Origin of the sequence: Paenibacillus sp. FSL R7-0128 (assembly GCF_038002245.1) — a bacterium.
Classification (GTDB): Bacteria; Bacillota; Bacilli; order Paenibacillales; family Paenibacillaceae; genus Paenibacillus_AQ; species Paenibacillus_AQ silagei.
Map to the genome: position 1 here is coordinate 4498374 of NZ_JBBOCD010000001.1, position 53889 is coordinate 4552262.

Consider the following 53889-nt stretch of genomic DNA (forward strand, 5'->3'; position numbering starts at 1 on the left):
ACGGTCAAAGCCCGCAGTGAGCTCGGCCACATCTCCGGCGCCGACAACGGTACACCCAAGGATTATAACGGCGGCGGTCCGCTGGTATCGTTAACCACGCAGATCGGAGCCATATCTGTTAATTAGATCATCCTATAGTGACGCAAAAAGTGGGCCTTCCTGACTTCCAGGAGCCCACTTTTTGTGTTGTTCAGGCTATCGTCAGATTAACGCAATTGCCAGAAGCGTGAACAGGCTTAAGGTAAGGATCTGGCTGCCGTAGCCATAGTATCCGCCATAGTAGTTCCCTGCACCGCCCGGGTAGAAGGCCGAAGTTTGCATTCTGCCATTGCCTTTTGTTTTCAGATACACATTATTCCGGTCCACATCCACAATAATTCCTTCATGGCGTTTGCCGTCAGTAGTCATAATGCGTACACGCTTATTCTTGCAATGAAGACAATTATAATAAGCTTCCATCTGCTGTTTCCTCCTTAATCGTGGTTCTGTATCTTATGAGGGGAGGGATAAGCCGGTAACGGCTATCGTCACGCAGCAATTGTCTATATGTAAAATAGTTGTGAATTGAAGAACTTGTGAACATTGTGTATCAATTTTGTGTAAAAAGGGGTAATATTAAAGTAACAAAATCAATGAACCGCTTACGGTTGTGAACAATCTTCTACAATCCATAAGGAGGCAGGAATCATGAGTACAGCAGGCAGACGTTTTATTAATGAAGGAGTACTGCGGATCGCCTGGTTTATCATCTTCGCTTCGCTCACCTACACGGTGCGCAATTATACTTGGGCCATTGTATTGCTCATGGTTGTTGGCTTGTATTCACTGGTCACGGGAGTCATCATGCTTACCCGCCGGGATGGTGACAGGGGCAGGTTCTAGCTTAACAGCACATGAATCTTATCATCTAAATAAAAACACTTCCTACAGAGCGTGATGCGCTGACGGAAGTGTTTTTTGTTTTTAGCGAAAACCGGAATAATCGGAGTAACAGGATTTGAACCTGCGACCTCACCCACCCCAAGGGTGCGCGCTACCAGGCTGCGCTATACCCCGACATTGCAAACGTATAAACCGCGCTGTAAAGCCGTTTTGTCAACGTTGGTCCATACGATCGTCCCAGCGTTTTCCAGTTACGTATCAATTATAGCGTATAGCCGCGCGTCCATGCAATACTAAAGCGCGCACCCCTGTCATGCGCCCGGCTTAACGCTAAAAGCGCAGTCTTTGCGGAGTATTACCCACGATAGCTACGTGTGCTTCTACGAAGTCGCTGTGTTAACATAAACCCCATTGTCTAAATTTACCTTACGTGATAATATGAGGAACGGACGCGCCTTGCCCGTATTCTTACATAATAGTAATTGGTAATATCAAGGCCGATCTATATAAATAGGGGGTTGTGCTGGTGTCAAAATTCCTACGCTTTATAGGGTTCGCAACAATTGTTTGCGCATTTATTTTAGGAATCGTATACGGCGTCAAAAAAGACCCTATACTTGAAGCGCTAGACATGGACGAAGGTACTTTTAGGTGGGTTATAGCATTAACCTGGTGGATTAGCGGTGTCATATCAGGGACGTTATTTATTGCTTTTAGCATGATGCTGGACTATCTCGAAGAGAATAACTCCTTTTTGCGCGAGCTATACAACACGACACTCCCCAAAGAAACACCTCAGTCCGGCTCATACGCTAGTTATGCAGCAGAGGTCAACCGTAGTATTAGAGGATCTAAATCCTCAGCCAGTAAATTAGAGGGTTACAAATTTAAGGCAAACGATTAACACGCAAAAAAGGGCGCAGCCATTACGGAAACACTCCGTAGCGACTGCGCCCTATGCGTTACTCTTTCATCTTCTCTCCGCTATCCCTACCCGCCCCGTCCGCAATCCCCTCCGCCAGCATATAAGCTACACACGCACCGACCGCGCCAATGACGCCGGTTACCTGCAGAGTTACGCTATCCCCTGCGCCTCCCGCCGTAAGTAATGACGTAGCAAGCGCGGCCAGTAGCGCCCAAAACTTACGCGAGGATAACTTCCGGATAATATCGTCTTTCTTCATTATAATTACGCCCCCTTTTTCGTAAACAAACCCGCCCGATCCAGCAGCGTAACCATACGGTAAAAGTCGTAGCTGCCGTCCGCTGTCGTGTCGATAAAGCCGGCCGCCTTTGCGTTAACACACGCCGGCATAGCCCACGTCGGAATCGCGGCCATCTTCGCCATGCCTTCGAGCGCGGTTACCTTCTTCGCCTGTTCCGCGATTAACGCTGCCTGCGCCTGTACCGTTTCCTGCAGCGCCTTAAATTCCGCCTTTTCCGTTGCTGTCATTTCGTCGGCCTCCTCGTATAGTCCCTTTAATTTCGCCATTACAACGTCTGTCTGCGCCTGTGTCGGCCGTTTACCCGCGCGGTACTGAGCCGTCGTGATTCCGAACGTCATCTCCAGATGCGGAAGGTCCACGAACGTCTTCCAATCGCCGCCCCACGTAAAGCCCAGCGCCTTCGCGATCGCGACCACTTCGTTCCAATCCGCCTTACCGTTTCGATTACCGTCGAGCTTCGTATCCCACGAAACGGACCGGCCATCGTTCGTTAACAGCGCGAAATCAATCGCTACGCCGAAGTTGTGATTCGAGTAGCCGCCGCGCGCATTTGTGACAATCTGACCCGGTTTCGACCGGCCCTGCGCATATAGCGCGTCTTGCTCCGCAATCGTACGCAATCCCTGTACGATGATGATCGGAATGCCTGCCGCATATGACCGTTCAATGAGCGCCTCGGCCGCCGCCTTCACACACGGAAGAAGCCCAGCGATTTTAATCGCGGACTTGCTCCGTACCTGTTCGATTGTCAACGTCATATTACGCCGCATCCTTTCCGTGTACTATCGTTTTAATGTCGCGGACATCCAGCGCCAGGCTTTCGTATTGGCCGGCGAGCGCTTCGAATCGGTCCGTCAGCCCCTCCGCCAAACGCATAAGCCGGTCCTCTCGCGCAACCGCTTCGCTGTGCATCCGTTCGCGCTCCGTTTTTGCCTCGCTGCTTATCCGTTCCTCGCGCGCTTTTGCTTCGTCGGATATTCGGTTCATCTGCTTCCATAGCGCATAGGCCACAACCGCAGCGGCCAGCGCAAATATGCCGTTTTTGGCGACTTCCGCCCATAGCGTCTCCATCAAGCGGCCACCTCCTCTTCTTCCGCGTGTAATTGCGCTTCATAATCCGCGAGCGCCCGGCCGATTTCGATGTCCAGCGCTTGAAGTACGGACAAGCGAGCTTCGGCGGTTGGGAGTACGGATAGGACTGCGCTAATTGTGGCGGAAAGTTCCTGAGCGGGATTGGCGGTATCTATCGTACATTCGAGTAGTGCGCGTGCTTTCATATAACGTCTCCTCTACGTAAAAAGAGCCCCGGCGCGGTTAGGCGCAGAGACTCTCGTGGTATGTTCGTATGTTATTCGCTGAGCTTCGTAATTTTGGCGTCAATGGCGGTAAGCTGCGTTTGGAGCCCGGTGACTTGCGTGCCGATCTCCGCCAGGCGCGCGCGGTAGCTTTCGACGTTCTGTGCGTGCTCCTTGCCGAGATTACCGTTGTTCGCGAGTTCCTTCGCCAAACGTTCGCTCGTCGGAATGTCGCGCTCGGTTAGCGTCTTAGCTTCGTTCTCAAGCGCGGTGATCTTGCGGACAACGTCGGCGCGTTCGTTTATGAGTTGCGCTGCGACGTTAAGTGATGTGTCTGCGGCTGCTTCCATTTTGATCTTCTTCCCTTCTACGGTCAGTTTCGCGCCGGTCGCATCGGCTACCGCTCTAACTGGCGCATAGGCGGACCCGTTAACCACAATAGCATCCGCCACCTTTGCACCGTTACTCTCTATTGAAAAAATCCCCTGTACTTTCTGGCCGATGAGACTTACAGAGTTTGCAAAAACTGAACCACCTGCGAACAGGAGTACACCAACGACAACGCCGGATATAAACTTCTTCATAGATTAGCCTCCATAATGGTATTTTCCTTATAGTACCATTACGCAGCCGATGTCGTAAATGTTCCACCGCCACTTGTCGCATTGGCTGGGTTACCGTGGTTATGATTCGGTACGCTGACTGTATGCGTATGCCCCATGTTGGCCTTATTCGCGAGCGCGGACCACAAGGCGTTCAGCTCGTCTTGAAGTGATCTGCTGCCGTAATACACTTGGCCCCAATTCGGCATATTCAAGCGGCCGCCGGAGCTAATCGAGATGTCTACGTCAGTAGACGCAAGCGTCAGGTTACCGTCTCCCGCGATGATTAGTCCGCTGAGACTATTGTAGAGCACGGATTGTCTGCCGCTTCCGTTGTTGAATATAATCTTACTCACGCCGCCATCATACGCCGGTATCTCAATCCCGCTGCCCGGACTTGCATACACGCCGAACGCCACGCTCGCCGGATCAATGACCACGCGCGGGTAAACGGTAGCCGACGTCTGTATCTTCGTACCGGTAATCGTGCCGCCCGTTATGCTCGTGCCGGTTATCGCCGATGCGCTGATAAATCCGCTAAAGTCTCCGCTAGTCGCCCGCATGTTACCCGCAGCGTCAACGGTGAATACGCCATTACCAACGTTAATCGACGAGCCGACGATTGCCCCGTTCGTAAAACTGGACGAAAATATATTCGCGCTATTCGCAGTCAACCGGTTGAGCACGACGTTGCCGTCCATATCCAGACGGAAGGGCGCGCTACCGAAATCCGAGTGACCAGCGCTAATCCCCTGCGTATTGATTTTGACAACGCTGTTACCGCTGCCTATCAGCATTGACACGAATTGACCGAGCTGCCCGTTAACCAATTCCGCCGCAATCCCGCCGGCCGTAATCGCGGTACGAGCCGTTGCGCCTCCGTCCGTGGTTACGTAGATGCCGGCCGCAGACATGACGACTTGACGCGCTGCGTTCGCCTTGTCCTGCAGGACGATTCCGCGCGTATCGTATTTAACCTCCGTCTTGCTCGCGTTAATCTCGTTGACCGCCAAGCGCGCGAATTCCTCAAACGCTTCCGCCCGTATTCGGCCGCCGCTAAATACGTTCTCGATCGCGCGCCGTCCGCTCTCCAAGTCCGCTATAATCTGCGTATAATCCCGCCGCATAACGTTCGCGACTGTGAGCGCCGTGTGCTTATCAGGCGCATACGGATACTCCGTCATCTCCGTAATACGCGCGGTAATGGACGTCAGGCCAAGCGCTGGGTCAACGAGCGTAACGGTGTCGCCGAGGCCCGGCCGCGCTTCCTGCGTGTCGAGCTTGAACAGGTCCGCAGCCGATACGGTCACCTCTAGCGCCGGCACATCGCGCTCGGCTAACCGTTTACGCGCGGCTTCTACGAGTTTGAGCGGATCGGTAACGTCCTGCTCCGTTAGCAGATCGTCATAATACGGGACGCTATCGGAGCCCCAGGCGTCGGCATACGGAGATACGAGGTAATTCACACGGATGGCTCCGCCGGTAATTGCGTTCGGGTCGGCGGCCAATAACCGCGCCTGTTCGTCCGCCGTAAGTATCGACGCGGGTTGACCGATCCATGTGCGCGAGTCTTTCATCTCCGCGTAAAGCCGCGTACAAAGTGATGCCGCGTTATCCGTAAAAGAGGCGCTAATTAAATTGCGAGTCAGCGCGATTCTGTAATCTGACGCGGGGTTACCGACCCTTTTGCGCAGGTGTAGCGTAAAGTTGTCCGGCTCGACCTCCGCTCCATAGAGCGTCAGGATCACGTTAAGCGCTTCGAGGCAATTACCGCCGCCGAACGCCTTGATATCCGCCAGGTCAAACGTATCGTCGACGGAAATCGAAAAGCGCCCACCGGTTGCCGCCGAGATGAGCGCTGTTAATTGCGTGATATGAATACCGTACGCCTCTTTAATGAAGGAAGCGTACGGGAACTTGTAATCCGCGAGTTTGAACATAACGTGGCTGCACGATATCTGTGCGGTTAACTTACGGTCTTCGCGGTTACGCTGGCGTGAGTTGATTACATAATACTGACCGCGCTCATCCATTACGTGGCCCTTGAGCGGTAGTTTATCCGTAAAGTCAGCGCTAGACATCGGGACGTTAAAGGTCAGCGTATAATCCGCGTTGATCCGCCGTATCCGCGTAATATCGTAGGCGTCACGTAGGATGCCGATGCGCTTACGGAAGCGATCGTACGACTGTAAATAGCTTGACATTAAGCGCGCTCCTTTCTAATAGAGATAACGGTCACGGTGCGTAATCCGCGTAAGGATGTTTCGCGCAGCCTCACCGTCTGTATAACGGATCGCGTTTGGCCCGAACGCCAGCTCGAAAAAGTCACCGTCGAACAAGTGGAGCACGTTGACTCCGTTGAGCGTGACGGTCTGTTTGCGCGTGTCGATGATAAGGCGGTCGCCCGGCGAAAAGTTACCGTTGAACCGGATAAGGTCAACGTGAGTTTTCGTCAGTTCGGCGATGGTCTCCGTTGAAGATTCGAACGTGACCGCGCCCAGCAATTCGCGGACCATAGCCGTAATCATTTCCGTAGTCGATTCGATAATTGCTGCGCGGGGAATCTCGCGAACCATTGACGTGTTAAACTCCGTGGCTGATTCCGCGATTACAGCCATGGCGGCATCAACGCTTAAGCGCGCGGCCGCCTCGGTAAGTGATTCGATCTGCACGACAAAATACGCCTCAAACGATGATAGGCGGTTAAATGGCGTTAGGTTAAATGCTCCCGCAAACATGGCGGCCTCCTTATGCGTAGACGATCCCGGTGATTTCCGTAAACTCGACCGGAGTGATTACGCCAAAACTAACGTACTGGCGGAGTTGCTTTTCTTGCGCCCATTTCTTCGCGAAATAATACGCCAAGCGTTCGTAATCGTTTTTAAACATTAGGCTGCGCCTCCCTCTAGCGTGAGTAATCGTAATTCAAGTCCGACAATTTGGCCGCCGAGTGCCTCGTTCTGTGCGCGTAGGTCGAGCGCCTCAAGTTCCCGTTGAACTAACTCCGCGCCAATGCGGTCCAGCTCCGTCAGCACCGGCGGCGTGTTCGCCTCAGCCTCCTGGTACGCCTCCCAGGCTGCCTGTAGCTCCGCATCCGTGGGCTGCGGCGCTTCCAGGTTCCAGGCAGCGATATGCGGCCCGCGCTCTATCAAGTCGTAATCTTCGCCCTCGATCAGTAGGTTATAGTCGATACCGTAGCGGTAGTGTACGCCCTCCTGCGGTTCCTCGCCCTCTTCCGGTTGCTTAATCTCATACCGGACCCGGCCCTTCTCTTCCGCGCCTTCCCGCAGCTCCGGCTCCGGCCCGTTGTCCTGCACAATAAAATTCCGCATTGGGTCAGCGCCCGGATGCAGGTACATGATTGCTAGTGCTATATTCATACTTCGGCCTCCTTATTAGGATAGTCTGTATATTTGTAACGATGTACTGTCGGCCGCAGATGCAATGGTCTGTGCAGTACTTGTGTATGCGTAATATTCCAGCACGTCACCAGCGTTTAAAAAGCGTGTAATGGTTCCAGTTAACAAAGTGTCGCCAGCAGCCGCAACAATTGTTCTAGCTAATACCTCACTTTCAACGCCGCCATTACGCCAGACTCTTGTTTCAAGTGTGGTACCTGCCGGAACAGAACTGAAAAGACACTTTCCGATAATCAAGTAAATACCTGTTTTTGCTGCTGTAAAAACACTAGTTGTTGGGTTCCATTCCAGTAGATAATCAGGAGACCTGTTCGGTAAAATGATTTTTGTATAACTGGCAGCAAGTGTTGCTTGAGCCGTTGTTTTGTATGCAAATATCCCTGTTCTAGAAGATGTCGTATTATCTCCCCATGGGTTAAGCACCGATGCCGAACCGACAAAAGACGCTCCGGCAGGGACGGTTGTGCCTTTGGTTGTTATACTTGCTGAGTTGTCTCCATAAAAGGCAATTGCATTACCAGTGCCAGTACAACTGTCCACGGTTATCGTTCCTGAGTTACAGGAAATTGCGGCACCTGTTTTATTGGATACTACACAATTACGCAATACACCACATTGATAGGAGACATTAAATCCATCATTTGCTGTAGCGGTAGTCGATACACATCCAGAAAATTGCGCCCATCCACCACTATGAAAATAAAATCCAATCTGACCAGCGTCCGTGGCTGTTAAGTTGTTTATATTAGCCTGTTGAACCCCAAACATATACACTGACTTAACATATGTGGTCGTGCCTGTTCCATTAAGTGTGATGGATGATTTCCCTGATCTTCCGTGAATCTCGACCAGTTCATTATACGTTCCTGCCGCGATATTAATAGTAACTGCATGATTAACAATCTGCGGTATCAGACTTGTTGCTTTGCCAATCGTTTTAAACGCCCCGCCTGCCGTATTCGCCAGCCCGGTATTGGTGTCGCTGCCATCTGTACGGACATAGTAGGTGATATCCGCTGAGGTGGCCGAAACCAATGGCGTATTGACTCCTGTCCCGCTACCTATTACCAGCTCACGGGTATCCGTGATATACCCCGGCTCGCCAGCATCCAACGGGCCATGGGCTGCAAGCTGCGCCTTGGTGCCGCGCCTTACTTGTATCTTATTCGCCACGCCTATCCCTCCTTAAAATGTCCCGCCGTCAATTGTATCTGCTGCGGATAAATACCCCTGCGCCTTAACAAACGCGGTTGTCGCGAGCTTCGTACTATTGTCCGCTGTCGCCTGCGTTGGCGCTGTCGGATTGCCCGTCAATGCCGGAGATGCTAACGGAGCCTTTGCCGCGTCAGCCGCCGCCAGGATTACGCGAACCGCTTCGACAAACGCTGTAGTCGCAAGCTGCGTGGTATTCGTACCCGCTGCGGCTGTAGGCGCGGTTGGTGTCCCAGTAAACGCCGGGCTGATAAACATCGTTGTTTTACTTTCGTTGGTTACGTTGCCCAGCGCAATATCTGCCGCCGTCATTTGCGAGGCTGATGTTACGCGGCCCTTAGCGTCAACGGTCACCTTAGTGTACGAGCCCGCCGTCACTCCGCTGTTTGCTAGTACAAGCGTAATCGGAGCGTTAGCCGACCCGTCAAATGCTGCGGAGCCGGAACCGTCTCCCGTAATCGATATCGTGCGCGGTGTCGCGAGTTTAACCGCTGTCTCAGCCGCAGCTTGATCCGGGTTAAGCAAAATGCGTCCCGTCCCGTTGCCCGCGTACAGTTTACCCGTATCTGTTGCAAGCGCCAGTTCCCCGGCCTCAAGCGTTAAATCCGGCAGGTTAGCGGAGAGTCCGCGTTTAATTTTGATAATCGCCATGTATTCGTTCCCCCTTAGTAAGTGCCGCCATCAATGACGGGTCCGACCTGATCGTTACCGTCAAACGTACCGCCGTTAATCGGCATGTACGCGAGGTAATCGATTAGGTCGAGTATATTTGCGCGAAAGGTATCGTGGTCGTAGGCGGTAAAATACCGCGCTACTTTTGACGCGGATGCCCACGCTTTCGCTACAGTTCCGCCATGGCCCCGCGTGACTCCCGTAAGCGTATTGCCACTCTTGCCCGCGTAAAGCACCGTTTCGGCCGTCTCATCAACGCCGATCGTACAGACGTTAGGAGCCGCAGGTAACGCTGCCCCGTTAATGACCGTTATCGTTGTCGCAGCCGACGTAATCGCAGCGGACAGTTCCGTACCCGGCGAATTTGCAATCGCGGGATACATTGTTTGTTGCGCCATTTAACCCGCCTCCTTATTGCGCGAATCGTACGAGCGTTGAACCCGCTAGAAACTTCGGTCGGTCTCCGGTGAGTATTGATCGCGGATTAACCAGCGCCTGCGTCCATAAAAGATTTCCGCCGCTCGCCGCCGTACGTAATCCGATATGCGTTACGAGCCCCCAATCAGCGGTAGCAATCGGAAAAGTAACGTCCGCCATCGTTGTGACCGTCTGCTTACCGCTTAAGAGCGCCGGCGCTCCGAACGTAATCGCCTGCCTTGCGTATGCACCCCCGCTAACCTCCGTACCGGTATCCGCTGCTGTCGGGTCCGACGTGTATAGCGCGATATAAACCGTGGGAGGCGAGGTAAACGCTGTGTTACGCAGAGCTGCGTTTAGAAGGGCTGCGCTCAAATAATTCGATATTTGCATCGCCATATATTCGTTCTCCTTTTTTTGCGCAACGCAAAAACGCCCGACCGAGAGGCCGAGCGTGAGGCTTGCGCGTATTTATTCGAGTTCGTATTCGTTCGTGATGGTAAACCCGTGGACTACGTTGCCTCCGGTATTGACTAGCGTAATGACCGGCTGTGCGCGGACGTCTGCCGCCGAAACGACCTGCGCTGTTTGTGGCGACGCGGTTATCGTATACTCCGTTACCGTCTCCCCGCCGGTCGGCCACGGATCGTTCATCCGCAGATTAACGTCAATCAGCCGCGAACCGGTCGCTCCGAGCGTGAGGTTGCCGGAGTAGACCGCGCGGTAGTATTTACCGGGCATATCCGCAAACTCAAGCGTAATCTCGCCGCGCTTGGCGTTAAACGTCCGGGCCATATACGCGAGGGTACGGTGATACTCCGATGCACTAACCGTAATCTCAAACGTCAGCCCTATCGTTCGCGCTCCGTAGGATGAGCCGAAATCGACGACGCCGTCCACGCCCGCGAGTTTAACGGTATTCTCGTCCGTTTCAGGCAGGACGGGCAGCCGCCGCTCGAATAACGAAGCGCCAGCCGTTGATAGCCATACGCCGTTAACCGCTACATCGTACGTACTCATAGCGTCTTCACCCCCATCGCAGCGAGCCGCTGAGCAGCGCGCGCCTTTTCATCGTAATACATCGCAACGTCCGCGCGATCTGTGAGTACGACCTCTTCCGCGCCCATGTCGATATGATTCGTGATATACGTCGGAGCCGCTGGTGCCTGCGCTACTACACGTGGATTCGCGACCATATCAAACAGCGCCGCTTGCTGTTGCGGGTTAAGTACGATCTCGCCCGCGTGCGCTACGATAGGGACCGCTGAGCCTGCCGCGCCCCGGACGATGCCGCCGTTACGGAATTGCTGCAGCTCTCCGGTGTCTTTGTCGATACCGTAGAGTTTCCGGAGTTCGTCATTCCGAGCGCTTAGCGCCTGCATCTTCGCGATGTCGCCCGCTGCCTTCGCACGAGTCCATGCGGCTTTATTCGCGTTATACTCCGCAAGGTCCGCGTCCTTTTGTGCGACTGCGTTAACCTTCGCTACCTCCGCCATTTTGGCGTTATACTGGGCCACGAACGTATCGAGTTGCGTTAAAATTGCGCTGTTAGCCGTTGCAGACTCGGAGACGCGGAATGCCGCGATGCCAGACTCAATCGTTTTGATATCGCCGGAGTATGCCTCGAACGCACCCGCCAGCGCGTCGTACTGCGCCTCGGTGTCCTTCTTCGCCTTCTCAAACGCGGCCTCACGCGCTGTGACTTCGGAGTCATAAGCGCTGTTCTGCGCTTCTTTTTCTTTCGTAAGCGCGTCTTTCTGCGCTTCTAATTCGCGCTTACGGAGGTCGCGGCCGTGTTCGAGTTCCATCCGTGCTATCTCTTTAACTAGCGCTTCCCGCTCGTCGATGCCCGGCTGTCCGACCGCCGACTGCAATTCCGCCAGCCGCGCGTTTTTCTGCGCTAACTGCGTCGCAAAATCCGCATCTGAGTTATACTCCGCCTCAGCGGCGATAAGCGCTTCGACGGACGCGATCTTGGCATCTTGCGCGCTAACGTACTCCTCTTTACGCGCCTTAATCGCCGCTAGGTCCGCGTCCTTGGCGTCTTTAATCGCGTTGAGCTCCGCAGTTTTGGCGTCCTTAATCGCGTCCTGCTGCGTCTTAACGAGATCGTCCGCCAGTTTAGCCGTTTTGGTCGTAATGTCCTTGCGGGCAGCGTATAGAGCGTCCTCGGCTTTCGCGTAATACTCGCTATCTTTCGTATAACGGTCACGCACGTGGGTCCAAGCGGCAATCTTCATCTGCGCGATCTCCTCTTCGGATTTCCCCGAACGTTCCATACGCTTAGACTCCGCATCGATCCACTTAACGGACGCATCGTATTGATCCCGCGTAGCCCTCTCCGTCTCGGTAGCGACATCCTTGCGGGATTGGCGGACCTTATCGTCGGCGGCCTTATACTGTTCGCTGTCTTTCGCGTATCGATTGCGTAAACGCGTCCAGCTTGCGAGTTTCGTCTCAGCGATGGCGAGTTCCGTCTTGCCACTGTCCTCCATGCGCTTTTCCTCCGCGTCGATCCACGTTGCGCTAAAGTCATAACGGGACTGTACGCTATCCTCCGACAATTGCTTAATCTGCAGCGCAAGTGTACGGGCATCGTCTACGGATTCCTTCATAAAGACCGTGTGCTTCTTCCGCAACTCCTCGTACTTCTTGATCTGCACGTCCGCAGTCAAGTCGTAAAAATCCGCCTGAAACTGGATCGTTTTGAGGTCTTCCTCGTACGCCTTCTTGCGTGCTTCGGCAGCTAGTTCTGCCGCTGACTTCGTCTTCGGAGGTTTTGCAGGTTTCGGTCCCTTTTTCGGGTCCGGCGCGATGATGTCCTTCGTAAAGTCCTGCGATCCCGTCTCGACTTCGTTCGCCAGCTGCTCCATTTCACGCGCGGCATTAGCGTATTTCTGCTGCTGTTTCAGCGCCTCGTCTACCTTAGCGTCCACCTCCGCCTTGGCACCGGCGGTTGCTGCTTGCGCGAGTATGCCGTTAGTAACGATATCGCCGACGAGGCCAGAGGTCTTGCGCAAATTGTCCGCTTCACGCGCCGCGACGTCATCCGCAAAAGACGTAGCCTTCGCGCCGGATACGATGGCGAGCGCGTTACTCAACTTCGTCAAATTAGTAATCTGCGCCTGTACCGACTTCGCCTGCGCTTCCGATTCCTTGCCAAAGTTGCGAATACGTGTGGACACGTTAGCGGCGGCCATATCTGTAAACCGCTTATCCGTGTTAATCTGCGATATGATCTTATCGATGTTGTCCGCGCGGATACGGCCGTCTTCCCCCTGGCGCGCATTCAATTCCGGATACTGCGCGATAAGCTGCTCGGTTACGTCAACGAGGCGGTTTTTCTGCGATGCGTCGAGCGTTTGGGCTGAGTTAAGTGTCTTAAACTCGTTGGCAAGCGCGCTCATCTGTACGAGCGTTTGCTTCTTCGTAGCTAACGCTGCAGCCTCCGCCTTATCCTGGTCGGTTATCGCGATAGTGCCTCGCTTAACGACCGCGTTCATTTCCGCGAGCTTAGCCGTCGCTTCCTCAACGCTGGCATATCCGAGTTCTTCGAGTTTAACGTCGAGCTCGCCGATAGCTTCGTTAACGTCCATCGTCTGGCCGAGCATTTCCGGCATCCAAGTATCGTTTTCCTGCGCGGCACGTAACTCGTTAAGCCGCTTCTGTAATCTCGCGCGTTCTTCGAGGACCGGGTTCAGTTCTTCGGTCTTAGACTTAAGCGTTTCAATATCCGCTGCAGTGCGGTCAATCGGTGCTTTTCCGAGCAGAGCATTAAGTTCTGTCTGCTTCTTCGCCAGTTCAGCCGTCGCTTTAGCGGCTTCCGAGTGCGTAGTCGTCAGGTACGCTATTCCCCCGGCCAGCGCGCCTACCGCTAATACAATCCAGCCTATCGGACCCGCCGCCGCTTCAAGCGCGATGAATCCGGCTTTGATGAGGTTAAGCGCAGGCGGTACGGTTGCGAGTATGGCAACAAGCGCCAACATGCCGACCGAAGACGCAGCGGCCGCAGACACAAGCGCTTTGTTTTCGGAGGTAAAGTCCGCAAGTGCAATAATTGCCGGTGTAACGGTTTCTAGCAGCGTCTGGAACAGCGGTGTAAACGCCTCGCCGAACGCAACGGACGCCTCATTCGTAGCTTGCGTAAAGCGCGCTTGGCTGCCGACGATTCCCTGCATTGCCTCGTCCGCGTTACCGACGTAATAAATACCTTCGCGGATAAATCCGTTGTACGCCGCCTGGATCTTCTGCGCATCCGTTAGCCGTCCGGCCGTTGTTCCGATGGATGCCGCGTATTCCTTCTGCATCACCGATAAGTTCTTCGTTACGCCGACCGCATCCGCGAGCACCGAGTTACCGTTCTTAATCCCGTCAAGAGACGCCTGTATTGCGCCGCCCATCGTATAAAACGACTGCCGCCCGTATGCTGCAGAGTCCGCCAGTGACGTAATTAGCTTTGTCGACTCATCGAGGCTAAGTCCGGTCGATAGCGCAGTTTTATACGCCTGTGCAGCTTCGGTCAGCGACAAAAATCCGCGTGATGCGAGGTCCTGTACCGCCTGCTGCGCGTCTTTCGTCTGGACCCCGAAGCCTTTCGCGACTGCGTTGAGTCCGGCGAATGCCGAGTGTAGCTTAATCGCGGCCTCGACCGCTTGTTTCATTTCGTTGACCAGCCGATTAAGCGCTGCTCCTGCGCCGAGTCCCGCCATTGCTGACGATAGATCGCGCATCCGGTCCGCACCCCTACGCGCATCCTCCTCCAGCCCAGTGATACGCCGACGCGCTTCGTCCATCTGACGCCGAAACTCCGCCATTTCTAACGTAATCCTAGCGCGTATTTCTCCTACTTCTGTACTTCCCGCTGCTCCGCTCAACCCATCGCCCTCCTTACGGCGTCATTAATAACCTGCATGTATAGCCGTTTGTTGGTCTTAAGAGGTTGTGAGAGAAACTTAGGGCGAGTACCTGGCGTTGTAGGGTTCTTGTATCGGCCCATTTCATGTACGCGAAGTGCATAATTAAAGCGGACTCCGCTCGCGCCCTCCTCCGTGGCTGAGTAAAACACTTCCCCATACGCTTTACTGCCCTCTACCGTCACCTTCTTGCCTGCTGTGATACGGAGGGTTCCCGTGTCTAATGGGGCGACCTCCCTCGATTTCGCGAGCAGCAGATCGGTAGCATCGTGGAGACCCGCAACGGCCGCCTCGATCATCGCGCCTCGCTTTGCCTCCAAAAACCTATGTAGCTCGGTTACTTTGACCTCAAACGTCATACCCGGTCACCTCGCTCCTATCCGCATCTGCTCGCGGAGTAATTTGATTCCGTCCTCGTCATACGCCGGTACGCTTTCTTGTATAAAACCGGCCGCGTTACGTAAGCCGTCCGTGTAACTCCGAAAGTCTTCAACGCTCGTCGATTGCGCCATGACGTTTACGTTGAGCGCATCGAGCGTTTCGCCAGCCTTACGCCGCGTCTCCGCATCGAGTACGTCGAGTAGGTCCATCACGTAGTAGCCGCGCTCAAACTCGACTTGCGTCTTGCCTAGTCGGACCGCCGCGTCAATGAAAAACTGATCCAGCGTTATTCCGCGCTCATCGCTGTTTCCGCCGCTTGATTCAGCGTTTGCGTCAGCTTTAGAGCGCCTTGCACGTTTTTTAGGAGTCCGCCGAAATCGTTCACGCGCGCAACGGCGACAAAGTACGCCATCAATTCGTCTGGAGATACGTTCTCGTTGATCCACGCTGGTTCCAATCCGGTCAGCACCGCAACCACGTTAACAACGTCGTCAATCGCGCTTTCCATGACTGCAAGCATGTATGAGATGCGGCTTTCTGCCGGCGCAGTCATTACGCTGACTAGCATTTGTGGCAACGTGCCGACGACCGTAAACAACTCGCGCCACTGGCCGATCGTTACTTTGCGCACCTTTACCGCCTGGCCGCCGAGTACTATTGCGGATGGATCTAGCGCGGGAATATCCGCTTTATCTGAACGCTTAAATAGCTGCATCATTTTCGCTCCTCATAAAGAAATAGAGGCGCAGTTAAGCGCCCCTTGCTGTTAGTTTGCTGTGATTGTATCGTCGCCGAGGATCAAAACGTTGTTGTCTTCGTCAGGCGTGGACCGGAGCGTTACGTTGGTGATACGCTCGTTTTCGTTGTTGTATGAGTAGGACAGGTCCGTCTCACTGTATGCCAGCGGCAGGGTAATCCAGGAGTCAGGGTCCGTTTTACGTGCGATCGGTTTAATGACCGCAATCTTCGCGGTGTCAATCAGATTCAGGCCAACGCCGGTTTTAACGACAACCTTGGAGCCGCCCGAACCTGTAACGACTTCCGCCCCCGCCATGATCTTCGGAATGACGGACAGTTCGTATTCACCGAACGGAACGGTCACGCTGACGTTACGGCCGGTTACTCGCTTGCCTACGATCGTTTCGCCGGTCTGATCCGTCTTCTGTTCGCGATAGGTCGTCTCGGTAGTCAAAACCACTCCGCCAATCGTAGTCTCAAACGTGACCTTATCTGAGCCGGTTCCGTACTCGACAATTGCCGGGCCGACTTCGATTTTTCTAAAATTTTGCGCCATCTTTGCGCCTCCTTTTGGATATGAAAAAGGCCGCCCGGTTAAGGACAGCCCTCGTATTTATAGCGATGTTGTTAACGTAAAGTTGACGGAGTATAGTGCACGGCCGCTCTCGTCCGGACCGAGATACCACGGGGCTGATTGACCCGCCAGGCATTTGACCACGCGTGTACTCCCGATCATAAACTCAGTCTTGCGGTGCAGCGCCTCGATAAGTGCGTTACCCTTCGCTTCTGCGTTCGCCGACGCTTTCGACCGTATAATCACTTGAAATGACGGATGCGCAATGGACGACCATTCGTTAGGAGCGCCGCCGCCCGTTATCCGCACATATGCGCAATCATCCGGGTTATTCGCGATAAATTCGTTTCCAACTACGGTAATCCCCGGCATTGCGAGCCGGACAGCCGCGTTTAACTCCGCTAGAGTCAGCGACATTATACGTTCACCTCCGTTAAGACCGCGCGACCGCTTAACATCCGTTTTATCCCGATGGTTAATGGATCGTAGGTCGTCGCGTCTCCGAATTCGTTGGTATACGTAAGTTTTGAGTCCAGCGCGATGTCCGCAAACTTGTCGAAGTAAAACGTTCCGACGCTGACGACCTCGGCTCCGTATTGATTGCGCACAAGTTTAACGCCTTCTTGAAAACGGCATTTCAACGTGTAGGGAACGCCAGGTATCGGCGTATTATAATCCGGATCGAAACCGCCCGCCGGCGTAATCACGACCGTTTGTTTCAGCGGTATTAGCGCCATTACATCGTCACCCACTTAACCGCGCGCTTGCCGAGTTTGACTCCGTTAGCCTCGCCGATAATATCTAGCGCTGCCTCCGGTATCCATGCGTCAAGGCCCGTTTTTGCCCAATCCTTAAACGTAAAGTTAGCGACGCCCGTCAATCCGAAGCTCGCGACGCCTTGCTGCTGCAACGAGTTCGTATCGTTAAACGCAATCGCGAGTTCGTTTGCGTATTCGTAGACAGCCGCATCCGGTATCGTATATTGCGCGTATTTGGTCGTCAGCGTCCGTCCTGCCACGTTAACTATCCGTAGTTTTTTGGCGTCATCTGCGTCAGTCCAATCGTCAATATTGATACAGTTCGCGTTAATGTACAAATCCGCTGCTGTTAAGTCTGCCATACGTTACACCTCCGTTTATTTACCGGAGGTTTTACGCTGTCTGGGCGCGGATTTTTCGTCCGCCTCCGGTTCTATCGCATCAATTCGTTTAATCCATATCGGGACAAGAGCGTCCAACGTAGCGATCTCGCCCGTGTCTTCCGTCTCGTAAACTCCAGTAAAGCCGAACTCAATCTTTCCGGCCACCGAATAGTGCGGACTAGCAGTATACTTTGCCAAACTTCGCTCACCTCCGTAGAGAAAGAGGGGCCGTAGCCCCAATTAAATTAGCTAACCGACGTGCTGATGTTCTCAAGGATAGCGACTTTCTCCGCAGCGTTTTTAACAGTTACGCCGTACTCGCCACGAATCTGCCGGGCAACAAAGTCAGCACCAGGAACGGAGGCGTCAACATCGTACAGAGCACGTCCGTTCAGCGGGTCGATCGACAAGATGTCACGGTCAAACAGCGCGATCTTGTTTTTCGGGAAGTTCGGATCAACTACGACCGTAGCGACTGAGCCGCCTACGATATCGGAGACAAATGTCTGAATCTTGTGGCCTGTCGCTGTGTCAGTGCGCTCAGTACGAATCGTATCGGAAGCAAACTTCGTGATCTGACGCGCGCCTGCGGTGTTTGTGAGGATGGTATTAACGGAACCCCCACGCTGGTAAACTTTCTCCGCAAGGTCATTCAACATCTTCGGCGTGATCTCGCCTCCAGACGCGTTCTGCTTAGCCGCGCCCTTTTTATCTGCAAAGTAAAGCAGACCGCCGGTTGTACGAGGAACACCAGCGCCAGCATCGATACGGCGGCCGTAGATCAACCAGTCATTTTGCTCACGTGCGATCTCCTTCAATCGCAATTGCACCTGGTAATCGAGCTCGTTAGTAACGTTATAAGTCCGCACGTTCTGCTGCGTGCCGGATACAGCCGCGTAACGCTCAATGATCTGCGCGTAGTTGAAATCAACGAGGCGGTCGTGTCCTTCATCTACGCCCGGCAACGCGCCTTCGAGTTGTGGTCGGGAAACGATGCGGATTTCCGCGCCAAGCGCAACGGCTGCTGCGGTAGTGCCATCATATCCGCGCACTACGGTGATAACGTCGCCGGCTACGGCTGTGACACGCAAGTACTCTTCGCCGATAACCACGATTGCGTTAACACGGAATTTCAGACCGTCGCCTTCCGCTACAGTGATCGAGGTTGCACCAACCAGCGCGGCCGCTGCCGCTGTTGCCCGATTAGAGTTTAGGTTATCCGACATCCACTCGAACTTAGTTTGGTAAAGGGGAGTCGTCCCGATTCCGATAAGGCCGAGCAAGGTCGGAGCGTCGTCGATAATAAGAGAAATTCCAGCTTCGAGCTGGCGCACTTGGTCCTGAAAGTCATAAGATTTCAACATTAATTAATTCCCCCTTGGTTTTGGTCAAAACAAAAAGGCTGCGGTAGTTCCGAGCCTCGGCTTACTTTTTGCTTAGTTTGTTTGAGATTTCGATAACCTTCGAAAAGTTCTTTGCCTTTCGTGCTTCTGCTAATTGGGCTTCGAGCGTTCTTCTCCCGTCCTCATCCGGCTGGCCGCCGCTACTGCCGCCGATAGGTTTCGGCTTTGTCTCCGCAACAAGGTACGGCTCAGCAGCGACCAGCGCTTCGACCGCTTCCTTAACGCCGACCACATCTCCGTTTTCATCGACGGTAGCACCCGCCAAGTCCGCCAGTTTCAGCGCTGCAGCCAGACGCTCAGCCGGAACGTTAGCCTCGCGCGCCAACGCTTTAAATTCTGCGTTAATCAAACGATGATTCGCGGTTGTTAGCGCCTTGTCACGTTCAGCCTTTGCGGACTCTGCTGCAGCGAGTGCGGTTGCCTTCTCCGCTTCCAGACGTTCGGTATCGCTTAACTTCGCTGCCTCTCGTTCAGCTTCCGCTTGTTCCAGCGCAGTCAGCTTCGTTTTGATATCGTCGTAATCTTCACGGCCTTTGCGGTCACGCGCGAGGCGTTCGGCAACAATGCGGTCTAGGTCCGCCTTTGTAAACGTCTTATCCGGCACTGGCGGCGTTGGGTCCGGGTCAGGCTTCGGATCAGCGGGATCTGGATCGCCTGACGCAAAGAGCTGCAGATTCATCGGATATCTTGACGGTTTCATTTTGTTTGTCATTGTAATTCCTCCCGTACAAGGCCCGTCGGCGCTAATGTGTCTGACCGTAAAGTTTATCGCGTCAATTCACGTCTGGACGCGGAGCCCTATTGCTCCAGTAACTTCGGATCACGTATCGGCGTTATTACATGGCGACAATTCGGATGGAATATCTCATTTCGCGGCAGATCGCCGAAGTACCGATAATCTCCCCGAGCGTCCGGCGTCAGCTTAACGATCATGCCTTCGTAGCCGCGACATTTATCAATCGCGTTATGCCGCGAGATCACTCCGTAATAGGCACCGCGACCAACCGCCTCATTAACGGCTGCTTCACGTTGCGTCGACGCCATCTTCGTGCGCGTTACCATATTGACGTATACTTCCGGTTTCCAGCGCCGGCCTGCTGCGTCAATGATTCCGGTATCTACCGCTCCACCGAGCGTCTTCTTCATCCGCTGCAGGATGTCGGCGTTCAGCGTTCGATTACCGTTAATCCCTCGCGTGAGGTTAGCGCGCATTGAATCTGCGGTAGCCTGGCGTACGGCCAGCTTGACGCGGCGGTCAACGTTCTGCGTGACGGCCAAGAGGTCCGCCTGTGTATCCGCAACGGCCGACGCTACAAACTCGCGGTTAATACGGTTAAACTTGACGATCTTATCCGCATCCTCAAGCGTAGACGCAGCGCCGAGGGAAACGATGGTCCGCGCAACACCGTCCGTCGCGGCCTTCGGAATGTAGCGGTCAACCCACGCGGCCGATTCATCGTTGAGCCCATGCAAAATAGCCGCAACCTCAGCGAGTGCGGCGCGTGAATTAGCGCGTGACATTGCGGTTAAATCTAAGCGTGATAATTCCGCGCTAATCGAGAGCAGCGCGTTTTTGTATGCGCGGACGAGTAATGCAATCTCGTAGTCGTAAACGGGTTCCGGAATCAGCGGCGTCATTCGTTAAACACCGTCGATTCCACCGTCCCGACCGTCCGTTCCTCGTCCGCATCAATCCGCGTGATAATCTCCGCAGCCTGCGCGTCGTCAACGCCATCAAGCGTCTTCACCGCGTCATGTACGGACTGCGTAGGCTTGCCGCCTGTACGGATGCTTGCGACCTCGGCCGCTTCTTTCTCGTCGATCGGCAGACCGTCGCGCCAAACTATACGCGGATATACCGGCTCGTACGGCACCCAGCCGTCTACACCGCGATTCGCGAAGTTTTCGAGTTGCATTGCGGTCCATATCGCGTCACGGAGAGCGCGGTCAACATGCGCCCGGATGCGGTTTACTTTCGCCAGAATCGGCATAAACCGCGCCTTGATTGCGCCGCTGTCCGTGTGTGATGTGCCGGTTCCACCTTTATCATTGGCGAGCGTTGTGCCGAACAACCATTGCGGCGTTTCGCTCATTTGATAGACAATGCCGAGCAGGATGTCGAGCTCCTTAAACGCGCCCTCAAGCTGCGAGTCCCACGTCATGTAACCGGGAGTCTGATCTTCTTTGCCGACCGGTATATAACGTCCGCCTCCGCGTATTTGTTGGCCGTCTCCCTCATCGCCGAGGTCTTCCGGACCGTACATCCATGGATCGCTATGTTTCCAGAGGATGTAATCGATCTGCGCTAACCGCTCGTTAATCGCGCTCAACACACTTTCCAGCTTCTCGACTCCGTTGATTCCTTCCCAGCGGTCGTCAACGGATTTATACGGAATATGGCGGATTAAGAGCTCCGGCGTTCCCGTTTCTACAACGTCAACCTCGCGACCGGTCGCGATCTGCTCGCCGATGAGGAACGTTGAAATCGGCACGCCCCATTCGGAATCTACGCCAGCCTCCGTCAGCTCATAGCGCTCATACACGATATAGCCCGGCACGTAGCGCTCAACGACAAGATACGGCACATATGACGTTGGCTTACCGTAGAGCCAGCGGATAATCTTACCGCCAGGTTCTTCGACCCAATCGACCCACGCGACGTTAATTGCGCTGAATTTCTTACGTGATCCGCGTGACAATTCCGGAAATACGATATTCGCCGGCACCGCTTCGATAATCGGCTCTAGGCGTGATTCAGGCGCGGGCAACCCGAGTTCTTCCGTTTCGGTGACGTCTGCGCGCGAGGCAAAATACGTCTTCAAGAACGAGTCGCCGCGATAGCCGCCGCCGATAGTGAGTTCATGCGCGGTTAACGTGAGGTCGTTCTCTTCGACGATCGAGTCGAGGCGCTCCTGTTCGCGTGATCCCGGACCCTTACCGCTTTCATATGTCGGCGGCTCTCCGGTCAGCAAGTCCGCCGGCTTCGTGAGCAAAATGTCCATTAGGTTAACCGCGATGAACAGCGTTTTGAGCTGCGCAGCGTGTGGCGTATCTTTTAAAAGCGATGATGCGCGGTCATAGATTTCCGGATGCCGTCCGTCAAATATCGTGCGGCCACGCTTATAACGAGCAAGGCGTGGTATATCACGAGGCGGCGGATAATATTCGCCCGTTGCGAATAATTTCGTCAAATTTGCATCCTCCCTTCGAGCATCAATATGGTATAATTTTACTAGCTAGTTAAACTTTAATAGGGAGAGGATTCCATGAGTATTTTCGTACAAAGGGTTGAACAGTTTGTAGCGGCACAGAGGTCCAAAAAAGAAGCTGAACAGAAAAGGGGCAACACTGTTAACGAAAAGAAAGGACAGATTCATGCCACTATTTGTGCAGCTATGAGTGACCTCTTTAATAACAGCACATTACAGACAAACTACCGAGAGTTGATTCAATTTAGTCCTGAGACAGAGGTATACATAATCGTGATTGACGAGTACCAATTTAAGGTTGTTAGGTCTGCCATTGAGGAAGAGATTGAAAGAGACCCCGCTCGGGATTTACGCGAGATTGTTGATCAAAAGATCCTAGGAGAATTAGAGAATATTGACCTGCCATTTTAGCTAAGCCCATGCGGGCTTATTGCGTACCTTCTTCCGCCCTGCCTTCGCAATACTAACCGCCATCTCAAGCGCGTCCGGTAAGTCATCGTGGCTGCCGGACGGGTACATTTCGAATTGCTCCAGCAATAGCGCATGTCTCCGCGAAAACTGAATCTCTCCGCTCTCAATCGCCGGCATCATCGCCTCAATCCGCAGGCCTTTCCGTGATCGCTGATAGATTTCCTTAACGCGAGTACTCGCCGGATATCCCGCAGCCTTGAGTGCCGCCTTCAATTGCGTTACGAAAAACTCCTGCGCTGCCTGCGCCTCGGCCGCGATTGCATTCGGTTGATATCGCAGCGCCTTTTCGACGATTACACGCAAAAAAGCGTCCGGCTTGATCCGCTCCCCGAACGCGTCGATAACGTATTTTGTTCCGGTCTTTTTGTGGCGAGCGATAACGACAATGGCGCTGTAGTCGCCGCGCGTTTTGCCCATCGCGAAGTCAACGCCCATGTAAACGTCAAATACGTCAATTGGACGTGGATATTGCGTTAATAGTTCGCGAATCGGCGCGCTATCCCAATACGTGAACGCCTCCGGATTAAATATCATCGACTCCTCGTCGACCGGGTTATTCATATACTCCGTGTTAAACGCCTTCGATCCGTTATCCCATTTCCACGTCATCAACTTCCATATCGGTTGCGCCTCCGGCCACAATACGACGCATCCGCGCTCCATTTCCTCGCGGTTGAGTTCGTACAGGGCGCGCGCTTCCTTGACGCGGTCTTCTTTCGGTCGGTCCGGGTCTTTATAGACGAGCCGGCACGCTTCCCACAAGTCCATACGTTCGGGCCACTCGATGACCGCGCGATAGACTCGCGATTTAAAGTCCGACCGGTTGTATAGCACGTCAACGAGTAGCGCTTCGTGATGGACCGTTGTTCCCATGTAAACAAACGCTGTCTTCTTGCCCCGTGGATCGCCGAGTGGTACGACCGTCTGCGCGAACCAGTCCTTGAGCTTCCGGCGGAGTTCAGGAGTGGCCGCGTTAGACTTGATGTCTTCGAGGTCATCGCAGATAATCAAGTCCGGCCGAACGCCGTTCCAGTTACGTCCACGCAGCGCCTGGCCGGTCGATGCCGCTTCGACTTTTGTTAGCAGCTTCTTCGTCCCGTCTTCGCGCGGTTCCCATGCGATAAACTCCGACGAATTATCCTTCGGATTCTCCTGCTGCTTCGCCGACATCAACGGACCGAAATCCGCCCGGAGCTTCGCGTTACTCTTGAGTTGCAGCGATATCCAATCGAGGTTAGCGCTCGAAACCGCCGGCGTCTCCGATATGATAATTTCGTACTTACGCTTGCGGTACACGATTTCGCGGATCGGAAACGCCTTTGATAAGTACGTTGATTTAGCGTGGGATCGCGGCGCTGCCTCCGCTACCTTATCGTTGGTGTGTACGTTGCTGACATCGTCCATTAGCGCGGCGATTTCACGGTGAAATTCGGGCGCTTCCGATATGTCTACGATATCGAATCCGTCCCAATTACCGTCATTACCGGGGTTGCGCGCTTCACTAAAATATTCGAGGGCAAAGTCGAGCAGCGACGTTTCGCAGCGCTGTATCCGTTCCAGACGCTCAAGCTCTGCAACTTGCTCATCTACCGCGCGCTGGTCCTCTTCCGGAAGAGACGCGATATCTACGCCGGATAGCGCTGTTACAAGTCCGTTCAAGCCGCGTATATGTTCGTCGCGTTCGGCACGTACGACCCATTTTCCGTTAATCCATGCGATAGATATCGCCTCCCTTCCGTTTTGATTACGCCACTTATAGAGCTGTTACGAAGCAGCCGCAGCCTCCTATATCAAGCTTATCGACGGGTTCATTATGCACTATATCCGCACGTAGTTCTGCCATGGTATACGGTAATGACACGCGCTTGCCTTCAACTGTGCGACCTTTCTTCATCATTGATATTTTGCGCCCTAAGTACGCACGCATCTCGTTTTCCTTGCGCTCGCTATACGCGAAGTACTCCGGAAACTGTTCGAGCAAGTTTGCGAAATGACCATGCCCCCCCCGCACACAGAACCCGCCGCAATTGTTATGCGCGAATCCCATACCGTAGAGGCGTGGCCTTGCGATGCCAACCTCGTCAAGTAACCGCAGCATATCGAGCTTATCAAGATAAGGTTCCTCACACATTGGAAACTCGACGCGGTACGGAGCCCAATTCGCTACTGGCGCTGCTGTTCGGTGTGCTTCCGTCCAATCAATTCCGAGGTGAAGTACCGTGTCCCCGGTATCCGGGTAGTTGTTCGCGAGGTAAGTCGCCGCTGCTTCCTGTTTAAGCACGTGAGAACACGGGGCCAATCGGGAGTTGCCGAGATACCGCGCGTCCTTAAATACGTCCCAGGGCGTCCGGCCGTCAATCACCCACGCGAGGCCGGGAATCAACCGCATAGCCTCCGCAGCTATTTCCGGAAGTAGCGTCTTACGGATGTCTACGTCAACCTCCGTACGAATGTCAGGAATTTCGGCGCAACGTTGAATTAACGTACACGGATATTCAATTCCGTAGGCTTCCGCAGTAGATTCGATAAGGAAACGGTAAAGGTCGCGGTCTTCTATGAGCGTATCCGTAAACAGATTGATGACGTTACTGGCGCTATGCTTCGCTACAATGCGAGAGAGCGCCGACCATGACCCAATCCCGCCGGAGTTAAAGTTTATATACGTCGTCAATTACACATCCCCTTCCGTTCCCCTTCGTTTTACCGTGAAATTAGCGCTTGTACTACGTAACCCTTCCGCTTATACTCGGAAGAGACTAAACGCGCTAATTTGACGGTAATTCTACGGGAAAAATACGCAAGGCTCCGGACTGATGCCGAAGTCCAAACGTTATTTTTGATACGCGGATTGTAGTAGCACCTAAATTAACTTACTTTAAGTAAGCCCTTGGGGTCACCGCACCACCGCAGTAATACTTTAATGTGTTAAAGTAATTTCGCAGTTTAGAACAAATATAATATACATACAATATACAAGACATGCGCACAAAACACGGATTTTGACGTAAACTATTACGCCTTTACACCTTCGCAAACCCGCGCCCCGCCTACGTTTCCCAACGCCGCCCTCACGCTGCATAATCGCGCCTTATTCACCGCATATACATTTACCAGTACTCCCGCGCCAAAAACGCCGTAACCACGCGGTTTCCCAGCGATTATAGCGTTCCTCCGCTTCCAGTTTATGCAGCGTTGAGAGAGCGCATATTAACACGTTTATGCAACGCTTATACAACGATCACACGTTCACATTGCGAGTGATTAACGCTGCATTACGGTGAAGCGCGAAAAGTTTGCGGAGGGTGCGCGCCAGGCGACCCGTGCAGATAAAATAGGCGCACTCGAACGCATCCGAAACGCAGCCACACGCGTTCCTTCATCTAATAGCGCAGTTACTCGCCGCTTTCGGATCGCTGCTTCAACGCCTCGATACGCTGTCTCAACGCCTCCACGTCCGTTCCTCCGCTATCCTTCGTCTCTACTTCGATCTTATCCGTGAGTAGTCCGCTGATCTGCAGCGCCAGCTTTGCCATTGCTGCATTACCATCACGTATAGCAATCGTACTCAACGAGTCAACTAACTCCGGTAACTTAGCGCTGTTATCACGTATGACTGCGCGTTTAAACTCCGCATCAAAGAACGCGTCCTTACGCCAGTTCTCAAGCGTACGCGCCGTTACTCCGCACAATGACGCTATCTCTTCGTATGTCTTACCGCCTTTACGTGGCTTCGCTAACCATTCGATCGCAAGCGTTTGTTCAGCGGTTAATATCTTCGCTTTCATATGCGCCCTCCTTCCGTCAATAAATGAGCGCCGGTTCCTACGCCCGGGCAGAGCGTAAGAACAGCGCTATTCGATCGTGTTACTTTCCGTATTTAAGCAACGTGTATAATCCGAATACTAACGGCAGCCATACCGCGTGCATAATTACGCGTTCCCATAGCGGACAATCAAGCGCATATGGGCGGAAGTATAAACCCGCTAGTAGATACGCGATTACGATTACTACCGTGATTATCAACGTTATTCCTCCGCTCACTTAACGTTCGCTACCGCTTTAACATCCGCGTATACCCGATCCTTTAATAACGAGTGATTACGCGTTATTCCTTGTCTTTGCCTACATGAGTTACTTCTTCGATTAATCATCATGAGAGTTAAGAGAGGGGTTTTAGCTCAAGAGCCTGCCGCGTCACTCTGTGACTTGTCCTGCCGTCCGCTGCGCGGCCGTCAGACTATAATTTATCGCGCGGTTAGATATACATTACACAAGGCCAGGTTTTGGTCGCCGTGTCGGAGTGACTTTCTCCGTGTAGGAACGAGTACAAAGACTAAGAAGAATTTCAAAACCAAAAACGCATAAAAACGGATTAAACCCGCGTTTTAAGCCGATTTACTCACGTTTACTACGTTTTTCGTATGTTCACGTTTTTACCGATGAAAGGCCATATTTGTTCGCGTTTTTACCGATGAGGATTACGTAGCCCTCTTCGCGAAGTTGTTCCGGATGGAAAACATCTCGCGCAGGGTTGCGTCTGGCTGTCCGCTCTTACGGTAGAAAATAAACGGGTTGATCTTGTAGTAGCGTGACTTCCCGTAGACAACCTCCGCAAATACGTACTGATCGCCAAAACGTAGGTTCCGCAGCTTCGTGTATACGGACTTCTCAGTCACACCGGTTAACCTGGCGATATCTTCCTTCGTAAGCGGTAGCGTGTTCTCTACGTCCCGTTCGTATGGATTCGCGCAGATCGTATTCGTCTCAAGGTGAACGTGCCGCAGCAGCTTGTATACGAATCCGAGGTCTTTCGCATTTACCTCGGAGTATAGCTCCTTCACCTTCGCTACGAACGTCTTAATGACCGCCGTATTGTCCGTCTTACCCTGGAAGTGGTAGCGCGGATTAAGGCGGTAATTCCCGGCCTCGTAGTGAATAACTCCCGCGTCTGTCATCTCCAAAAGGAAATGATGCAGCGTAGTTCGGCCTATCTTAAGCGTTCGCATGATGTCGTCTCGACTCATAGCGGTCTTATTCGGATTCTCTAGGATCGCGTCGTAATTTACGAAGCACTGCAAATAAAGAAGATACCCGCAGTGTTTATCGGATACCTTCTCGATTACTTCGTCTATATTGCGCATTTGCGTTACGGTGAACTCCGGTCCACGTCCGCTCTTCACCACTTGCGTTCTGGCGTAAGCTTCACGCTGTTCTGCGGTAGTTACACGATCGCCGTCCGCTAGAATGAACGTCCTATCGAATACCTCGCCCGTTTCCGGGTCTACTAGCGTTCTGATTTCGGCCATTAGGCTATCCCCCTCCCTGCGCGTGTAGCGCGATTTCTAAGGAGTAGCCTGCGCTCAACGAGACGAGAAATTTCTCGGTCTTTTGCCTCTAGGTTTCGAATTAATTCCGCCCACTCAGTTCGTATAACGCCTGGATCGTAGTATGATTCCTCGGCAAACGACTCAAATTCGTCAATTTCAATACGTAGCCATCTTCGCACGTCTTCCGCTTGACTTATAAGGTCTTCGACCTGACATAGTTCTTCTTCGATGTATAAAACATGTTCGCGTGAAAACACTTTATCTCGGTTATGTGACGGCTTTAATTCGTGTATCAGTAGTGTCTCATATATGTCCAATAGCATCATGTTTTCAGGCCTGTAGATGCTAACATGCTCTATGTCACGGCAGTAATGAATCGCGTCACCCTTGCCCTGTGAATGTTCTACTACTCTCCTACCTACGGAAGCACTTTTCCCAACATAGAGCACGCCTTGTGCCGAGTCCCTGAGTACGTAGACTGCAGGCACACAGTTAAAAACTGACCTTGATCTAAGGAAATCCCCTAATGAGTAATCCTCACAAACTGGAAGCGTTAACGTTAAGCTCATCTAATCTCTCCTCTGCGGATATTCCGCGAGGCTGTACGGAGTATACCCGTACCTTCGTCCGCCAGACGGTGTAGGCCTGATTTTTTGCTCGCATACATAAAGCAGGCTATTTTTTCAGGGGCTACGCCTATATAGGTAACTAACCGCGCATAATGTCGGGTATTGTACGTATATATTTACCGCTTTTCTTTCGTCATCCGCCGCGTTATAATACGTACATACGTTCCCAATAACGGAGGTAGTGAGATGAGTACGCAAACTGACGAATTAAAGACGTTGTTACACGCATACATAATTTATCCGCACCTCACAGTGTCCGTGCAGCGCGTCCTTGAAGGATTGGAAGCCACACCTAACGTACTTAACCGCCTTTACAACGCCTCCGGTACGCTCATCCTGCGGAGGATTACGGCCGACCTGCACGACAACCGCCTGGCGCTCAATCGCGCGGGCCTGCACGTGTTAAGAAACGCTGAGCGTAACGGGTTTATACACATTGAATTTACGCGAAAAGGCAGCGCTACTACGGATGTCTACACGGTTGCCCGCGAGGTTATCCGTAAGGAAATGGGGGCAAAGATGGCGCAGTATATAGTGGAGTTTGGTGCGTTGGTTGGACACAAATAAGCGCAACTCCCGGAAGGAAATGGCGCGAATCATGGCGAATATTAACGTAACCTACACGAAAGGACTACGTATATGAGCCGATTTATGAAGCCGCTAACCTCAAACGTACACTTTTATACGGCGCAATTGGAGCAAGAGCCCGTCGTTATTTTCATCGCGGACGAACTCGTGGGTAGCGGATTGATCGAGGATGTTACGGAGGCAGCCGTTAAGGTACGCGGAGAGTACTACATGCGCGCAGCCTGCACGTTTAAATACGCGAGCTAAGCGGTTTACTATTGATAACGGACGGCACCGTTTATAATACGTACATACGTTCTCGTTCGGAGGAATTATACTAAAGTAGAGGAGCCTGAATATATGAACTGTAGTCAATGTGGAGAACGTCCCGCGTTTACTCAAGGGATCTGTATTAATTGTTATAGCTTGTTTCAAAATGCTAAAGCACTTCAACACAACATGCTTGTAGAAGAGAAAAACTATTACTTGGAATATATGGAGCTTGTTTCAGGTCTTCCCAATTCCCTCCCACGCCATAGACCAGTAACGCCTCAGGTCTTCACTGGGAATCTAAATAATATAAACATAGATAGGAGTGTCATAGGCTCAGTAAATACTGGAAACATTGATAGTCTGGACGTTTCACTGAACAACATAAAAATTTCAGGCAAAGACGAACTATCCAAATCCATTAAAGACTTCTCTGAGGCCGTGCTTTCGTGCGACGAACTTAACCAGGATGAAAAAAATGATGTCATCGAGCAAGTGGCTTTCATAAGCGAAGAAGCTACAAAACCAGAGGAAAAGCAAAAGAAAACAATAATTTTGAATACATTAAAGAATGTTAAAGAATCAGTTTTAACTGTAAATGCATTAACCATCTTATGGGAGAAGGTTATTTCACAACTCCCTTTTCTATAATTAAACAATAAACTCCGTAAATACAGGACTCCGCAGCATCCCCGCGCGAGTCCAGTTTCGTATTTTCACGCGCGCCCTAATGCGCGGCTCCACGTACACAAAATCGCGGTCCTCGCCAGTTATCAGCGCCTTACTCACGCCGAAAAACGCCTGCTTATGCGTAGGCGATACGCCGAACTCGATGATGCCCGCTGGCCTCATCCGCCCGTTATCCGTAGGAACCGACGCCAGCCAGCCGAACTCAGCCTTTTTGTATCCGCTCAAATATACGTCAGCGTACGTCCAGTTAATAATCTTCTGCCACTGAGCGCTGCGTCTACCGGTCTCGTATACGCTGTCCTTCCGCTTGGCTACGATGCCCTCCATTGCCCGCGCCTGCATCTGCGCAAATAATGCCTCGCCCGCGCCTTCTATATACGGAGTGACGCCGAAATGTGCGTCAGGCATCGTTAAGCCCGCGAGGATCTCCTTGCGTTCCATCAGCGGGCGGTTGCGCAAGTCCTCACCTTTATAACGCAGAATGTCGAATATAACATAGGTGACCGGTAACTCATCGGTAAGCCGGCGTACTTTATCCGCTCGCTTTGCTTGGAACCGCGACATGACGGATTCGAAATTAATCGCGCCGGTCTGCGGATCGACACACGCGATCTCTCCGTCAAGCGTAATGTCATGCGGGAATAACGCGTCTGCAATTTCGGGGTACTGGCGTGTGCATTCGTTGTTATGGCGCGTATATAAGCAGACTTTGCCGCCAGTCTGAACGTATATTAAGCGGTGGCCATCAATCTTCGGCTCGTAGATATAGCGTGAATCCGAGAACGGGGCCGCCGCAGTTTCGAGTAACATCGGGAAAATAAACATAAGTACCACCTCTACGCTAATTATAGCGTTTGGCTGGCGTGGGAACTTGCGGTAAGTTATGGAACGCAAAAAAAAAGACCGGAAAGCATCCGGTCAAGCTGCGTTCTATTTACGCATCTTTTTCCGCGCGGCATCCCGCAGCTCGCGGTTCAGCGCCTTGAATACGTGATTACGGTATGATAGCAACCGCCGCCGGCGGACGTACAACCGGTCGTACTCCGGATCAGCGATTAGACGCGCCCGGTAATCGTCGAGCTTGCAGTCCAGGTAAGCGCTGCGGTCAGCTACGCCCTTTGCGAATGTCTTAGCGCGCGTCACCGTCGACCCTCCGTAAGTACCGTTTCAAGCGCGGCCAGAACGGTCATTACGTTGTATATCTTCGCGAAGGGCGAGTAGTCAGCGTGCATAATTGCGTGTATCATTCCGATTGCGCCGGCGTAATAATTTCCGTCAGCCTCGCGGATTACGCCTAGCGCGAAGTCGAGTTCGAGTTTCATGCGCGTTACCCCCGGCGGCCGTTGCGAAAGTTTACGATGCTGAGCGCTAAGGCTGCGAGTGTGATCGTCCAGATTACGTATGACATATGCGTTCCTCCTCCGTAGTGGGGCCGTAGCCCCGTGTTATTTAGCCAACCTATTAAGTGACTTTGCCATATCCTCGGCCTCTTTCTTCTTAGAAGGCAAATGCGGTATCCAAATTTTCAGTTCTTTATTCCATACTCCCCATGATGTTGGCTTGTTTTTATCGTTGTATGCGTACGGACTAGCAACAAAATTATCTTCCATCCCTTATCCCTCCCGCGTAGGCCCGCCGGCTTGCTTTATTAAGTGGCAACTCGATTGCCGTTTATGTTATGATTGGGTGGAGAACAGGGGCGCTAACCCCTATCCTCCGAAGGTACTTATCGAAGCCGCCGCCCGCGATTTCGTTTAGTGCCTTTTTCTTTTTCACGGCGATTGATTACGATTGCAGTAGCGAGATTTATGATTGCCGTGAGTAGCAAGACCCAATCTTTCATTTCGGTTCCTCCTTTCCGTGACTGTTACGTTTAACGTAACGTCTACATACACAATATATCATGTTACGCTAAACGTGTCAATATAAATTTGTTACTTTTAACGTAACAGTAATCGTGCTATAATCTTTGCAGGAGGTGGCAATTGAATGGCCGCATATAAGGTCCGCATCAAGCTCGACGAAATCCTAAAAGAGCGCGGCATCAGTGACCGCGAATTCGCACGTATGACCGGCATCCGGCATCCTTCCGTAGGTGAAATGCGCACAAACAAAACGCAGCGACTTCCGCTGGATAACCTCGCAATTATCTGCGAAGTGCTCGACGTTGAGATAACGGATATACTCGAACTAGAAAAAGAGCCGCGCGATTAAGCTGCGGCTCTTTCTTCGTACGATGGCGCATAATAAGCGTCGACAATCCGGTCCTGCCACGTAAAGTCGAACGAACTCTCTGCCGTCCCGCCTCTTACCGCTATCTCCTCCCCGCGTCCTAACGTCAGCACGTTCCAATACGCCATTTGTCCGGCTTTTTCTCGCCAGGCTTCGTATGGCGGTATCTTAACGTTAAACGCATGTGTGAGCCCGCCCGTTCTTTCTACGCCGTCAAACGGCGCAACTGGGTCCGTATTCTCGCGCATAAGATCGTTCTCGAAAGCTTCGACCAGTTCGTCGAGTTGCGTTAGCCCATCGCCCCACTTATCCGTATATCGCCCGTCCTTGTCGTAGCCGATGTCGTTAATCTGTGCGTGGAGGACCGGCGGCTGCCCTTCGTGCCAAAACGTGTCAGCCTGCGCTTCATCCGTCTGCTCTACGCGGTGATAAGCGCCGGCAACTTCGACGTACTTAACGAATACCATCCGTGCGTTAGGCGTGACCTTACGCAAGATGTGAATATCCGTTTTAATCGTCGTACCGGTCAGCGCAAATGTCTCCGCCGGTAGCTCGATACTCGCGATATGCCAGCACGTTTCCCGCATAATCTCGCGAATCTTCGCCGACTGCGTGCCGTATCCGATACCCTTCGGTAGCACAAACGCAATGTAACCGCCCGGCTTGGTCGCTTTAATCGCGAGCTCGATAAACGCTAACTCCGATTTCCCCTTCGCGCGGGACGTGCCGTCCTTACCCTTCGTAATCCGCAGCGTATCGAACGCGTCAGGTAAGTCCGTTGCAGCTACGTCAATACTCACGCCATACGGAGGGTTACCGATCACATAGTCATAGTAATCGCGGCGGCCGTGCAAAAACGCGTCGCCCTGGATGACGTCTGCCTGCGGATAAATAAGGGACATTACTTTTGCGGAGGTCTCATCGAGTTCGAGCGCTGTTATTTCTGCATCGACCGGTAGGTGCTCGATGAATACGCCGCTGCCTGCGCTCGGCTCAAGGAAACGGGAGGCCGGCGGAAATGAACCTCCGGAGAGCCCCCGCAATGCCTCCATAATGACGCGCGCAACGTGAGTCGGCGTGTAGAATGCGCCCCCGGCGTAAGCGTTCGGAAGGAGCCCGCCGGTTGACGTGTAATTAGCGCGGAGGAACGCTATGTCCTCTGCTGTGACATCCGCTGGGTCCTTCGCTACGATCGCCATCGAGCGGACATTTCCGTCCCATCGGGCGCGCGACGCCTTCCCCATTACGCCGCCTCCCTTACGTGTTCCTCCGCAGGTTCTACGGTTATCTCATTAACCGCGCTCATAAGAGGCAGAGCCTCTATAGACGCCAACCAGCGCCCGCCGATCCCGCGCCGCTGCGTAAACTCGTCCGAAAGTTCTCCGCCTGTTTCCCGCAGATTATACGTAATGACACGTCCTGGCGCTGTATCACGCTTATAACGTGCTGCCCGCGCCTGGTTACGTATCTTCGCGCCTGCATCGACCTTCCAGCGCTCATATGCGGTTCGCTTACGCTTAATTGGCGCACGGTGGTCCCGGCCATCCTGTCCGTGAAACTCTGCGGCCGAATCGGACGTCTCTTTATCACGCCGGAGTTCGAGCTGCCACGCGGAGAAGAACGGATATTCCTCGCGCGTCACCTTATCCGGATGCCGGTCCGTCAATTCCTCGCGGAGAATATAATCGGTCAGGCGCTCGATCTCGGCCGTGTCCGGGTATTCTCCTACGCTATCAAAATACGCATCGGTCAGCGCATGTACGGCCGCCATTCGTTCGGACCGTTCGACAATGTCCTGCGCGATAAGATCCGTAACAGCCTCGTGAAATTCCGCCTTGTAATCGTACATTAGGCCGCCCCCTCTTCTAACGGATACTCTGCCGTGACCTCACCGTAGTTCCACCGTTTATAAACTTCCGCGACCTTCTCCGCCGCTGACTCTACGGATTCAACCAACGTAGAGCGCGCGACCCCCATAATTTCAGCGGCATCCTTCTGCGTCAAGTCAGCGCCATAAACCCACGCAATGGCCTCCGTCTGCTTAACCGTAAGGATGGCGGATGAGATAGCGCTGTGTAGGTCGATAAGAATGTCGGCCGCGTTGTAGTCACCGTTAAACCGGGCGGATGAAACTGCGTGCCGATCGCGTAGCAGCTTTTTAACGCCGGCTGCATCGTTTAAAGCGTAGCGAACTGCGTATGTGCGTGCGCCTTTGTCTATATCAATCTTTACAGAACCCATAAAATGCCCCCTAGCATAAATTAATAGTCTTGCGGGTATACTAGTAGTAAGAAAGAAGGTGTAAAAATGGAAAATGAACGTAAATTTGTAGTCCCGCCATTCGCAGGAGAGTATCAAGACATCAAAGAAGCAGCGGAGGCCGCAGAGTTCAGTGATGTGTCAATTAAGAAGAAACTGGAAGACGGATCGGTTGTGGATATTAACAACGCCGACGCCCTCCCGCTGCTCGAAGAGTGGTAAAACCGCACTTTTTCGCAACCGACGTAGGCATTCGTGCTACGTCGGTTTTTCTATTCTGAATTTTTCAAACGTTGAAATCCGCACATGTTATTCCGCAATCGTTCGCTCTATTCCGAGTTCCGCCCGCACATACTCGTCCTCACAACGCCCGTCGTGCGTTTTGTATCCGCCGGTGAACGTTATACACGCATCTCCTACGTATATTTCACCGTCACACCAGGAGCAGTATGCGGACACTCGCGGTTCATCTGGCGGCTGGAACCGTTCGTCCAGCGGGGAATAACCCGTCCACATTCGCGCTCACCTCCGTATCTTCGCGTTTCTGCAGCGGCGTCCGATCGTCATATGGCTGCGCGTTAATCGCGTCAATGCGGCCGTAGAAGTAGCCGGCCTCGAATGCTGCGCGGTAATCTTCGGTGCTCATTCCGGCCACTCACCGCCTAAGTACGACATAATCTCGTCAATCTGCGCGTGCAACTCCGCGAGCCCCGCGTCATTCGTAACGGTGAAATTCGCAGCGTATCCGTCGAGCGCCGTCTCCGTCCCGTGCGCCAAGTCTGTATAAGCGAACGTGTCGCCCGATTCGACCGCGCGCTGGATACGGAGGCCGTCCGAAGCTTCTACGCGGATGAGGACGTATGAGCGGGCGGAGAGCGCTTCATACTCGTTCGGCTGGCGTGTATCGGTTATTACCGCGCGGAACTCGCCCGGCCCTCTCACCGCATTACTATGCGCCCGATGTGCGTCGATGTTTACGAGGCACTTCCGCACCCACACGTCGGGATCACGCTGCCGCATCGTCTGTCCGAACCATTGATACAATTCGCGCGGCTTCGTTCCCGGCGCGGGATGGCCGAAGATTTCGTGAGCATATCGCTTAAGTGCGTCGCCGAACGCAAACTGCGTATATCCGTATTTGGACGCGAGGTAATCGCCGACCGTATCCTTACCGCTGCGAAGGCGGCCAGTTAATCCGACGTTAGGAAGCGTCCTCTTCGTCATCAGCGCCCACCTCCTCGTCAGACATCGTCATTACGTCCCATTCTCGCGCATACTCTTCGTTAAACAACCACGCGCTTACGCGGTCGGCCGGGGAATAACCCGCAGCCTCTTCGTCGTCATACGTAAGCTCGACCGTGAATATGATGCGCTTCATTCGGCGGACACCTCCGGAATTAATATCGCGGTCATCTTACGGAAGCCTGCGCTTTTGTCCCATCCGTCTTGTCCGCGAAACCGGCGGACCTTGCGGCCGTTCGACCACACGTTGAGTACGTCGATCTCAGCGTCAAGTGGCAGCGCGTTAAGCATCGCGATTACTTCGCTGACAGGGCGCTTCATATTACGCAGCCTCCTTGCGCGGGGAAGATGCGGCTTTTACACCGCTGTCCTCCCGTGAATCGTCGATAATCTGCGCGTACTCCAAGTGCTCCCACGCCTCGCGCCCTTTCGCGTCAATATACGTATAACCGGAGTCGACCGCGACGAATTCTTGCGGGGGATTAACACCTACGGTTCGATGCGTCGGACGGACTGCATAGACAATCCCGCCCTTAACAACGTCGCCTACACGGACCTCCGTCGGGCTTGGCGCATCCAGATACTCCGTAGGAACTTCGAGGCCGAGCGCACGGTGCAGTGCAATTGCACGCCCGATATGCGCGTTGAACACTTCGCCTGGCGCGCATTTAGCGATGCCACGAGAGATTACCCTAAGGCTCGCGTTCGCTACAATTAGCGCAACTACCGTTCTCTTTTCATGGTTAGCGATGTACTTTACGTGGGTCACACGTCGAGCGGCCGCGAGGTCCCTAACGTCAGCCTTCGCACGCTCAACGATTTCGTCGCGCTGTTGTTGGGCGGATTTTACCGGAGCTGCGAAAGTCTGCGGCGCAGTGTCAACGGGACCGGACGCTGCCTCACGCTCGGTCAACACGCTGATTACGGATTCAAGCGCGGTGATGCGTTCCTCGGCCTGCGTGAGTCTGAGCGCGAGGCTTGCGATATTGGCGGCTATTTGGGTTTCTGCAGGTTGATCGGATAGGGGCACGGCGGTCTCAACTGGTTCAAGCGCGCGGTAGTCTCCGTCAACAATATACCAACCGTTTACGTACGCTCTGTCCGATAGGCGCTCGTCGACTACACCTACATCGCCGATATTGTGGCGGAAGTTGCAGCCGACCGCTTTCGATGCGGTGCCGCTTACGATAATCACGCGCTCGCCTACCGCAGCCTTACGGTCGACCATCGAGTAGCGGACGTTATCGATTACGAGGATTTCCGTAGGTTCGAGGACTACATAATCTTCCACCCTCATGTACACGGTATCTCCGAGGAACGACGGAATGTATATGCAGCCAGGCTCGAAATCACCGTCAAGGGCCGTGTGAACGCTGCCTGCCGCATGTAACTCCGGCAAGTCTTCGTCCGTAACCTTGACGAGTTCACCTACGGCCGCCTTCCGCTTAACCTCGCAGTATTCGCGTAGGACACCGCCGAGCGATTCGTCCGGCAACAACGTCGTTGCAGTGCTAGGCGAGATGTCGGCGTCCGTTTCGAGCGTGAACCATGTTTTGTAGCTGTCTCCGTCTGAGTCCGGCAACTTCGTATAGCCTCCGCCAAGCTCAGCAACGTAATAGCTACGGTTGTCCTCGTTGGTTATCTCGAATCTATCACCAACCGAATACCCGAAACCCGCCGTGTGGCACCGCAAATACTTTGTTGTTTTCTCCATTAATAACCGTCTCCCTTATCGTTTAATGTTCCACCGTTGGCGCGGCGGTTTACTACGTCAGGAAGGGCGCTTGCCCGTTACGTCCTTCCTGACGCATTCGTCCTATCTGCATTTAATAATCGTCTGTCGCGTCCAACATCGCCACGGTTGCGGCATCCTCCAGCGTTGAGATCAGTGCACGCCGCTCGGTATAGTTGACGCCTGTAATCGCGCTGTACGTGTCCTCCGCCAGCCTGCCCGGACCTAACGCCGCCATGACGACGCCAGTAATTTCGCCAGATCGCGCTAACCTCGCGAATGACTCTATCGTTTCGGCGACCGGATTCGGAAACGGAATGACCTGCGCCGGCACATGCGGAATGATATCGAAGCCGCGTAACCGTTCGCTGATCCGGTTAAGCGTGTTATGCGTTGATGTGCCTTGCGTAAGATTCTCCGTTTTGACAACGCAAGCATACGAACCTCCACCGCTGCAGCGTCCCGGCCCTTCCATCGCGAGGCTGAACCGCAGGATATCGCCGACGGCCGCGTCTTTGAACAGCTCGGCGCGAGTCTTACGTGTGACGGCCGTAATGCGGAACGGCTGGCTTGCGAGTATGATCACGTCCATTTAATGCACCTCCTAATTAATTTCATTGCTCAAGTTTAATTTCCGTGGTAATATTTTCTAACGGGCACAATTTGGTAAAGTAGAAGTTTATAATGTCGACTTCGGTCATCAATGTAAACTTGGCTTTCCATTGAGCCGTGTCCGCCTTCGGCGGGCCATAGAATCGCAAGTAATCTGCGCGGGTGAAATTTTTTGGGTGGGGTAGTGTCGCGAGAAAGCGAGTGATGTCTATGAAAACCAAGAACTTTCCAATCGTGTCCGTAGTCCTAATTGTTACAATTTGCATTTGCTTCCTCTACGCAGTACATAAGGATTTATCTCCAAGTGTACAGGGCTCAGTGGGTTCGTTAGAACTTAAGGTCAGTGCAGACAGCAAGCAGAACGAACAATCTGGCGAGAAAAGCCTCCCGTAAGGGGGGTTTTTCTTTTTATGTCCCCGTATGTCCGAATCCGCTGACCCCGCGCGCAGTCTCCGATAACTCCGCGACGACCTCGAAGGCTGCGCGGTAGACTGGCGCGATAACCGCCTGAGCTATGCGTTCTCCCTTGCGGATGATGTACGTTGCGACTGGCACGCTGTCCTCCGTCAAGACGTTGCCGAGCGGTGAGTCGCCTGTTCCGTCAAGCGTGTGCAAGGCATTGTGACATAGCGGCCAAAGACCGTCGCAGTCCACCTCGTACTCTTTCTGCGCGATATTATCGACTAGCACGCAAATCTCGCCTCTGAACGATGAGTCTCCGGTGCCGGGCGAATTGGCTACGCGCAGCTTCGTGTTAGCGCTAATACCGGAGCGCGGTCGTATCTGGACTTCGTAGCCTTGCGGAATTTCTAACGCGATTCCCGTACGCATCTTAACGGTCTGACCCGGCTCGACTACGTAATCCTCCTGCGCCACCAAATCGAATCCGCTATCGCCAGGCCGCGCATACTTCGGTAACTCCGCGCCCGACATCAGCGTGATTTTAATAGGTAATTCGTTCCCCATCCGCTCACCTCTCCGTAATTTATCGATAATTTCCGTCCGCCGCCGTCTTCGCTCCGCCATGATGTCCGCTTGCCTGCAATCGGGTACGCGCTGAATCAAGTCCGTTCCTTATGCGCTCTTACCGCCATCAGTGTGAAATCGAACGCAAGGTAGAGAAGCGCATATCCGACAACAAGCGGAGAAGGATCGTAGCATCCGAAAACATATCCGATAAATCCCAGCGTCCATATTACCGCGCATAGCGTTGTTAATATTTTCATACGCTCACCCTTTCGTTATAATAACGCAACAACCAGCGCACGCACCGCGACGGCTCCGGCAATGACTACGAAGAGTGCCGCCCAATCACGCGCGGTTTGCTCGCGCTTCGCTACCGCTGGGTCGGCGGGCCGGACCGTATAGCCGCGCGGCGTGCGTTCGGTTTTATACGAGGTCACTCGGCCACCTCACGTTCTTCGATAACGTAAATTGCACCGCGCTGCTCGACAATATCGTATTTCGTAGCGTCGATTACTGCGCCTGGCCGGAGAGTGACTTCGTGGCGGATTGGCGTAGTCTTCTCCGTATCGTGGCGGATACCTACCGTAAGCCCCACGATGATTAGCGGCGCAATTAGGACGATTCCGCATACTAGAGGAGCCCCGTCGTCACCGTCCAAGGCAGCACGAAAGGCCGCCAAACCAATTAGCGCGAGAGTAATGAGCAACCAACCCCACCACGTTACCGAACGGACAGCCTCCCCGCCGTACGTATTCAGCACGTCCATTAAGCGGCAACTCCTTCCGTCAATGTTGCGCCATAGTCAACGTCGGTGTCGTCGAGGATGCGTGGGTCACCGAGATTGGCGTCGCGTCTTAAGCTGTGGTAGCACGATTCAGAAACCGCCTCTTCGCGTAAATCCGTTACCCGCGCAACTGTAAGCGTTCCGTACCGTGACGCCGTGTAAACTTTAGCGCCAATCTCCGCTTTCTCCGGCTTCGGAGCGTTCGTATACTCGCCCGGAATTTCCAGCCCTAACGCACGTCTCAGCGCGATCGCCTTGCCGATTTCAGCGTGGAATACGTCGTCTGGCGCGGCTTTGGCGATTGCTTTCGCGTCAGGTACGCGTTCTGCTACTATCCCGCGATTTACTAGCGCAGTTACCGTACGTTTATCGCGGTTGACGTTAAATCGAACAGCGTAACAATGGTTGTGGAACGGAGACACTGGCGCAATATCTGCGTAGATATCACGTCCAATCTGCAGCAACTCCACCACATCAGCGGTCGCCTTCGCGATTACCTGTGCGCGGGTTAACGGCTTGCTCACACTTACGCCCGTCGCCTTTATGCTACCTGCGCTGCTTACCGCAATGCATGGTGCTGTAATTCCGCGCTCCAAGTCCGGCAGGATTGCTCGAATGGCCGGCGCATTGTCCACGATGAACGCGCGGAAGGCTGCGTAGAGAGGATCGGACTGGAGCGAAAGGGCCTTAGCGGATACTGCGGCGGTTAACGGTTCGAGGACGACGTACTCGCGATCGGAGATCCAAATTCTTACGCCATCCACGTACAAGCCCCGCCCGTCTACCTCCCTAACCGTAAGCTCGCTGCCATTACGGTAATTCCCTCCAGTAATCGTTGCATTTACGATCTTAATCCGCTCACCCACCGCTGCCTTGCGCTTAACCTCGCGATAACTAACGTTTGTCATTTTATCGTCCTCCTTCGTAATGTTGGCGCTTCGTGAACGCCTTGTACGGTAATATAGAAAAGCTGCGGAGCCTCCCGCACCAATCAAGCCCCAAAAGCGGAAACTTTTTCGTCGGCTCTGCGCCTTACAATTACATACGGACAGTGAATCCGCGCTTTGGGACACCCGCAGACACAAAAAAACGGAGAGCCGGCGAAATTAATCGCGAGCACTCCGTTGTATACTCCGTAATGTATCAGCCAGCCGATCGCGGGCGTCCGCCAGTCTCCGTTCATACTCCGCGAGCAGGCCGCCATACAGCGCAACACTACGCTCCAGCTCGGCAATTTCGGCGCGTTGGGCCTCCGCTAATTGGTCCGTCAGGCGGTCCGGCTGCATCATTTGCGACTAGCCAACGCTGCGACGACCGTAATCATTAACACGCATACAGCGATAGTAAGTCCGATGGCGAAACCGCCCCAAAACGGAAGCGTCACCCACCACCAGGACCAGCCGATTACACCCGTTAATTTTAGCGCGATAAACAACACGCCGAGAAGTCCGAATATACCGACGCCGTCACTCCGTACCTCAATCTTGTCAGCCGTTTTTCTCACGCTGCAATCCCTCCGATTTCATCGATCATATTTTCGCGTAGTAGATACGATAGGCCAACCGCGCAGGCGTCCGCGTCATCGTAGCCAGTCCGCCACTTGTAACCGTCCGGCAGACGCAGGTATCTCCACACGGCCTCCGCAACTTCCGGCTTCTCCGCCTTCCCGCTGCCGGTTACGTACTTCTTGACCGACGTCGGGCTCAGCGCCGGCTTTAAATCCTCCGCTTGGTATCCGTACGCCGCGAGCGCTCTGTCTGCCGCCGCCCATGCGCTGAATATCGTTTGAGTCGCTCGCTTATTCCGGCCGGACGTAAAGTCTTCGCGGACAACGATGTCAAACGGGCGGTGCTCGCGGAGGAAGGCGGCGACAAACGTTTCGACCGTGTAATTCCGCACGGCATCCGTGTCAGCCGTCGAAGTCGCAACGGAGGAGCACGCAAGGAGGAACGGCGTCCTCCCGCGCACCTCTAGCGCTGCGATTCCGGGGCTTAGCGATAGGTCGAGCGCGAGGATACGGAAGTTAGTTTCCGGCGGTGTCCGTTTCGCTGACTCCGTCTTCTTTACGATCGCTTCCGCCTCCTTCCGGACATGCGAGCGCCATAAACTTCGTGAGGTGCTCGCGGAATAACTCCGTTGCTAAGCGGGTAGCGAGTTCGTTAGCGGAGGTGTCGCCGTCGTCCATACCGGATAGATACGTCTGGATAAACGTGTCCTCCTCTTCGGTAAGGAGCTCGCGCGGATTAACCTCGAAAGATTCGTATAGAACCGTTGCCAGCGCTCCGAATACGATATGTGCGCGTAATGATTCTTCGCCCATTAAGCCGCCTCCTTCGCTGATTCTTCCGCCCGCACCGCCTCGATGAACGCCAGCGCCTCCGCATAATCGCGCTTCTTGCCGTCCGGCAGTGATGAGCGGAGAGTAGCGCTGACTTTACGCTGCAGGGCCGCGAGCTCCTCCGTAGACAACGACAACGCAATTGCACGCTTGAAGTCGTTGAAAAGCCAGCGATCGAGGTCGAGTTCCGGCGCTTCGCCACGTTTGGCCGCGTCAACTATTTCCGCGAAATGGTCGAGCACTTCCGCGCGCATCTCGTCCGTTATATGCAGTCCGAACGCGAGAATGTCCGGAGTCTTGGCGAAGTCTTCCGGCGTTATCGTCCAGCCCTTTTTGCTCGCGTTAACGTAGAGGATGACGTAGTAATCGATCGGAGCGTCTGGCCGGCCGTACATAACGGAGTAACAAACGCATTGCTTAACGTGGTCATCCTTCGGCCCCTTACGCGCCTGGAATCCGGACGTCTGTGAGTACGTTCCTTGTTTACTCTTGATTTCGAGACCGACACGCAGCACCGTTCCGTCAGCGGACACGTAGCGCATGATTCCGTCAGACGTTCCGAACAGTGCGAACGTCTGGCCGTTGTGTTCGATCCGTGCGCCTATCTTAACGAAGTCCTCGAACGCTGGCTCTCCGTATTGATTGCGCTCGAACGTAAACGGCGGACGGTCACCGGTCAGTTTAGCGTAATGGCTCTCCGCGAAGAGGATATCGCGCTGAATCATATCGCCGATTGACGTTCCCAGGCGCGTCCATCTGCCTTGATGCGGAGGCTGTCCGGCGCGTTCCTTTTTGGCTCCGCGCATCTTTTCGTATAGACCGCGCGGGTCAGCGTTGGCGGCCGACGGAGAGAAATACGGAATGTTACGCGGCGGCCAAATTTTGCGCGATTTATCCGTGAGGATGTCGGCGTACCACCGGTGGATCTGCGCGTCGAGAACGTCGTCGTACACTTCTGGTTGCGCGTGGTAAACGTTGAGGAAATCCGTGAAATGCTGTGCGATTTGATTAGCGATTGATTGCGTAATATTAAGCCGCCTCCAGTATTTAGGATTAATAAAACGGTGATTAAAGTTGAATACTATTGTTAGAAGGGAAAGCCACTAAAGAAGGGATGAGATATTGTGAGTTATAAAAGCGCTAAGAAGGTATTACCTAAATCAAGGTTGCACTCTGGGAACAATCCAGCCGAAAGAACTAGCAATAATGACGGCGTTATAGGCGGCCATAGTTCTGAACCAAACCCTCGGGATGCTGGAGGCAATCCTGGAGACGATGGTGACCGCTAAACAAAACAAATAAGGGAGGATGAGACGGCTGAATGGCTATGCAGATAAAGCATTTAAAAATGCCTAGAAATCAAGAGCAAAATAAAGATCCGCTTAACCCAAATTCTGTTGTATTTACTGAGAACGTCACTTTTGAAAAGGTTGTGAGAGAATGTTGGGCATGTATTTCTTATGTTCAGCTCTTGAATTTTTCCAATCCCACTGATACAATCCGAAGTTTTGACATCGGTGTAGATGCTGAAAAAGATGCTACAAACCCGCACTCTGTTATTGTAAAGAGCTTAGTCAGGGTTGCTCCTAGTGCAAATGAAGACAAACCTGTTTATTCAGGGTATGTCAATATTGTTGTCTTTGCAGAGACAGAGGATTAACTGGCTTATCGGTACTTGTTCGCGAACTCCGGCAGCGGTCGGTTATTCGCGTAGTCCCATTGCGTCGGACTATACTCCATCATCCAGCGCTTTTGTATCGCAATGTCCGTCACTAGCGGCAGGCTCAACGTGGTCGTCTGCGTCATCACGTCGTTAATTAGCGCGATCGTCTCAGGCGTTACCTGTTCGTCTGGAATGCTGACGATAACCTCATCGTGGATCGACGCGTTAAACTCCCAACCACGTTCCCGGCAAATCTGCGCCATACGGATACCTATGCGCTTGAGGATGTCCGCGCCAGTCCCTTGAATAACGGCATTGAAGGACGCGCGCTCCCAATATCCGACAAGGCCGCGCGATTCTGACAGTGCGTCTATTTCCGTCTGCAGAGCCGCGAGTCTCCGCGCGTCAGCTTCGGTCGGCTTCGCTTTATTCCGCAGCGCCTTACGTTCTGTGTATAGGTGGATTAAGCGCTGTTCATTCTTGCCCGCGTTGCCCGCCACGCGTTTATAATCCGGGAAGCGCCGTTTCCTCCCGAATAGCGTCTCGACGTAACCGTACTGCCGCATGAACTCGCGAATATCGGCCACCATCGTTTTAAATGACGGAAAGGTGGCGTCGAAATTAGCGAAAAACATTTCCGCGACGTCCGGCGATACGTTCATTTTCTTCGCGAAGGAGGCCGGAGACTGGTCGTATGATACCGCGAGCTGTCCGGTCTTCATCATCTTGCGGGGCTGGAACGTGTGCGTCGGGTCATACGCCTTATCGACGCAATAATCTTCCGCCAGGCCGAACGTCATCATCGCCATTGTCGTATAGAGGTCGACGCCGTTTACGAAAATTTGACGCATGGAGTTATCGCCGTAGCGTTCGTACATGATATGCGACATCACGCGCGGCTCTATTTGCCCGAGGTCAGCGCCGACGAACGTACAACCATCACGCGGCATGAATTGGTTACGGACGCGATTGCCTGCGCCTTTTGACGGAAGATTTTGCGCGTTCAAACCTCGCTTTACTTTACGTTCGTCGGCGATTAGTTTCCGAACTATGGCGTGGTAATTTGCGTCAGTTACTACTAACATGTTTCTTTCTCGGCCTCCCTCCACGTATCCACGTTCCCGCACGCATCCGTTCAGCTACTTCGACAGCCGCGTCGTAGTCCTTCCGTTTAGCGCGCAGTACCTCGCCGTTGCGCATAACAGCCGCGATCCATATACCGTCCGTTTTACTGTAGGACACGTTGAGCGCGCCACTTTGGTTGTTCCGGCTCGGTATTCCGTTCAGGTTCTGCATATTCCCGAAGTGGTCCGTTATCCGTAAATTACTCCGCCGGTTATTCAGCGTATCCCCGTCGATGTGGTCCACGACCTTACCGAGCGGAGCATTCGTCAGAAAGCGGTGCAACTTTACGAACTCACGCCCGCCACCCTCTTTCGCCGCATTCCGTATAGCGTACGGCTTCCTAGCGAAGTCCTTCGGGTTGTACGGAAGGTCTACGCACCAGGAGCCGCCCGCCTCGATCAATCGCGCCAGGTCTGCCGAATCAATCAGACACTCGTAAACGTCGCCGTTCCTTCGCCTAATAAAAATCGCCGTCGTATCTCCACGAATCTCATACGCATTCCTCACGTACTCGCCTCCGTTTCAAATTCCGCTAATATATCGATCGGCCGACCGCTGTATCCGCTCGAACTGTAGCGTCCGGTTGACGTCCCTCCGGACTTAAACTCCGAATGCACGCGGCCGTCCACTTCGATAATCGAGTCTTTACCCGCGCTGCCTAACATCGGTTGAATATACGTTGTGAGCAGCTTTTCGTAAGCCGCGACAGTAGCCAGCGGACGGAGCGCGTCTTCCTCTTCGTAGTAGACGTCGAGGATTTCCGCCGCTGTACTCCGTGTCTTGCCGCGCTTAAATTGGCCGGTCCGGTCTCGGATGCCGAGGTGGTCGTAGATTAAGTACGCGAGATGATTCCCGTTTGTTATCGTAAACTCCTCAACGAATGCCGGCGCATTATCCTCGGTCGGCGGTAACAGCGCGGCAGCCTCCGCTTCTAACTCCGCAAGCCGTTCGACCGCGTTCGTGTACTTCTTAAGCGCTGTCTTACTGGCCGCCTCGCATTCCGCGATAATTACGCGCTGCTTCTCCTGCGCTACATTATTCCGCTCAATCCGCGCCTGCTGTTTCGTACACCATTCAGCGATTTTGCTTGCGTTAAGAGTGCGGTCCATCTTCCGTACGAACTCCGCGTCAATGCTGTATGATGTGACCACGTCGGCCCGCGCCTTCTCAAGCAACGGTTCAAACTCCGCCTCTAATCGCGCCAGGCCGTCGAGGTCAACTACGAAGCCGGATCGTGCTAAGAATACGTCAGTTTCCGGCAACTTCGAGTCAATCTGCGCGTAACATTCGAGTAACTTGCCGGGACCGTCCGCAGAGGCCGCGCGCTTCATCTGCTCGAATTGCCACTCCGTAAACTTCCAACCGTAGAGTACGTCCTTTATCGCGTAGATGCCGACAAGTTCGATGCTAAACGGTGCCGGCGAGCGGTTGCCGAACATGTCCTCGAACGTATAGACTGGACCGTTGATTCCGAAGAACCGTCCATACTTCGCGGTTAGCGGCTTCAAACCGTACGCCTCTTCATGCTCGTTGAGTAAGCGCATCGCGTCGAGCGAATCCCATACGCATCCTTGAATAACGTAGCCGTCCTTAATCGCGACGTGTAAGTCATAGCGCGCCGATCCCATATGAAACGACTTGCCGTGCGCCGGTTGCGTGAGGTACGGGGCAATCGCGGCGAGAACCTTCGAACGCGTTAGCTGGCGGTCGGTTGATTTATGCGCGCTCAATTCGTCCAGGAACTCGAAACACGGCTCCCCGCGCATGTCTACGTGACCATACGCAAGGTAATAGCCCTCGTCCAATAACGGCAGCCACACGCTGTATCCGATCGAAACGTCAATGTACGTATCAACACCGGTTCCCTCGAAGTCATTCGCGGTAAACGATTTAACGCCGAGCACCGCCCATCTATCCGGCCATTCACGCATCTGGCGGCGGCATTCCTCGCGCAATCGCTCGACGAACGCCGGTAACTCCGCGTCATCCGTCACGATGTGGAAGTTCGCCGGCTTCGTCCGCAGCGTCTCTGCGATTCTTTCCGCCCGTTCAGCGCGTTCCTTTTCCGCCGTCAACCGCTCGCCCGCTGCGATTACGTCCGCTTTCGTCACCTGTCCGCCTCCAGACCGGAGCTTGCCCGCTGCTCCGGTCTTTTCTGCGGTTCTTACGGTCTCGACGAGTTGGCGCTCGCGGTCCGTTCGTGACATTCGGCTAATACGTTCGATAGCTTCGGCGTCCGTTTCCTCGGCGGCCTTCTTACGGCGTGTCGCTGACGCAACCCTTTCGGCGACGTCTTCCGGCGCTTCGGCTACGGTTGGACTGCGTAAGTTAAGCGTTAATTTAACGTCTATATCCGCTCACTCCTTTCGTAGTCTGCGCGCTAGGCCGCCGCTTGCTCCGTGTCGAAGCGCTGCTCGACCGGTACGATGAGCGTAACTTCTGCGTTGTTCATGGCGGAGTATCCAGATGGAAATACGCTGACTCCAATAATTCCGGTGCCTACGTCCTGCACCGTTCCCATTTCGGGCTTAAGCGAGTGCATTCCGGTTCCCTTTACGACATCCCCACGCTTAAACGCGCCGACCTTGCGTCCGATTGCGGCCCATTTTGCGGTTTCCTGCGCTTCCTTCGCGCTGGCGGCGATATCCTCTGCGGACAGCTTAACGAGTTGTTCCGGCAGCGCGTATCCGCTCAAACCAGCATCCTTAATTTTGATTTTCTTCGAGTCCCAACTCGTAGTTTTAGGATTATCGACGGTGTAAATTTCGCCGTCCTTGAACCCGTGAAGTCCGGATTTGCCCGCGCCGCTAATCAGCCGCACCTTATCGTCCTTTACGAACGCATCGCGCGGGTCCTCTTGTTGTGTAAGCTTCGTCAACTCGCCCGGTTTGCCGTTCCAGCGATTTTGTTTCGGAAATTTGACACGTACCTTATCGGAAAGAACATCGATAACTTCGCCAACATCTCCGTTTTTCACTTCACCCCATCCGTAATGCGGAGATTTTCCGTCGGCAACCGTAAGCTTAACGGTGTCGCCCACGCTAAACGCAGGTTCCGGAGTTTTCGGTGCAACCGCTGCGTTATATTCCGCCTCCGTAATCTGGCGCAGGGCGTCCGCGTTGCAGAATCCGAAGTCGCCATCAGGGTACGTAACTTTAAGCGCGCGCAGACGACTCTCTGTCGTAGTTTCAACGCGTACGAAGGCGTTAGGCGTTCTGCGCGGCGTTGGGCTGGCGGTTTCCTCAGTAGCGTTCACAATCTGCGCGAATCCTCCGTCAGTGAAAGGACCGACTGCGATTTTGCGTTGAGCGGCCGCTACTTCTTCCGGAGTGGCCTGTGTAAATCTGTACGTAAACATCGCATACTCGCGGCCGTCTAATGTTTCAGCTCGGAGCAGCTTCTCATCCCAGTTGGCGTATCCGGATACTTTTACGATATCGCCGAGTTTAGCGCGGACGCTTCCGGAAGCGTCGATTACTTTAGCGAAATCACCGACTTTCAGGCGTTTTGCTGCGAGGAACTCCGCTTCGGTTGCGGGCTCAACGTCGTGCTTTCCGAGCCAATTTCCGGTTTCTCCGTCTTCCTTCTCCGCTCTATACGGAGCGCTTGAATTATCGTCCGTAACGATTTTGACTACGGTGCCGAGTACGTAATTATGGCCGGAGTCATCTCCGACAACCTTCGCGTAATCCCCGACGGTCAACCGCTTAGGCTTCTTCTGCGCCTCAAACGCGCCTTCATCCGCAGGCTCGACGTCATTCGTTACGAGCCAGTTGCCACGTGATCCGTCCGCCTTTTCCGCGTGAAACCGTTGGCCTTCGCTGCTATCGCGGTTCTCTACGTCAACCAGCCGTACTACGCTACCGACATCGTAATTGTGATGCACGGAGTTGCCCGTAACCTTAACGTAATCCCCGGCGGCATATTTCAGCGGCGTAGGCGCAGTCTCAGCGGAAGAGATAGGTACGAGTACGAGGTAATCAGCGGTAGCCATATAAGGGGCGCTTTTACCGGAACCCTTACGTTGCGGCCCGTGTGACCCGCGCGGCCATTCCTCGATGATTTCCGTCACCTCTCCGATACTATATCCGTGGCTGTTACCGCTCATCGTATTCGCAACGACAAGGACGAGTTCGCCGACGTTTGCTACGCGGGATTCCTTGCGATATGTGATACCGTTGTGGACGTAAGTGTCAGCGGTCGGCGTGACCGGTTCGAGGACGACGTACTCATCATGGCGGATATAAATACCGATACCTTCACCGCGTACGGAGTGACCGTCTGAATGTATAACTACGATCTCATCGCCGTTTTGATAACGGGGCGGCATTCCAGCATAACCGGCTGCGATGATCTTAATCCGTTCACCGACGTCGGCCTTACGTTTCACCTCTACGTATTCCGACGCTGTGATAGGTTCAAGAACGGCGTATTCGCTCAGACTTACGAGTTTACGGCTGCGTCCTCCTAGTGTTACACGCACATCACCGTCGCCGTCTGTATCGTTAACGATAAATTCCGCGCCTTGTTCGTAGCTGTGCTCATGCCGATCACGGTTAACGATACGGATACGCTCGCCCTTCTCCGCCCAGCGCTTAACTTCGCGGTACTCAACGGCAGGCAGCGTAGGAGCTGGCGCGCTTTCTTCCGTTACCTTTTCGTACACGTCGAACGGATCACCTGCGGTATCATATGAGTCCCCGTCATCGTCCGAGACTTGCGCATCTCCGTGAGAATCAACGTCATGAACGAGATACGCCTTTCCTGACGTAATGTAGCTGTACGGAGCCTCCGGGAACACTACGACATCACCTTCGCGGGCCGAACGGTCGACTTTACGGTAGGTGTCGCCGCCAAACGTGATTGAATCGGACGGAGCTGCGGGGGTTACTGGCGCGAACGTCTCGTAGCGATCACGGTACTCAAGGAATACACACCGCTCGTCTCCGTCATCGTCTCTGAACGCAGGGTCACCGTCTCCATCGGCATATACAGCGTAGAATGCGCCTTCCGTGATATCCTCGCGGGCATACAGCGCCTTAACGATATCGCCCGCCTGCGCCTTACGGTCAACTTTACGGTAAGCCTGTCCGTTAACCATTACGTCTACAGCCGGGATTGTTACGTTCAATTTCACCATTTATTTGCGTCTCCTTCGTTGGGGCTGCCGCTCGCACGGCCTCCGCCCCGGATCGTGCATTTACGTTAGGCTGCGGACAGCAACTCCGTTTCAACTCCGCTCAAGACCGCTACTGCTTCCGCATAGACATCACGGTTCAGCGCGAGGGACAACTCAACCCAGCGCTCAGATGCGCGGGCCTCCGCACACCAGTACTCCGTGAGGCAGCGGTTTTCAAACATGAACACGCGTGGGACTTCGCCGGCGACCGCCCATACGCCAATAATGTAATCAGCGTCGGCCAGGTCGTACGTGGTTCCGTTGCCTTTCTTCGCGTAGACGACGAGGTCACCGCCGCGATCCCTGCGTTGGCGTACGGTCTTGACTTGAATCCGCGCATAATCGCCACTTACCGGGTCTTGCGCGAGGATATCGTACGCTTCGTCCGTCTCCGCTTGGTGCACGGTCCATCCGTTAGCCAGTAACGCGAGCCGGGCCGCGAGCTCCGAATACTTACCGGTGATTTCCGAAATATGTGCCGTTGTGACCACGTCCTCTCTCGTTGTTATTGCGGCCGTCGCCGCCAGCCAGCGCAGTTATCACGCGGACCGGAGGTTTATTACCGTTGTTACCCGAATAGAATAGCGGTGATGTTAGCGTCTGCGGCCGTTCGAGACACGCTACCGCCCCGATCAAAACGGAAGTTCCTCATCCGTAATGTCGACGGGACCGTCGGTATCTGCAGGCGGAGACTGTACCGCTGCTCCCGCTGCAGGTTGCGCGGCTGCTCCGATAGACAAGCCGATCCGCCCGATATCGAAGCCGGCGATTACGAGGTTTTTCGTCTGCTCCTCGTCATCAGCTACGTACAAGCACGTTTCAAACGATGCCATATCGAACGGAGTTTCGCCAAGTTTTGCGAAGTTTGCGCGTTCTTCGTCCGTCAGGTCGCGCTCCATTTTAACGATGGCGTTTAGCGATACTGCTGCGCCCTGGCCGGAACCTTTCTTCGCGAGCTTAAACGCGATAACGTCGAGATCGTCGATATTCTCCTCGATGACCGCTTTAATGATCTTCTCTTGATTCGGAGATAGATCGACAACGATATCCTTACCGGTTGTCAAGTCGTGGAATGCACGTAGATAACGTGGCTTTCCTTTAAACAGGTACGCCTCGTCCTTAATCGGCTTAACGTCTGCATCGCTTGCGCCTCCGTCTTGCGCAGCTTTGGCGTCAGCGTACAGCAACTCGGATGCCTTATCCCATACGGACGGGTTGCTCTGAACGTAGCCCTTCGCGTTACGAACCGGAGGATTTTCCGGTACGAACGTGTTAACTTTACCGAACATGCCATAACCGTAGTACATCGCTACGTCATTTCGGGACTTGACGCCGACTTTGTACGTGCTGCCTGACTTAAATGAGGTAATCGGACTTTCCTTTGCGCCTCCTTCGTTGTTACCAGCATCCGCTGCCTCTGCGCCTACCTTAGCAAACATGCTCATTCGATCACGTTCCTCTGCGTTTAATGTACGGATAAGCTCCGCCAGGCCCGGACTATTTCCTACGTCCGCAACACGGCACTAACGTTCCCTCAAGCATCGGTATCACAACGGACGGTTGAAATGACCACGCCGCTACCGCCGTCCCATCCGCGTAATTAACGTTAATACCGCGTTGCTGGCGTAGGATATACGCTCAGCTTCCTTTAAAATGCGCTCAGACGTAGGCTACAACGCCCTTCATCAAATTCGTTTTCTCGCGCTGGATATCGAGCAACTCCCGCGACAACTTCGCACACTCCGCGTCAATTAGCCCAATACGCGCGGTCATTTCGGCAACTATGCGCTCGGATTCCGACTTCGCCCGGCGGAGGTCGAGCTGCGCACGCTCTACGGAAAGCTCCGCCTTGCGGACGTTAATACGCTTCGTTTCGCGCTTCTCTTTCCGTTCCGCTGCGTTGACCGCCCGCTGAATAATACGGTCAATCGGATTACGGAGCGCTTCTGGCGCTTGATGGCGCGGATATAACGTCAGGACCGTTTGTTCCGTCGGCGCTACGATAAAGGCCGTACGCTGGAAGGCGAACATTCGCGCTGGCCGTCCGTCCTCGTCTACGACATGCTCCGAGATGAGCGTTGCTTTGCGCAGCATATCCATTACGTGCATAGGCGCTTTGCTGCGGTCGACTCCGAAGTACTCAACGGCGCGGTCGCAAGCGTGAGGCGTAACGAAGATTTTACCGATAAAGTGCGTCCCAGCCTGCGGATCAATTGCGGCGGCTATCATGCAATCACGCGTCCTTTCAATACGTCAGGCATCGTGATGTAATCCGCCGCGTCTTCGTATTCTTCGTTCGAACCGTTATACTGGCGATCGATATTGCGATTGGCAGGCGTACTTTTATGTGATGATTCCGTGTTAATTTTACGTTGCATGGCGCGTTCCTCCGTTGTTTGTAGATGGCCGTAGTTAAATAAGCGTTGACAACCGCAAATTTTTTGCGTAATATTGAAAACGTAGAGTTTGAAAAAGGAAATATTAGGTTAATCTATACATAAGAGTTTAAGACTAATGGTTTGACTGCTGTGATATACTTAATAGTGGAACGGACTTTCTGCCCGATTGCCCGTTCCGCAAATACGTTAGATTGCGTCAGCCAACGCAGTTTGACATGCGTTTCTGAATCTTCCGATAAACTTCCGATGCGATTCCGATTTACCTCCGTAGATTTGCGCCAACAAGTCTGCGGTACTGGAATCGTTAAAGTAGGGGTCTAGCCAGGAGTTCAGGATCGCCAATTTTCTCGGGTCACCGGCCGCCAAGCCGGTGATTTTTTCGTTTTTCAGGAGTTCCGCATCGACGATCGCCAAATCGTCTTTTATGTCGTAGTCGTGCTCCTCAATCTCGCGATTAATGGAGAGGACTTGTGCACCCTGCGTCACTCCAATGTGTCTCTTTTGCCATCGCCGCAGTCGTTCGTATAGTTTGCTTATTACCAGAGGCTCGAAGTTGCCACACTCCGGCTTGTAAATCCGCACTGCCTCCTCGATCCGTTTGAACATATCCTCTTCAAACTTCTGTTGACTCCGCACCATATTCCGGTTTGATTCGGAAAGCCTGTGAATGGTTTTTTGGAAGTGTGCTTTTACCTCCCACATCGCATTTACAGAACCGGCGCGAGCTTCAATAGCAAGACTATTCAGTTGTTCCTTATTCACCTATAACTTCACTCCTTTCGTTTGCCTTACAATTACATACGGACAGTGATTTTGAATCCTGGGACATTATGCTAAAATTAAATTTGGAAAGATAATCACATATTTCTCGGAGGCATTTATGGCTTACAAAGTCACTAAATGCCTACTAGGTGTGCTGCTTAAAGAAGCAAAGATGTCCAAGGCTGAATTATCGAGAATAACGGGAATCAGCGAAGGACAGATTTACGACTACATCGCTAATCGCACCGGAGTCATGGGCCTAGAGAACGCGCGAAATATTGCCGATTCCTTACGTCTAAGCTCCCCGTATGATTTGTACGATTGGGATTCGTCGTCACACGAGTAGGCGCGTGAAGAGTTCAACACTCTTCCGTAGCCAAACACTCGTATATTTACGAGGGTTGACGTAGATTAAACGATGTCCGAAATGAACTTATCCGTTTTGCCGCCTCGCACGCCTTCCGTGTAGCTTCGATACCTGCCGCGTTTAGATCCTTGCGGCCGTCCGGTATCTCTAAGTTAAATAGACGCACATATCCACGCATTTTCCTTTCGATC

General features: G+C 53.5%; 74 protein-coding genes and 1 tRNA gene (2 of these 75 running past the window's edge). 11 read left to right on the plus strand and 64 right to left on the minus strand.

Translation table 11 applies throughout. The features are described 5' to 3' along the window. Positions 1-126, plus strand: partial view of a hypothetical protein gene (locus tag NST26_RS18715; RefSeq protein WP_051478765.1) — the final stretch only. 822 nt of this gene lie to the left of the window's left edge; the window shows 126 of its 948 coding nt (coding positions 823-948); its start codon lies off the left edge, out of view; the stop codon is at positions 124-126. Between the two features lie 75 nt (positions 127-201). Here NST26_RS18715 and NST26_RS18720 read toward each other — a convergent pair whose 3' ends face one another. Continuing rightward, positions 202-459: a hypothetical protein gene (locus NST26_RS18720; protein ID WP_036733567.1), complete on the minus strand. Its 258-nt coding sequence runs from the start codon at positions 457-459 to the stop codon at positions 202-204. A gap of 228 nt (positions 460-687) precedes the next feature. On the opposite strand from NST26_RS18720, the gene NST26_RS18725 reads away from it, so the two are divergent. Then, entirely contained in the window at positions 688-882 is a 195-nt protein-coding gene (locus NST26_RS18725) for a hypothetical protein (protein ID WP_036733564.1), read from the plus strand. 100 nt (positions 883-982) lie between these two features. Here the strand turns inward: NST26_RS18725 and NST26_RS18730 are convergent. Beyond that, positions 983-1056 (minus strand) — tRNA-Pro (locus NST26_RS18730). A gap of 352 nt (positions 1057-1408) precedes the next feature. On the opposite strand from NST26_RS18730, the gene NST26_RS18735 reads away from it, so the two are divergent. Then, positions 1409-1786, plus strand: a complete 378-nt coding sequence (locus NST26_RS18735; RefSeq protein WP_340979566.1) for a hypothetical protein — start codon at positions 1409-1411, stop codon at positions 1784-1786. A 58-nt stretch (positions 1787-1844) separates the two neighbouring features. On the opposite strand, the gene NST26_RS18740 is transcribed toward NST26_RS18735, so the two are convergent. The 26 genes from NST26_RS18740 to NST26_RS18865 form a co-directional block, all read right to left on the minus strand. Then, positions 1845-2066: a hypothetical protein gene (locus tag NST26_RS18740; protein WP_340979567.1), complete on the minus strand. Its 222-nt coding sequence runs from the start codon at positions 2064-2066 to the stop codon at positions 1845-1847. Between the two features lie 5 nt (positions 2067-2071). Continuing rightward, positions 2072-2866 (minus strand): M15 family metallopeptidase, encoded by a 795-nt coding sequence (locus NST26_RS18745; protein WP_340979568.1) that lies wholly within the window; start codon positions 2864-2866, stop codon positions 2072-2074. A 1-nt stretch (position 2867) separates the two neighbouring features. Continuing rightward, positions 2868-3179, minus strand: a complete 312-nt coding sequence (locus tag NST26_RS18750) for a hypothetical protein (protein WP_340979569.1) — start codon at positions 3177-3179, stop codon at positions 2868-2870. Continuing rightward, positions 3179-3385, minus strand: coding sequence for a hypothetical protein (locus NST26_RS18755; RefSeq protein ID WP_340979570.1), 207 nt, complete (start codon positions 3383-3385; stop codon positions 3179-3181). The genes NST26_RS18750 and NST26_RS18755 overlap by 1 nt, the downstream gene beginning before the upstream one ends. A 71-nt stretch (positions 3386-3456) precedes the next feature. Continuing rightward, a complete protein-coding gene (locus NST26_RS18760) occupies positions 3457-3987 on the minus strand; it encodes a hypothetical protein (protein WP_340979571.1) in 531 nt (176 codons plus the stop codon). Positions 3988-4025: 38 nt separating this feature from the next. Next, positions 4026-6209, minus strand: a complete 2184-nt coding sequence (locus tag NST26_RS18765) for a phage tail protein (RefSeq protein ID WP_340979572.1) — start codon at positions 6207-6209, stop codon at positions 4026-4028. Between the two features lie 15 nt (positions 6210-6224). Next, positions 6225-6743, minus strand: coding sequence for a phage distal tail protein (locus NST26_RS18770; protein ID WP_340979573.1), 519 nt, complete (start codon positions 6741-6743; stop codon positions 6225-6227). A gap of 10 nt (positions 6744-6753) precedes the next feature. Further along, positions 6754-6894: an XkdX family protein gene (locus NST26_RS18775; RefSeq protein ID WP_340979574.1), complete on the minus strand. Its 141-nt coding sequence runs from the start codon at positions 6892-6894 to the stop codon at positions 6754-6756. Beyond that, positions 6894-7385, minus strand: a complete 492-nt coding sequence (locus NST26_RS18780; RefSeq protein WP_340979575.1) for an XkdW family protein — start codon at positions 7383-7385, stop codon at positions 6894-6896. The genes NST26_RS18775 and NST26_RS18780 overlap by 1 nt, the downstream gene beginning before the upstream one ends. A gap of 15 nt (positions 7386-7400) precedes the next feature. Continuing rightward, positions 7401-8597 carry a hyaluronate lyase N-terminal domain-containing protein gene (locus tag NST26_RS18785; protein WP_340979576.1) on the minus strand — a complete coding sequence of 399 codons (1197 nt, stop codon included), beginning with the start codon at positions 8595-8597 and terminating at the stop codon, positions 7401-7403. 12 nt (positions 8598-8609) lie between these two features. Beyond that, positions 8610-9287: a hyaluronate lyase N-terminal domain-containing protein gene (locus tag NST26_RS18790; protein WP_340979577.1), complete on the minus strand. Its 678-nt coding sequence runs from the start codon at positions 9285-9287 to the stop codon at positions 8610-8612. A gap of 14 nt (positions 9288-9301) precedes the next feature. Further along, the gene (locus tag NST26_RS18795; RefSeq protein WP_340979578.1) at positions 9302-9706 is read right to left on the minus strand and encodes a hypothetical protein; all 405 of its coding nucleotides are present in this window, start codon (positions 9704-9706) and stop codon (positions 9302-9304) included. Between the two features lie 13 nt (positions 9707-9719). Continuing rightward, positions 9720-10118 (minus strand): phage tail fiber protein, encoded by a 399-nt coding sequence (locus NST26_RS18800; protein WP_445323372.1) that lies wholly within the window; start codon positions 10116-10118, stop codon positions 9720-9722. A 78-nt stretch (positions 10119-10196) separates the two neighbouring features. Then, the gene (locus NST26_RS18805) at positions 10197-10745 is read right to left on the minus strand and encodes a phage tail domain-containing protein (protein WP_340979580.1); all 549 of its coding nucleotides are present in this window, start codon (positions 10743-10745) and stop codon (positions 10197-10199) included. Then, positions 10742-14455: a hypothetical protein gene (locus tag NST26_RS18810; RefSeq protein ID WP_340979581.1), complete on the minus strand. Its 3714-nt coding sequence runs from the start codon at positions 14453-14455 to the stop codon at positions 10742-10744. The genes NST26_RS18805 and NST26_RS18810 overlap by 4 nt, the downstream gene beginning before the upstream one ends. 140 nt (positions 14456-14595) lie before the next feature. Further along, the gene (locus NST26_RS18815; protein ID WP_340979582.1) at positions 14596-14997 is read right to left on the minus strand and encodes an HK97 gp10 family phage protein; all 402 of its coding nucleotides are present in this window, start codon (positions 14995-14997) and stop codon (positions 14596-14598) included. A gap of 308 nt (positions 14998-15305) precedes the next feature. Next, on the minus strand, positions 15306-15737 hold the full coding sequence (locus tag NST26_RS18820; protein ID WP_340979583.1) for a hypothetical protein: 432 nt from the start codon (positions 15735-15737) through the stop codon (positions 15306-15308). Positions 15738-15785: 48 nt separating this feature from the next. Beyond that, complete coding sequence (locus NST26_RS18825) at positions 15786-16313, minus strand: hypothetical protein (protein ID WP_340979584.1); 528 nt, start codon at positions 16311-16313, stop codon at positions 15786-15788. Between the two features lie 57 nt (positions 16314-16370). Further along, on the minus strand, positions 16371-16748 hold the full coding sequence (locus tag NST26_RS18830) for a minor capsid protein (protein WP_340979585.1): 378 nt from the start codon (positions 16746-16748) through the stop codon (positions 16371-16373). Next, entirely contained in the window at positions 16748-17068 is a 321-nt protein-coding gene (locus tag NST26_RS18835; RefSeq protein WP_340979586.1) for a hypothetical protein, read from the minus strand. The genes NST26_RS18830 and NST26_RS18835 overlap by 1 nt, the downstream gene beginning before the upstream one ends. Then, on the minus strand, positions 17068-17451 hold the full coding sequence (locus NST26_RS18840; protein ID WP_340979587.1) for a hypothetical protein: 384 nt from the start codon (positions 17449-17451) through the stop codon (positions 17068-17070). Before NST26_RS18840 ends, NST26_RS18835 begins: the two co-directional genes overlap by 1 nt. A gap of 15 nt (positions 17452-17466) precedes the next feature. Then, positions 17467-17670, minus strand: a complete 204-nt coding sequence (locus tag NST26_RS18845) for a hypothetical protein (protein ID WP_340979588.1) — start codon at positions 17668-17670, stop codon at positions 17467-17469. Between the two features lie 47 nt (positions 17671-17717). After that, positions 17718-18836 carry an SU10 major capsid protein gene (locus NST26_RS18850; RefSeq protein ID WP_340979589.1) on the minus strand — a complete coding sequence of 373 codons (1119 nt, stop codon included), beginning with the start codon at positions 18834-18836 and terminating at the stop codon, positions 17718-17720. Positions 18837-18897: 61 nt separating this feature from the next. After that, the gene (locus NST26_RS18855) at positions 18898-19587 is read right to left on the minus strand and encodes a phage scaffolding protein (protein ID WP_340979590.1); all 690 of its coding nucleotides are present in this window, start codon (positions 19585-19587) and stop codon (positions 18898-18900) included. An 86-nt stretch (positions 19588-19673) separates the two neighbouring features. Continuing rightward, complete coding sequence (locus NST26_RS18860) at positions 19674-20513, minus strand: phage minor capsid protein (RefSeq protein ID WP_340979591.1); 840 nt, start codon at positions 20511-20513, stop codon at positions 19674-19676. Then, positions 20510-22066, minus strand: a complete 1557-nt coding sequence (locus NST26_RS18865; RefSeq protein ID WP_340979592.1) for a portal protein — start codon at positions 22064-22066, stop codon at positions 20510-20512. The genes NST26_RS18860 and NST26_RS18865 overlap by 4 nt, the downstream gene beginning before the upstream one ends. Before the next feature lie 75 nt (positions 22067-22141). Between NST26_RS18865 and NST26_RS18870 the strand changes: the two genes are divergently transcribed. Further along, positions 22142-22495, plus strand: a complete 354-nt coding sequence (locus NST26_RS18870; RefSeq protein WP_340979593.1) for a hypothetical protein — start codon at positions 22142-22144, stop codon at positions 22493-22495. Here the strand turns inward: NST26_RS18870 and terL are convergent, their stop codons facing one another. From terL to NST26_RS18895, 5 genes are all read right to left on the minus strand, one after another. Further along, positions 22496-24214: a phage terminase large subunit gene (gene terL, locus NST26_RS18875; RefSeq protein ID WP_340979594.1), complete on the minus strand. Its 1719-nt coding sequence runs from the start codon at positions 24212-24214 to the stop codon at positions 22496-22498. A gap of 94 nt (positions 24215-24308) precedes the next feature. Then, positions 24309-25226, minus strand: a complete 918-nt coding sequence (locus NST26_RS18880) for a hypothetical protein (protein ID WP_340979595.1) — start codon at positions 25224-25226, stop codon at positions 24309-24311. Between the two features lie 721 nt (positions 25227-25947). Then, positions 25948-26340 carry a phBC6A51 family helix-turn-helix protein gene (locus NST26_RS18885; protein WP_340979596.1) on the minus strand — a complete coding sequence of 131 codons (393 nt, stop codon included), beginning with the start codon at positions 26338-26340 and terminating at the stop codon, positions 25948-25950. 693 nt (positions 26341-27033) lie between these two features. After that, positions 27034-27861 carry a hypothetical protein gene (locus tag NST26_RS18890; protein WP_340979597.1) on the minus strand — a complete coding sequence of 276 codons (828 nt, stop codon included), beginning with the start codon at positions 27859-27861 and terminating at the stop codon, positions 27034-27036. Next, on the minus strand, positions 27861-28451 hold the full coding sequence (locus NST26_RS18895; RefSeq protein ID WP_340979598.1) for a GIY-YIG nuclease family protein: 591 nt from the start codon (positions 28449-28451) through the stop codon (positions 27861-27863). Before NST26_RS18895 ends, NST26_RS18890 begins: the two co-directional genes overlap by 1 nt. Before the next feature lie 246 nt (positions 28452-28697). Here NST26_RS18895 and NST26_RS18900 point away from each other — a divergent pair, with 246 nt between their 5' ends. The 3 genes from NST26_RS18900 (at position 28698) to NST26_RS18910 (ending at position 29999) form a co-directional block, all read left to right on the plus strand. Continuing rightward, positions 28698-29078: a hypothetical protein gene (locus tag NST26_RS18900; protein WP_340979599.1), complete on the plus strand. Its 381-nt coding sequence runs from the start codon at positions 28698-28700 to the stop codon at positions 29076-29078. 72 nt (positions 29079-29150) lie between these two features. Continuing rightward, positions 29151-29345, plus strand: a complete 195-nt coding sequence (locus NST26_RS18905) for a hypothetical protein (protein WP_340979600.1) — start codon at positions 29151-29153, stop codon at positions 29343-29345. 219 nt (positions 29346-29564) lie between these two features. Beyond that, positions 29565-29999 (plus strand): hypothetical protein, encoded by a 435-nt coding sequence (locus tag NST26_RS18910; RefSeq protein WP_340979601.1) that lies wholly within the window; start codon positions 29565-29567, stop codon positions 29997-29999. Here NST26_RS18910 and NST26_RS18915 read toward each other — a convergent pair whose 3' ends face one another. The 4 genes from NST26_RS18915 to NST26_RS18930 all read right to left on the minus strand — a co-directional run bounded on the left by NST26_RS18915 (position 30000) and on the right by NST26_RS18930 (position 31648). After that, positions 30000-30863 (minus strand): ATP-dependent DNA ligase, encoded by an 864-nt coding sequence (locus tag NST26_RS18915; protein WP_340980855.1) that lies wholly within the window; start codon positions 30861-30863, stop codon positions 30000-30002. It abuts the gene before it with no gap. Positions 30864-30968: 105 nt separating this feature from the next. After that, positions 30969-31181 carry a hypothetical protein gene (locus NST26_RS18920; protein WP_340979602.1) on the minus strand — a complete coding sequence of 71 codons (213 nt, stop codon included), beginning with the start codon at positions 31179-31181 and terminating at the stop codon, positions 30969-30971. Further along, complete coding sequence (locus NST26_RS18925; RefSeq protein ID WP_340979603.1) at positions 31178-31360, minus strand: hypothetical protein; 183 nt, start codon at positions 31358-31360, stop codon at positions 31178-31180. Before NST26_RS18925 ends, NST26_RS18920 begins: the two co-directional genes overlap by 4 nt. 123 nt (positions 31361-31483) lie before the next feature. Beyond that, positions 31484-31648 carry a hypothetical protein gene (locus NST26_RS18930; RefSeq protein ID WP_340979604.1) on the minus strand — a complete coding sequence of 55 codons (165 nt, stop codon included), beginning with the start codon at positions 31646-31648 and terminating at the stop codon, positions 31484-31486. A 379-nt stretch (positions 31649-32027) separates the two neighbouring features. Here NST26_RS18930 and NST26_RS18935 point away from each other — a divergent pair, with 379 nt between their 5' ends. Then, on the plus strand, positions 32028-32252 hold the full coding sequence (locus tag NST26_RS18935; RefSeq protein WP_340979605.1) for a helix-turn-helix domain-containing protein: 225 nt from the start codon (positions 32028-32030) through the stop codon (positions 32250-32252). Here the strand turns inward: NST26_RS18935 and NST26_RS18940 are convergent. From NST26_RS18940 to NST26_RS18950, 3 genes are read right to left on the minus strand one after another with little or no spacing between them, the layout of a single operon-like run. Continuing rightward, entirely contained in the window at positions 32249-33514 is a 1266-nt protein-coding gene (locus NST26_RS18940; RefSeq protein WP_340979606.1) for an HsdM family class I SAM-dependent methyltransferase, read from the minus strand. The genes NST26_RS18935 and NST26_RS18940 overlap by 4 nt on opposite strands. Continuing rightward, positions 33514-34119 (minus strand): hypothetical protein, encoded by a 606-nt coding sequence (locus NST26_RS18945; RefSeq protein ID WP_340979607.1) that lies wholly within the window; start codon positions 34117-34119, stop codon positions 33514-33516. The genes NST26_RS18940 and NST26_RS18945 overlap by 1 nt, the downstream gene beginning before the upstream one ends. Then, positions 34119-34511, minus strand: a complete 393-nt coding sequence (locus NST26_RS18950) for a DUF134 domain-containing protein (RefSeq protein WP_340979608.1) — start codon at positions 34509-34511, stop codon at positions 34119-34121. Before NST26_RS18950 ends, NST26_RS18945 begins: the two co-directional genes overlap by 1 nt. Before the next feature lie 66 nt (positions 34512-34577). On the opposite strand from NST26_RS18950, the gene NST26_RS18955 reads away from it, so the two are divergent. Further along, positions 34578-34751: a hypothetical protein gene (locus NST26_RS18955; protein WP_340979609.1), complete on the plus strand. Its 174-nt coding sequence runs from the start codon at positions 34578-34580 to the stop codon at positions 34749-34751. A gap of 87 nt (positions 34752-34838) precedes the next feature. Here NST26_RS18955 and NST26_RS18960 read toward each other — a convergent pair whose 3' ends face one another. From NST26_RS18960 to NST26_RS19025, 14 genes are all read right to left on the minus strand, one after another. Beyond that, positions 34839-35045, minus strand: a complete 207-nt coding sequence (locus tag NST26_RS18960) for a hypothetical protein (RefSeq protein WP_340979610.1) — start codon at positions 35043-35045, stop codon at positions 34839-34841. Positions 35046-35171: 126 nt separating this feature from the next. Beyond that, positions 35172-35753, minus strand: a complete 582-nt coding sequence (locus tag NST26_RS18965; protein WP_340979611.1) for an adenylate kinase — start codon at positions 35751-35753, stop codon at positions 35172-35174. After that, positions 35731-35907: a hypothetical protein gene (locus NST26_RS18970; RefSeq protein WP_340979612.1), complete on the minus strand. Its 177-nt coding sequence runs from the start codon at positions 35905-35907 to the stop codon at positions 35731-35733. Before NST26_RS18970 ends, NST26_RS18965 begins: the two co-directional genes overlap by 23 nt. Then, positions 35904-36092, minus strand: a complete 189-nt coding sequence (locus NST26_RS18975) for a hypothetical protein (protein WP_340979613.1) — start codon at positions 36090-36092, stop codon at positions 35904-35906. The genes NST26_RS18970 and NST26_RS18975 overlap by 4 nt, the downstream gene beginning before the upstream one ends. 1 nt (position 36093) lies before the next feature. Next, positions 36094-37485 carry a hypothetical protein gene (locus tag NST26_RS18980; protein WP_340979614.1) on the minus strand — a complete coding sequence of 464 codons (1392 nt, stop codon included), beginning with the start codon at positions 37483-37485 and terminating at the stop codon, positions 36094-36096. 112 nt (positions 37486-37597) lie between these two features. Continuing rightward, on the minus strand, positions 37598-38095 hold the full coding sequence (locus tag NST26_RS18985; protein WP_340979615.1) for a hypothetical protein: 498 nt from the start codon (positions 38093-38095) through the stop codon (positions 37598-37600). A gap of 428 nt (positions 38096-38523) precedes the next feature. Continuing rightward, the gene (locus NST26_RS18990) at positions 38524-39081 is read right to left on the minus strand and encodes a dUTP diphosphatase (RefSeq protein WP_445323373.1); all 558 of its coding nucleotides are present in this window, start codon (positions 39079-39081) and stop codon (positions 38524-38526) included. Positions 39082-39176: 95 nt separating this feature from the next. After that, the gene (locus NST26_RS18995) at positions 39177-39341 is read right to left on the minus strand and encodes a hypothetical protein (RefSeq protein WP_340979617.1); all 165 of its coding nucleotides are present in this window, start codon (positions 39339-39341) and stop codon (positions 39177-39179) included. Between the two features lie 173 nt (positions 39342-39514). Then, positions 39515-39847 carry a hypothetical protein gene (locus NST26_RS19000; RefSeq protein ID WP_340979618.1) on the minus strand — a complete coding sequence of 111 codons (333 nt, stop codon included), beginning with the start codon at positions 39845-39847 and terminating at the stop codon, positions 39515-39517. Next, on the minus strand, positions 39847-40773 hold the full coding sequence (locus NST26_RS19005; RefSeq protein WP_340979619.1) for a hypothetical protein: 927 nt from the start codon (positions 40771-40773) through the stop codon (positions 39847-39849). Before NST26_RS19005 ends, NST26_RS19000 begins: the two co-directional genes overlap by 1 nt. Before the next feature lie 377 nt (positions 40774-41150). Further along, complete coding sequence (locus tag NST26_RS19010; protein WP_340979620.1) at positions 41151-41369, minus strand: hypothetical protein; 219 nt, start codon at positions 41367-41369, stop codon at positions 41151-41153. After that, positions 41366-41935, minus strand: coding sequence for a crossover junction endodeoxyribonuclease RuvC (locus tag NST26_RS19015; protein ID WP_340980856.1), 570 nt, complete (start codon positions 41933-41935; stop codon positions 41366-41368). Before NST26_RS19015 ends, NST26_RS19010 begins: the two co-directional genes overlap by 4 nt. After that, the gene (locus NST26_RS19020) at positions 41889-42185 is read right to left on the minus strand and encodes a hypothetical protein (protein WP_340979621.1); all 297 of its coding nucleotides are present in this window, start codon (positions 42183-42185) and stop codon (positions 41889-41891) included. The genes NST26_RS19015 and NST26_RS19020 overlap by 47 nt, the downstream gene beginning before the upstream one ends. Beyond that, a complete protein-coding gene (locus tag NST26_RS19025; protein ID WP_340979622.1) occupies positions 42185-43156 on the minus strand; it encodes a hypothetical protein in 972 nt (323 codons plus the stop codon). Before NST26_RS19025 ends, NST26_RS19020 begins: the two co-directional genes overlap by 1 nt. A 368-nt stretch (positions 43157-43524) precedes the next feature. On the opposite strand from NST26_RS19025, the gene NST26_RS19030 reads away from it, so the two are divergent. Further along, positions 43525-43863, plus strand: coding sequence for a hypothetical protein (locus tag NST26_RS19030; RefSeq protein WP_340979623.1), 339 nt, complete (start codon positions 43525-43527; stop codon positions 43861-43863). 5 nt (positions 43864-43868) lie between these two features. On the opposite strand, the gene NST26_RS19035 is transcribed toward NST26_RS19030, so the two are convergent. From NST26_RS19035 to NST26_RS19075, 9 genes are all read right to left on the minus strand, one after another. Next, a complete protein-coding gene (locus tag NST26_RS19035; RefSeq protein WP_340979624.1) occupies positions 43869-44951 on the minus strand; it encodes a DNA polymerase in 1083 nt (360 codons plus the stop codon). Next, a complete protein-coding gene (locus NST26_RS19040) occupies positions 44935-45498 on the minus strand; it encodes an HNH endonuclease (protein WP_340979625.1) in 564 nt (187 codons plus the stop codon). Before NST26_RS19040 ends, NST26_RS19035 begins: the two co-directional genes overlap by 17 nt. Beyond that, entirely contained in the window at positions 45495-47102 is a 1608-nt protein-coding gene (locus NST26_RS19045) for a DNA polymerase (protein ID WP_340979626.1), read from the minus strand. The genes NST26_RS19040 and NST26_RS19045 overlap by 4 nt, the downstream gene beginning before the upstream one ends. A gap of 269 nt (positions 47103-47371) precedes the next feature. Beyond that, a complete protein-coding gene (locus NST26_RS19050) occupies positions 47372-50131 on the minus strand; it encodes a hypothetical protein (RefSeq protein ID WP_340979627.1) in 2760 nt (919 codons plus the stop codon). A 65-nt stretch (positions 50132-50196) separates the two neighbouring features. Then, positions 50197-50661 carry a hypothetical protein gene (locus NST26_RS19055; protein ID WP_340979628.1) on the minus strand — a complete coding sequence of 155 codons (465 nt, stop codon included), beginning with the start codon at positions 50659-50661 and terminating at the stop codon, positions 50197-50199. 141 nt (positions 50662-50802) lie between these two features. Beyond that, positions 50803-51615, minus strand: coding sequence for a hypothetical protein (locus NST26_RS19060; protein WP_340979629.1), 813 nt, complete (start codon positions 51613-51615; stop codon positions 50803-50805). A gap of 214 nt (positions 51616-51829) precedes the next feature. Further along, entirely contained in the window at positions 51830-52399 is a 570-nt protein-coding gene (locus NST26_RS19065) for a hypothetical protein (protein ID WP_340979630.1), read from the minus strand. Then, a complete protein-coding gene (locus NST26_RS19070; RefSeq protein WP_340979631.1) occupies positions 52396-52548 on the minus strand; it encodes a hypothetical protein in 153 nt (50 codons plus the stop codon). Before NST26_RS19070 ends, NST26_RS19065 begins: the two co-directional genes overlap by 4 nt. Positions 52549-52755: 207 nt before the next feature. Further along, positions 52756-53331, minus strand: a complete 576-nt coding sequence (locus tag NST26_RS19075) for a hypothetical protein (RefSeq protein ID WP_340979632.1) — start codon at positions 53329-53331, stop codon at positions 52756-52758. Positions 53332-53449: 118 nt separating this feature from the next. On the opposite strand from NST26_RS19075, the gene NST26_RS34060 reads away from it, so the two are divergent. Beyond that, positions 53450-53677 (plus strand): helix-turn-helix domain-containing protein, encoded by a 228-nt coding sequence (locus NST26_RS34060; protein ID WP_445323329.1) that lies wholly within the window; start codon positions 53450-53452, stop codon positions 53675-53677. 46 nt (positions 53678-53723) lie between these two features. Here NST26_RS34060 and NST26_RS19080 read toward each other — a convergent pair whose 3' ends face one another. Beyond that, a protein-coding gene (locus NST26_RS19080; RefSeq protein WP_340979633.1) for a toprim domain-containing protein crosses the window boundary here: on the minus strand, positions 53724-53889 show its end. Its footprint extends 803 nt past the window's final position; 166 of the gene's 969 nt are visible here — the last part of the coding sequence; the start codon falls outside the window, past its right edge — the gene reads right to left on this strand; it ends in the stop codon at positions 53724-53726.

Bases quoted from the DNA above. Each gene is read 5' to 3' on its own strand.
- NST26_RS18720 (WP_036733567.1), bottom strand. From the start codon at position 459: ATGGAAGCTTATTATAATTGTCTTCATTGCAAGAATAAGCGTGTACGC.
- NST26_RS18725 (WP_036733564.1), top strand. From the start codon at position 688: ATGAGTACAGCAGGCAGACGTTTTATTAATGAAGGAGTACTGCGGATC.
- NST26_RS18740 (WP_340979567.1), bottom strand. From the start codon at position 2,066: ATGAAGAAAGACGATATTATCCGGAAGTTATCCTCGCGTAAGTTTTGG.
- NST26_RS18745 (WP_340979568.1), bottom strand. From the start codon at position 2,866: ATGACGTTGACAATCGAACAGGTACGGAGCAAGTCCGCGATTAAAATC.
- NST26_RS18750 (WP_340979569.1), bottom strand. From the start codon at position 3,179: ATGGAGACGCTATGGGCGGAAGTCGCCAAAAACGGCATATTTGCGCTG.
- NST26_RS18755 (WP_340979570.1), bottom strand. From the start codon at position 3,385: ATGAAAGCACGCGCACTACTCGAATGTACGATAGATACCGCCAATCCC.
- NST26_RS18760 (WP_340979571.1), bottom strand. From the start codon at position 3,987: ATGAAGAAGTTTATATCCGGCGTTGTCGTTGGTGTACTCCTGTTCGCA.
- NST26_RS18765 (WP_340979572.1), bottom strand. From the start codon at position 6,209: ATGTCAAGCTATTTACAGTCGTACGATCGCTTCCGTAAGCGCATCGGC.
- NST26_RS18770 (WP_340979573.1), bottom strand. From the start codon at position 6,743: ATGTTTGCGGGAGCATTTAACCTAACGCCATTTAACCGCCTATCATCG.
- NST26_RS18775 (WP_340979574.1), bottom strand. From the start codon at position 6,894: ATGTTTAAAAACGATTACGAACGCTTGGCGTATTATTTCGCGAAGAAA.
- NST26_RS18780 (WP_340979575.1), bottom strand. From the start codon at position 7,385: ATGAATATAGCACTAGCAATCATGTACCTGCATCCGGGCGCTGACCCA.
- NST26_RS18790 (WP_340979577.1), bottom strand. From the start codon at position 9,287: ATGGCGATTATCAAAATTAAACGCGGACTCTCCGCTAACCTGCCGGAT.
- NST26_RS18795 (WP_340979578.1), bottom strand. From the start codon at position 9,706: ATGGCGCAACAAACAATGTATCCCGCGATTGCAAATTCGCCGGGTACG.
- NST26_RS18800 (WP_445323372.1), bottom strand. From the start codon at position 10,118: ATGCAAATATCGAATTATTTGAGCGCAGCCCTTCTAAACGCAGCTCTG.
- NST26_RS18805 (WP_340979580.1), bottom strand. From the start codon at position 10,745: ATGAGTACGTACGATGTAGCGGTTAACGGCGTATGGCTATCAACGGCT.
- NST26_RS18810 (WP_340979581.1), bottom strand. From the start codon at position 14,455: ATGCGCGATCTATCGTCAGCAATGGCGGGACTCGGCGCAGGAGCAGCG.
- NST26_RS18815 (WP_340979582.1), bottom strand. From the start codon at position 14,997: ATGACGTTTGAGGTCAAAGTAACCGAGCTACATAGGTTTTTGGAGGCA.
- NST26_RS18820 (WP_340979583.1), bottom strand. From the start codon at position 15,737: ATGATGCAGCTATTTAAGCGTTCAGATAAAGCGGATATTCCCGCGCTA.
- NST26_RS18825 (WP_340979584.1), bottom strand. From the start codon at position 16,313: ATGGCGCAAAATTTTAGAAAAATCGAAGTCGGCCCGGCAATTGTCGAG.
- NST26_RS18830 (WP_340979585.1), bottom strand. From the start codon at position 16,748: ATGTCGCTGACTCTAGCGGAGTTAAACGCGGCTGTCCGGCTCGCAATG.
- NST26_RS18835 (WP_340979586.1), bottom strand. From the start codon at position 17,068: ATGGCGCTAATACCGCTGAAACAAACGGTCGTGATTACGCCGGCGGGC.
- NST26_RS18840 (WP_340979587.1), bottom strand. From the start codon at position 17,451: ATGGCAGACTTAACAGCAGCGGATTTGTACATTAACGCGAACTGTATC.
- NST26_RS18850 (WP_340979589.1), bottom strand. From the start codon at position 18,836: ATGTTGAAATCTTATGACTTTCAGGACCAAGTGCGCCAGCTCGAAGCT.
- NST26_RS18855 (WP_340979590.1), bottom strand. From the start codon at position 19,587: ATGACAAACAAAATGAAACCGTCAAGATATCCGATGAATCTGCAGCTC.
- NST26_RS18860 (WP_340979591.1), bottom strand. From the start codon at position 20,513: ATGACGCCGCTGATTCCGGAACCCGTTTACGACTACGAGATTGCATTA.
- NST26_RS18870 (WP_340979593.1), top strand. From the start codon at position 22,142: ATGAGTATTTTCGTACAAAGGGTTGAACAGTTTGTAGCGGCACAGAGG.
- NST26_RS18885 (WP_340979596.1), bottom strand. From the start codon at position 26,340: ATGAAAGCGAAGATATTAACCGCTGAACAAACGCTTGCGATCGAATGG.
- NST26_RS18890 (WP_340979597.1), bottom strand. From the start codon at position 27,861: ATGGCCGAAATCAGAACGCTAGTAGACCCGGAAACGGGCGAGGTATTC.
- NST26_RS18895 (WP_340979598.1), bottom strand. From the start codon at position 28,451: ATGAGCTTAACGTTAACGCTTCCAGTTTGTGAGGATTACTCATTAGGG.
- NST26_RS18900 (WP_340979599.1), top strand. From the start codon at position 28,698: ATGAGTACGCAAACTGACGAATTAAAGACGTTGTTACACGCATACATA.
- NST26_RS18905 (WP_340979600.1), top strand. From the start codon at position 29,151: ATGAGCCGATTTATGAAGCCGCTAACCTCAAACGTACACTTTTATACG.
- NST26_RS18915 (WP_340980855.1), bottom strand. From the start codon at position 30,863: ATGTTTATTTTCCCGATGTTACTCGAAACTGCGGCGGCCCCGTTCTCG.
- NST26_RS18925 (WP_340979603.1), bottom strand. From the start codon at position 31,360: ATGAAACTCGAACTCGACTTCGCGCTAGGCGTAATCCGCGAGGCTGAC.
- NST26_RS18930 (WP_340979604.1), bottom strand. From the start codon at position 31,648: ATGGAAGATAATTTTGTTGCTAGTCCGTACGCATACAACGATAAAAAC.
- NST26_RS18935 (WP_340979605.1), top strand. From the start codon at position 32,028: ATGGCCGCATATAAGGTCCGCATCAAGCTCGACGAAATCCTAAAAGAG.
- NST26_RS18940 (WP_340979606.1), bottom strand. From the start codon at position 33,514: ATGGGGAAGGCGTCGCGCGCCCGATGGGACGGAAATGTCCGCTCGATG.
- NST26_RS18945 (WP_340979607.1), bottom strand. From the start codon at position 34,119: ATGTACGATTACAAGGCGGAATTTCACGAGGCTGTTACGGATCTTATC.
- NST26_RS18950 (WP_340979608.1), bottom strand. From the start codon at position 34,511: ATGGGTTCTGTAAAGATTGATATAGACAAAGGCGCACGCACATACGCA.
- NST26_RS18955 (WP_340979609.1), top strand. From the start codon at position 34,578: ATGGAAAATGAACGTAAATTTGTAGTCCCGCCATTCGCAGGAGAGTAT.
- NST26_RS18960 (WP_340979610.1), bottom strand. From the start codon at position 35,045: ATGTGGACGGGTTATTCCCCGCTGGACGAACGGTTCCAGCCGCCAGAT.
- NST26_RS18965 (WP_340979611.1), bottom strand. From the start codon at position 35,753: ATGACGAAGAGGACGCTTCCTAACGTCGGATTAACTGGCCGCCTTCGC.
- NST26_RS18970 (WP_340979612.1), bottom strand. From the start codon at position 35,907: ATGAAGCGCATCATATTCACGGTCGAGCTTACGTATGACGACGAAGAG.
- NST26_RS18975 (WP_340979613.1), bottom strand. From the start codon at position 36,092: ATGAAGCGCCCTGTCAGCGAAGTAATCGCGATGCTTAACGCGCTGCCA.
- NST26_RS18980 (WP_340979614.1), bottom strand. From the start codon at position 37,485: ATGGAGAAAACAACAAAGTATTTGCGGTGCCACACGGCGGGTTTCGGG.
- NST26_RS18985 (WP_340979615.1), bottom strand. From the start codon at position 38,095: ATGGACGTGATCATACTCGCAAGCCAGCCGTTCCGCATTACGGCCGTC.
- NST26_RS18990 (WP_445323373.1), bottom strand. From the start codon at position 39,081: ATGGGGAACGAATTACCTATTAAAATCACGCTGATGTCGGGCGCGGAG.
- NST26_RS18995 (WP_340979617.1), bottom strand. From the start codon at position 39,341: ATGAAAATATTAACAACGCTATGCGCGGTAATATGGACGCTGGGATTT.
- NST26_RS19000 (WP_340979618.1), bottom strand. From the start codon at position 39,847: ATGGACGTGCTGAATACGTACGGCGGGGAGGCTGTCCGTTCGGTAACG.
- NST26_RS19005 (WP_340979619.1), bottom strand. From the start codon at position 40,773: ATGACAAACGTTAGTTATCGCGAGGTTAAGCGCAAGGCAGCGGTGGGT.
- NST26_RS19020 (WP_340979621.1), bottom strand. From the start codon at position 42,185: ATGGGCGAAGAATCATTACGCGCACATATCGTATTCGGAGCGCTGGCA.
- NST26_RS19030 (WP_340979623.1), top strand. From the start codon at position 43,525: ATGGCTATGCAGATAAAGCATTTAAAAATGCCTAGAAATCAAGAGCAA.
- NST26_RS19035 (WP_340979624.1), bottom strand. From the start codon at position 44,951: ATGTTAGTAGTAACTGACGCAAATTACCACGCCATAGTTCGGAAACTA.
- NST26_RS19050 (WP_340979627.1), bottom strand. From the start codon at position 50,131: ATGGTGAAATTGAACGTAACAATCCCGGCTGTAGACGTAATGGTTAAC.
- NST26_RS19060 (WP_340979629.1), bottom strand. From the start codon at position 51,615: ATGAGCATGTTTGCTAAGGTAGGCGCAGAGGCAGCGGATGCTGGTAAC.
- NST26_RS19065 (WP_340979630.1), bottom strand. From the start codon at position 52,399: ATGATAGCCGCCGCAATTGATCCGCAGGCTGGGACGCACTTTATCGGT.
- NST26_RS19070 (WP_340979631.1), bottom strand. From the start codon at position 52,548: ATGCAACGTAAAATTAACACGGAATCATCACATAAAAGTACGCCTGCC.
- NST26_RS34060 (WP_445323329.1), top strand. From the start codon at position 53,450: ATGGCTTACAAAGTCACTAAATGCCTACTAGGTGTGCTGCTTAAAGAA.